The organism is Streptomyces changchenzhani, assembly GCF_039766235.1.
Classification (GTDB): Bacteria; Actinomycetota; Actinomycetes; order Streptomycetales; family Streptomycetaceae; genus Streptomyces.
In genome coordinates this window covers 1-57,671 of record NZ_JBDHNH010000020.1, presented here as the reverse complement: position 1 = coordinate 57,671, position 57,671 = coordinate 1, and the positions used below count along the sequence as shown (strand labels likewise).

Here is a 57,671-nt window from a genome sequence, read left to right as displayed (position 1 = left end):
CGTCACCATGAAACAGGTGTGGGTGAACTCGGCGAGCTGCGCGGACGCACGGCGCACGACGGCCTCGGCGGACGAGCCGACCGACGTCACGGCGATGCCGGAACCGAAGTCGATCAGACGGTTGCCGTCGACGTCCTCGATGATCCCGCCGTTCGCGCGCGCGGCGAACACGGGCAGCACGGAGCCCACGCCGCCGGCGACCGCGCCGAGACGGCGGGCCTGCAGCTCCTGGGACTTGGGGCCGGGGATGGCGGTGACGAGGCGGCGCTCCTGCGGGATTGCGCTCATGCGGGGCTCCTGGGGGTATTCCGGACGCTTCTTTACTTTTGCAGGCTAGGGGCGGGGGAGCGGCCGGGGCATGTTCCGTTAGGGAGAAGTGGAAGCGCGTCGTTGTCCGTGACGGACATACGGACATAGCGACCGCCGTGTCGACATCCGGTCGACATCTCCGGTCGGCGTTCGGTGGACATCCGGGCGATCTCCGCTTGGCTTCCGGTGCGGCGGACGCGCGTGCCGGACCCCGGACACCACGGAGAACGGCCACACATCGCCTAGATTGAGGCTCTGCGCGCGGCGAATCGAAGCTTCGCGCGGGGCGAAGTGAGGCTCTGCGCGCGGCGAAGTCACACCCCGCGCGGGGTGACACGGACCGACATGTAGTGAGCTGGTCAGGGGACGAGGGGCAGCACATGGACACCGAGGGCACACCCGACGCACGCGCCACCCGGGACTCGGCCCCCGTGCCGCGCCCGGCCGGTCCGCCGCCCTCCACGCCGCCCGCTGTCCCGCCCGCCCCCGCGCACGCGCCGGACAACGGGCCGTCACTCGGCGAGTGGCTGCGCACCCCGCGGCCCACCGGTGAGCCGGGGGTCTGGTCCTACGGGCATGTGCCGCGGCCGGCCGAGGAACCCGAGGTCGTCCCCGGGCGCCAGCTCGTCAGCGGCGCGCTGATCTCCCTCCTCACCGCCCTGCTGATCTGGTCGCTCTGCTGGAACGGCTACATCTCCTTCTGGCTCTGGCCCCTCTTCTGGTTCACCCCCGGGTCCTGGCGCGAGGACGGCGGCAACATGGCCTATGTCTGGGTGTCGTACTTCTATTACGGGCTGTTCGCCCTGCTCCTCGCCGTCGCCTTCGGGCGCCTCGGCCGCTGGGCCGAGGTCGTCCGCCGCTATCTGCTGCCCAAGGCCCCCGCCGCGGGGCCCCCGTCCGACCCCCGCACCGAGGCCGGGTCCGCCGCCGACCCCGCCGAGTGGCCCGAGCTGGTCGGCGCGGGACAGGCCGAGGCCGCCGGACGGCTCGCGGGGGAGGTCCGCTCCGGGCGGATGAACGACGTGGACTACACCCGCATCCGCCGCGCCTGGCAGTCCGTCCAGGCCGACCCGTCCCGGCTGACGTCCTTCACCGACACCGTGCTGCGCAAGGGCGCCGCCGCGTGCGTCCACCCTTCGGGGGCGCGCGACCTGCCCGTGCGCGCCGCCGCGCACGACCTGCGCGCCCGCCAGGTCAGGCTCGGCACCGTCCACCCCGGCGAACGCAATCCGTACTCCCGGCGCGGCACCGGGCTCGCCCTCGACCCGTCCCTGCTCGGCACCTCACTGGTCGCCGTCGGCCCGCCGGGCTCCGGCAAGACCAGCCACCTCGTACGGCCCGTCGTCGAATCGCTGGCCCTCCAGGCACTCGCCGGGCAGGCCGCCGTCATCGCCGTCGGAGCGGTCGGCGCGCAGCTCGGACCCGACGAGGCGTACGACGTCGTCGTCAAGCTCGGCGATGCCACGTCCGTCTACGACCTCGACCTGTACGGCGGGACCACCGACCCCGACGAGGCCGCCGCCGTACTCGCCGAGGGCTTCGTCGGCGACCTGCCCGACGTCGACAGCCGACGCGCCGCCACCGTCCTTGCCCAGCTCCTCGGCCCGTACCGCGCGGCCCACGGGCGCTTCCCCTCCGTACCCGAACTGCGCGAACTCCTCGACGGCGTCCCGACCGCGCTCGCCGCCCTGCGCGAGGCACTCGACGGCGGCGCGCACTACGCCCTCCAGCGCGAACTCGACGCCCGCGCCCGGCAGTCGGGCACCCCCGGCGACCCCGGCCTCGCCCTCGCGGACCGCGTCGCCCTCCTCGACCGGCCCGCCTTCGCGTCCTTCTTCGACACCAGCGGCAGGGCCCGGCCCTTCTCGCTGCGCTCCCTGGAACACCCGCTGCGCGTCCGCATCGACCTGCCAGAGCGCGGCCACGCCGAGGCCTCCCGGATGCTCGCCCGCATCGTCCTCACCCAGTTCACGGCGAGCGCCGCGCACCGCTCCGACCGGTCCCTCTTCGCCTGCCTCGTCCTCGACGACGCCACCCGCGCCGTCACCACCGAGACGGTGCGCGGCATCCAGCGGCTGCGGTCCGTGAACGCCGGCGCCGTGCTCACCCTGCGCACCCTCGACGACGTACCGGAGAAGCTGCACTCCGCGCTGCTCGGCGCCATCGGCTGCCGCATGGCCTTCTCCGGAGTGACCACCTGGGACGGCAAACGGTTCGCCGAGTCGTGGGGCACCGAGTGGGTCGAGACGCGTGATGTCACGAGCCGCACGGTCTTCGCCGACCAGCCGCTCACCCGCGCCTTCCACGTATTCCGGCGGATCGTCACCGGCAAGGCCGTGACCACGGACGCGGTGACCGTGCGCAGGGTCGAGCGGGAACGCTGGTCCGCGTCCGACCTCGCGCACTCGGTGCCCGCCGGGCACGCGGTGCTCTCGCTCACCACAGTGCGCGGGGAACACGCTCCGCCGCTGCTCGTGGATCTGCGGAGCTGACTGCGGCGCCGGCGGCTCGGCGCCGGCGGCTCGGCGCCGGGGACCCGGCGCCGAGGACCCGGACGTCCTGGCAGAATTGGTAGTAGCCGTTCATACGGGGCGGCGGAATCGCCCCGCTCCCTCTGCCGAAGGTCCCCGGTCCATGCCGCCCACGCTCGCCTCTCTCGTTCACCACCCGGCGCTCAAGCTCACCGTGCGCGCCGGGGAGGACCGGCTGGAGACGCCCGTGCGCTGGGCCCACGCGAGTGAGCTCGCCGACCCCGTTCCCTACATGGAGGGCGGCGAGCTTCTCCTGATCACGGCGATGAAACTCGACGCCGAGGACCCGGAAGCGATGCGCCGGTACGTACGGCGGCTGGCCGGCGCGGGCGTCGTCGGGCTCGGCTTCGCCATCGGCGTCAACTACGAGGACATTCCGGACGCGCTCGTTCAGGCGGCGAAGGACGAGGATCTGCCGCTGCTCGGTGTGCCGCGGCGCACCCCCTTCATCGCCATCAGCAAGGCCGTCTCCGCGGCCATCGCCGCCGACCAGTACCGGGCCGTGACCGCCGGGTACGAGGCGCAGCGCGATCTGACGAAGGCGGCGCTCGCCGGGGACGGGCCCGCGGAGCTGCTGGCCAGGCTCGCCGCGCACGTCAAAGGATGGGCCGCGCTGTACGACGTTTCCGGCGCGGTCGTCGTTGCGGCGCCCGAGTGGGCCGCGCGCCGCGCCGCCCGGCTCACCGCCGACATCCAACGCCTCCAGGAACGCCCCGCGCCCGCGAGCTCCGTGGTGGGCGGCGGCGGGGCGGACTCGGACCCCGACGCGGACGACCGGGTCGAGCTCCAGTCGCTGGGCGCGGGGCGGCGGGTGCGGGGCGTTCTGGCGGTCGGGACGGGGGCTCCGCTGGGGATCGCGGAGCGGTACGCCGTCCACTCGGCGATCGCCCTCCTGACGCTGACCACGGAGCGGTCGCGGTCCCTGCAGGCGGCGGAGCAGCGGCTCGGGGCGGCGGTGCTGCGGATGCTGCTCGCGGGTGAGCCCGACCATGCGCGGGCCGTCGCGGGGGATCTTTACGGCGGGCTGCTCGACGCGCCGTTCCGGCTTCTGATCGCGGAGCCGGCGGTCTCGGAGACGGAGGGGGAGCCTTCGGGGGCCGACCCGCTGCAGGGCCTTGCCGACGCGATGGAGTCGGCTGCGTCGCGGGCGGGGGAAGCGGTGCTCGTGGTGCCCGACGGGGAGCGGCTCGTGGTGCTCGCGGCGGACGGCGGCGAGGCGGTGGCCGCGTGCACGGCCCACACGGAGGCGCGGCACGGTACGTCGGCCCGGCCGCTCGAACCGGCCGACGGCGATGAGCTGGTGGTGGGGCTCTCGGCGCCCGCCGGGCCGATCGCGGCGGTATCCGCGTACAGGCAGGCGGAGCAGGCGCTGTCGGTCGCGAAGAGGCGTGGACGTTCGCTGGTGGAGCACGAGGAGCTGGCGGCGGGGTCCGTCATGCAACTGCTCGCGGACGACGCGGTGCGGTCCTTCGCGGACAGCATGCTGCGGGCGCTGCACGAGCATGACGCGACGGGGCGCGGAGACCTGGTGGCCTCGCTGCGGGCGTGGCTGTCCCGGCACGGGCAGTGGGACGCGGCTGCGGCGGACCTGGGCGTGCACCGGCACACGCTGCGGTACCGGATGCGGCGGGTGGAGGAGATTCTGGGGCGTTCGCTGGACGACGCGGATGTGCGGATGGAGCTCTGGCTGGCGCTCAAGGCGACTTCTGCGGGGTCGTGAGGGTGGGGTGGGGTGTGGTGGGCCGGGGCCCGGGAGCGGCGTTCGGGACTGCACGATTTAGGCGCACTGCGGGGGCGTTGAGTGGTGGCCCGGGGAAGAGGCCCACACATCACGCTTTACGTCCCGAACACCACTCCCTGCGGCCCCGACCCCTCCCGCCGCCCCACACCCGACAAACCGGCGTCTCCCGCCGGGCCCGTACTCCACGTCGGACAAACGACCCGCCGCGTCCGCGCCCCTACGGTGGGACGCAGCACCCACCCCATCGAAGGGCCGGAACCACCATGACTTCCACCCACGCCTTCTGGCTCGCCGGCCGCCAGGCCACCGGCGAGGACACCTTCGAGGTGACGTCCCCCTGGGACGGCCGCGTCGTCGGTACCGTGAGCGTTCCCACCGACGCCCAGGTCGAAGAGGCGCTTGCCGCCGCGTACGCCGTTGAGAGTGAGTTCGCGGCGACTCCGGCGCACGTCCGGGCCGCCGCCCTCGACCACGTCAGCAGGCGCCTTGTCGAGCGCACCGAGGAGATCGCCCAGCTGATCTCCGCCGAGAACGGCAAGCCCATCAAGTGGGCCCGCGGTGAGGTCGGCCGCGCCGTCTCCGTGTTCCGGTTCGCCGCCGAGGAAGCGCGCCGATTCAACGGCGGCGAGGCCCAGCGCCTCGACACCGACGCGGGCGGCGTCGGCCGGCTCGCCCTGACGCGCCGCTTCCCCCGTGGCACCGTCCTGGGCATCGCGCCGTTCAACTTCCCGCTGAATCTGTGTGCCCACAAGGTCGCTCCGGCGATCGCTGTTGGTGCTCCGATCATTCTGAAGCCGGCTCCCGCGACGCCGCTGTCCGGGCTGATTCTGGGTGAGCTGCTGGCCGAGACCGACCTGCCGGTCGGTTCATGGTCCGTGCTGCCCGTCGCCAATGAGCGGATGCCTGCTCTGGTGCAGGACGAGCGGCTGCCGGTGATTTCCTTCACCGGGTCCGACAAGGTCGGCTACGCGATCATGGACTCGGTGCCGCGCAAGCACTGCACCCTGGAACTCGGTGGCAACGGCGCGGCCGTTGTGCTGGGCGACTGGGCCTCCGAGAAGGACCTGGACTGGGCGGCGACCCGTATCGCCACCTTCTCCAACTACCAGGGCGGCCAGTCCTGCATCTCGGTGCAACGCGTTATTGCTGACGCGTCGGTGTACGAGCGGCTTCTGCCGAAGATCGTCGCGGCGGTGGGGAAGCAGGTCGCCGGTGATCCCTCCGATGCCGCCACCGATGTCGGTCCGCTGGTCAGCGAGGACGCGGCGAAGCGCGTCGAGACCTGGGTCGACGAGGCCGTCGAGGCCGGCGCGACTCTTCTCGCGGGCGGTAAGCGCGACGGCGCGTCGTATGCGCCGACCGTGCTCGCCGACGTACCGGGCGGCGTCATGCTCGCCGAGGAAGAGGCCTTCGGGCCGGTCCTGACGGTGCGGAGGGTCGACGGGGAGGCCGAGGCTTTCGCTGCCGTCAACGACTCCAAGTACGGGCTTCAGGCCGGCGTCTTCACGCACGACCTGCAGACCGCCTTCCGCGCCCACCGCGCACTGGAGGTCGGCGGCGTGATCATCGGCGACGTTCCCTCGTACCGCGCGGACCAGATGCCGTACGGCGGCGTCAAGCAGTCCGGCGTCGGCCGCGAAGGCGTGCGCTACGCGATGGACGACTACACGTACGAGCGGGTCATGGTCTTCACCGGCCTCGATCTCTGAGTACGCACACCCCTGAACCGGCGGTCGGAGCCCTCTGTGCGGGGGCTCCGGCCGTCGTAGGTCTGGTGGGAACATCAGATATCGGGTAGTACGGACGAGTAGAACCGGCCGGTAGTACGCAGTCGGCCGGGCCCATTCTCCGACGCCGCGGCGAGGTGAGCTCCTCATGTCCGCACCACTCGACAAGCCCCAGCAGCCCAAGGTTTCCGAGCGCGAGGCGCGCCGGGTGGCCGAGGCCGCACGCGAACAGGACTGGCGAAAGCCAAGTTTCGCCAAGGAACTGTTCCTCGGCCGCCTCCGCCTCGACCTCATCCACCCCCACCCGATGCCTCCGCCGGAAGACGCCAGGCGCGGCGAGGAATTCCTCGCCACCCTGCGCGACTTCTGCGAGACGAAGATCGACAGCGCGCAGATCGAGCGCGAGGCGAAGATCCCCGACGAGGTCATCAACGGCCTCAAGGAGCTCGGCGCCCTCGGCATGAAGATCGACAGGGAGTACGGCGGCCTGGGCCTCACCCAGGTGTACTACAACAAGGCCCTGGCCCTCGTCGGCTCGGCCAACCCCGCCCTGGGTGCGCTGCTCTCCGCCCATCAGTCGATCGGCGTACCGCAGCCGCTCAAGCTCTTCGGCACCCAGGAGCAGAAGGCCGCGTTCCTGCCGCGCCTGGCCCGTACCGACATCTCCGCGTTCCTGCTCACCGAGCCCGACGTGGGTTCGGACCCGGCCCGTCTCGCGACTACGGCCGTGCCGGACGGCGACTCGTATGTCATGGACGGCGTAAAGCTGTGGACGACCAATGGAGTCGTCGCCGATCTGCTGGTCGTCATGGCGCGCGTGCCGAAGTCCGAGGGCCACAAGGGGGGCATTACCGCCTTCGTGGTGGAGGCGGACGCCCCCGGCGTGACGGTCGAGAAGCGCAACGCCTTCATGGGGCTGCGCGGCCTGGAGAACGGCGTCACCCGCTTTCACCAGGTACGGGTCCCGGCCGCGAACCGCATCGGCGCGGAGGGCGCGGGCCTCAAGATCGCCCTCACCACGCTCAACACGGGCCGGCTCTCGCTGCCCGCGATGTGCGTGGGCGCGGGAAAGTGGTGCCTGAAGATCGCCCGCGAGTGGTCCTCGGTGCGCGAGCAGTGGGGCAAGCCGGTGGCGCTGCACGAGGCGGTGGGTTCGAAGATCTCGTTCATCGCGGCTACGACGTTCGCGCTCGAAGCCGTCCTCGACCTGTCCTCGCAGATGGCCGACGAGGACCGCAACGACATCCGCATCGAGGCGGCCCTGGCCAAGCTGTACGGCAGCGAAATGGCCTGGCTGATGGCCGACGAGCTCGTTCAGATCCGTGGCGGGCGGGGGTTCGAGACGGCCGAGTCGCTGGCGGCGCGTGGCGAGCGGGCGGTCCCCGCCGAGCAGATCCTGCGCGATCTGCGTATCAACCGCATCTTCGAGGGCTCGACGGAGATCATGCACCTGCTGATCGCCCGTGAGGCGGTCGACGCCCACCTGAAGGTGGCGGGCGACATCATCGACCCCGACAAGCCGTTCTCGGCGAAGGCGAAGGCGGGCGCGAACGCGGCCGGTTTCTACGCCAAGTGGCTTCCGAAGCTGGTGACCGGCCCCGGCCAGCTCCCGCGCGCGTACGCCGAATTCCACCCGGACGGCCATCCGGACCTCTCGGTGCACCTGCGTTACGCGGAACGCACCGCCCGCAAGCTCGCCCGCTCCACCTTCTACGGGATGTCGCGCTGGCAGGGCCGGATGGAGACGAAGCAGGGCTTCCTCGGCCGGATCGTCGACATTGGCGCCGAGCTGTTCGCGATGAGCGCTGCGTGCGTACGCGCCGAGCTGCTGCGTACGACGGAGGACTACGGCCGCGAGGCGTACCAGTTGGCCGATGTCTTCTGCCGCCAGTCCCGCATCCGGGTGGAAGAACTGTTCACCCGCCTGTGGTCCAACACCGACGACCTCGACGGCAAGGTCGTCAAGGGCGTCCTGTCCGGTACGTACACCTGGCTGGAGCAGGGCATCGTCGACCCGAGCGGCGAAGGCCCCTGGATCGCCGAGGCCGCCCCGGGCCCGTCCCAGCACGACAACGTCCACCGTCCGATCCGCTGACGCGCGGCCGGGCCGCGGCTTCACAGCCGCGGCCCGGACACGCCTACGCGTCCTCGACGGCCGAGATGCGGTACCGCTTCACGTCAGTGTCACGGATCGCCGCCGTCTGCTCGGGTTCCGGGTCGGCGCCGCGGAAATCGGCGAGCTCCGCGTCGGATTCCCACCGCTCGTACACATTGATGCGATCCGCCTCGATCGGATCCGCCGAGAGTACGAAGTCCAGACAGCCGGGCGCGGCTCTCGCCTGCTCGACCACGCTCATAAATCCGTTCAGGTACGCGCCGCGGGTGGCGGGGTCGACGTACAGCTTTCCGGACACAATGATCATGATCGTCCTCCTTGGAGACATGCCGTGGACGTGCTGTAGATGTGCAGACCTGCCGGCCTCCCGGAAATCATCGCTCGGAACGGGTCGTGTGCCACGCATGTGCGAGCCGCGATCAGTGACGGCAGCCACGTCCGTGCAGCAGAATCGAGCCTTCACACACGCGGCGACAGAACCAGGGGTCACAGATGTTCGGGGAGGGGAAACAGCGGCGGCGGCAGGTCATGGCCGTCGTGGTGGCCGGGCTCGTGGGCGCGTGCGGCGGCGGCAGCGGCGACGGCGGTGAGCAGGACGGCAAGGGCTCCGCCGCATCCGGCAGGAGCACGGCCGTGCCCGCGGCGCTCACCGAAGCGCAGCTCAAGGCCGCCGCCTTCGTCGACGGTGAGACCGTCGGCGAGTACACCGCATCCGAGTACACTCTCGGCGCGCCGCACGGCGACGACTACACCGCCGACCCCGCCGTCTGCCAGCCGCTGGTCAGCCTCGCCGCGGACGTCACCGCGTATCGGCTGAAGGCCGAAGTCAGCCGTGAGGCCGAGATCCCGGACAAGATGCTCGGCCCCACGGTCGCCGTCCAGCTCCGGTCGTACGCCGGTGGGGACGCCGCCCGTGTCATGAAGGCCGTCGGCAAGGCGGGCAAGGAGTGCGCGGACGGGTTCACCGAGGAGCGGGCCGTCGCCGAGGGCGAGTACCTCAAGGTCGAGCCGGTGCAGGCGCCCGCCTTCGGGGACGAGGCCAGGGCGTACCGCTTCACGATCCTCGATGTGTTGGGCAAGGCGAAGCTCCACGAGTACCTGACCGTCGTACGTGCCGGCTCGGCCACCCTCTCCTTCCGTGGTGAGATCGCTGCCGACAAGGACATCGGGGAAGTGCCGCGAGAGATCCTGGACGCCCAGTGGGAAAAGTTCGAGACGGCAGCCGGCGGCCGATGATCCGGAGAACCCACTGGGACGCGATGTCCACCGGGTGAGACATTGCGGCAACAATGGGGGGCATGAGCGACAGCCCAGCCCCCCTCGCCGATCCGCACATCGCCTTCGACGCGTCCGAAGGCCGCCGGGACCTCGTTGTCCTCGGCTCCACCGGGTCCATCGGCACCCAGGCCATCGACCTGGTCCTGCGCAATCCCGACCGCTTCCGCGTCACCGCGCTCTCCGCGGCGGGCGGCCGGGTCGGGCTGCTCGCCGAGCAGGCGCGGCAGCTGCGGGTACGTACCGTGGCGGTCGCCCGCGAGGACGCGGTGCCCGCACTGCGCGAGGCGCTGAGCGCGCAGTACGGCGCGGGGGAGCGGGTGCCCGAGATCCTCGCGGGGCCCCAAGCCGCGAGCGAGCTCGCCGCGTCCGTCTGCCACACCGTCCTCAACGGCATCACCGGCTCCATCGGCCTCGCGCCGACCCTCGCCGCCCTCGAAGCAGGCCGCACCCTGGCCCTCGCGAACAAGGAGTCGCTGATCGTCGGCGGCCCCCTGGTGAAGGCGCTCGCCAAGCCCGGCCAGATCATCCCGGTCGACTCCGAGCACGCCGCGCTCTTCCAGGCCCTGGCGGGCGGCACCCGCGCCGATGTGCGCAGGCTCGTCGTCACGGCGTCCGGCGGCCCCTTCCGCGGTCGTACGAAGGCCGAGCTGGCCGCCGTCACCCCCGAGGCGGCCCTCGCGCACCCCACCTGGGCCATGGGCCCGGTCATCACCATCAACTCCGCGACGCTGGTCAACAAGGGGCTGGAGGTCATCGAGGCCCATCTGCTGTACGACATCCCCTTCGACCGCATCGAGGTCGTCGTCCACCCGCAGTCCTATGTGCACTCCATGGTCGAGTTCACCGACGGCTCCACACTCGCCCAGGCCACCCCGCCCGACATGCGCGGTCCGATCGCGATCGGCATCGGCTGGCCCGAGCGGGTCGCGGACGCCGCGCCGGCCTTCGACTGGTCGAAGGCGTCGACCTGGGAGTTCTACCCGCTGGACCAGGACGCGTTCCCGGCCGTGGGACTCGCCCGCCATGTCGGTACGCTCGGGGGTACGGCCCCCGCGGTGTTCAATGCCGCGAACGAGGAGTGCGTCGACGCGTTTCTCGCCGGCAGGCTGCCGTTCAACGGAATCGTGGATACGGTCGCCGAAGTCGTGGCAGAGCATGGCACCCCCGCAACGGGAACCTCGCTCACGGTCGCGGACGTCCTGGAAGCGGAGACCTGGGCACGAGCCCGGGCACGTGAACTTGCGGTACAGGCAACAGCGGAGGCTCGCGCATGACGACGATCCTGTTGACGGTCCTCGGGATAGTCATCTTCTTTGCAGGGCTGCTCTTCTCCATCGGCTGGCACGAGCTGGGGCACCTCTCGACCGCCAAGCTCTTCGGCGTCCGGGTCCCGCAGTACATGGTCGGCTTCGGCCCGACCATCTGGTCGCGGACGAAGGGCGACACGGAGTACGGCATCAAGGCGATCCCGCTCGGCGGCTACATCCGCATGATCGGGATGTTCCCGCCCGGCGCCGACGGCCGCATCGAGGCACGGTCCACGTCGCCCTGGCGCGGCATGATCGAGGACGCCCGTTCGGCGGCGTACGAGGAACTGCAGCCCGGCGACGAGACCCGCCTCTTCTACACGCGCAAGCCGTGGAAGCGCGTGATCGTGATGTTCGCCGGTCCCTTCATGAACCTCATCCTCGCGGTGGCGATCTTCGTCGGCGTGATGATGTCGATCGGCCTCAACCAGCAGACGACCACGGTCAACGAGGTCGTGCCCTGCGTCGTCTCGCAGAGCGAGAACCGCGGCTGCAACAAGAGCGACCCCGCATCGCCCGCCAAGGCGGCCGGCCTGCAGAAGGGCGACAAGATCGTCGCCTTCAACGGCAAGGCCATCGAGGACTGGGCCACGCTGTCGGACCGTATCCGCGACACCGTCGGTCCCGCCACGATCACCGTCGAGCGCGGCGGTGCGCAGCAGGTGCTGCAGGCGAACCTGATCGCCAACAAGGTCGCCAAGAAGGACGCCCAGGGCCAGCCGATCGCCGACGAGTACGTCAACGCCGGCTACCTCGGCTTCGGCCCGGGCACGGCCGTCGTGCCGCTGTCCTTCGTCGATTCGGTGGACCGGATGGGCGTCATGATCGAGTCCGGTGTGGACTCGATCATGACGCTCCCCTCCAAGGTCCCTGACCTGTGGAACGCGGCGTTCAACGGCGAGGAGCGCAAGGCCGACTCCCCGATGGGCGTGGTCGGCGCGGCCCGCGTCGGCGGCGAGATCCTCGGGCTCGGACTGCCCGTGGAGAACACCGTGGGGATGATGCTGTTCCTCATCGCCGGCTTCAACCTGTCGCTGTTCCTCTTCAACATGCTGCCGCTGCTGCCGCTCGACGGCGGCCACATCGCGGGAGCCATGTGGGAGTCGCTGCGGCGCAACCTGGCGAAGGTCTTCCGGCGCCCCGATCCGGGCCCCTTCGACGTCGCCAAGCTGATGCCGGTCGCCTATGTCGTCGCCGGGATCTTCATCTGCTTCACCGCGCTCGTCCTGGTGGCCGACGTGGTGAATCCCGTACGTATCTCCTGAGAACCGCCGACCACCATCGGGTGGATTTGTCGACGTGGTGTGCTCCGGCCTTTCGAGGTGACGTAACCTCGAAGACTGGAGCCCGCCGATCTCGGGACCATGATCCACACCTTGGGGTTGCACAGCCGATGACTGCAATTTCTCTCGGAATGCCTGACGTTCCGACGAAGCTCGCCGACCGGAGGGTCAGCCGCAAGATCCAGGTTGGCACCGTGGCGGTCGGCGGGGATGCGCCGGTTTCGGTGCAGTCGATGACGACGACGCGGACGTCCGACATTGGGGCGACGCTGCAGCAGATTGCGGAGTTGACGGCTTCGGGTTGTCAGATTGTGCGGGTGGCGTGTCCGACGCAGGATGATGCGGATGCGTTGTCGACGATCGCGAGTAAGTCGCAGATTCCGGTGATCGCGGACATTCATTTCCAGCCGAAGTATGTGTTCGCGGCGATTGATGCCGGGTGTGCGGCGGTGCGGGTGAATCCGGGCAATATCAAGCAGTTCGACGACAAGGTCAAGGAGATCGCGAAGGCGGCCTCGGCGACGGGTACGCCGATCCGTATTGGTGTCAATGCGGGGTCGTTGGATGCGCGGTTGATGGCGAAGTACGGCAAGGCGACGCCGGAGGCTCTGGTGGAGTCGGCGTTGTGGGAGGCGTCGTTGTTCGAGGAGCACGGGTTCGGCGACATCAAGATCTCGGTCAAGCACAATGACCCGGTGGTGATGGTCAACGCGTACCGGCTGCTGGCGGCGAAGTCGGATTATCCGCTGCATCTGGGTGTGACGGAGGCGGGTCCGGCGTTCCAGGGGACGATCAAGTCGGCGGTGGCTTTCGGTGCGCTGTTGAGTGAGGGCATCGGGGACACGATCCGGGTGTCGTTGTCGGCGCCTCCGGTCGAGGAGGTGAAGGTCGGGCTGCAGATTCTGGAGTCGTTGAATCTCAAGCAGCGGCGGCTTGAGATTGTGTCGTGTCCTTCGTGCGGGCGGGCGCAGGTGGATGTGTACAAGCTGGCTGATCAGGTCGCTGCGGGTCTGGACGGCCTGGAGGTGCCGCTGCGGGTGGCGGTGATGGGCTGTGTGGTCAATGGTCCCGGTGAGGCGCGTGAGGCCGATCTGGGGGTGGCTTCGGGTAATGGCAAGGGGCAGATTTTCGTCAAGGGCGAGATCATCAAGACGGTCCCCGAGTCGAAGATCGTCGAGACCCTCATCGAAGAGGCCATGAAGATCGCCGAGCAGATGGAGAAGGACGGCATCGCGTCGGGCGAGCCCGCCGTCTCCGTCAGCGGCTGACCCCTTCGCAGTACATCGATCACCCCGGAGCCCCGCCCATGGCGGGGCTCCGGACCGTTTGAGGCGCTCCGCAGAAGTGGCAGGTACAGTGCGGAGATCAGCAGACCGTACGGTGAGGCCCCTCACGTGTTGACTCAGACCGCAACCAGGGTCCTCGACCCCAGCGACCTCGGCGCCGTGCTCGCCATCCTTGAGAGCGAGCCCGTCGTCAATGCCTTCGTGACCTCCCGCGTCCAGGTCGCCGGCCTCGACCCGTGGCGGCTCGGCGGGGAGATGTGGGGCTGGTACGCCGACGGCCGCCTGCGCTCGCTGTGCTACTCCGGCGCCAACCTCGTCCCCATCTGCGCCACCCCCGAAGCCGTACGCGCCTTCGCCGAGCGGGCCCGCAGGGCCGGCCGCCGCTGCTCCTCCATCGTCGGCCCCGCCGAGCCGACCGCCGAGCTGTGGCGGCTGCTCGAACCGAACTGGGGCCCCGCCCGCGACGTACGCGCGAACCAGCCACTCATGGTCACCGAGCAGCTGCCGGCCACCGTCGAGCCCGACCCCGGCGTCGTGCGCATCCACAAGGACCAGCTGGACGTCATCATGCCCGCGTGCGTGGCCATGTTCACCGAGGAGGTCGGCGTCTCGCCGCTGGCAGGCGACGGCGGGCTGCTCTACCAGGCCCGGGTGGCCGAACTGGTCGCAGCCGGGCGGTCCTTCGCCCGTATCGAGGACGGCAAGGTCGTCTTCAAGGCCGAGATCGGCGCCGCGACCACATTGGCCTGCCAGATCCAGGGCGTCTGGGTGGCCCCCGAATTCCGCGGCCGGGGCCTCTCGGAGGCCGGCATGGCCGCAGTGCTTCGCTACGCGCTGGCCGATGTCGCGCCCATCGTCAGCCTCTACGTCAACGACTTCAACGCCGCGGCCCGCGCGTCCTACCGGCGGGTCGGCTTCCGCGAGGTGGGCGCGTTCATGAGCGTGTTGTTCTGACCCGGCGGCCCAGTAGGGTGCGCTGCATGGCACCTCTCTCCGGCGGCGATCCCCGGACCCCCGGCATCGTGGTCGGACCCGTCGATCTCGCCACACGGGTGGACGAGGCACTCGCCGTGCAGGCCGTCGCCTTCGGGCTCAGCGACGACGAGATCGGCGTACGCCGTCACATCGTCCTGCGGCACCTGCTCAATCCGGGTGCGCGCGCGCTCGGCGCTACGACGCCCGACGGGCGGCTCGTCGGATTCGTGTACGGGATGCCCAACGACCGTACGCACTGGTGGTCGACGGTCGTGCAGCCCTATCTGCGCGACACCGGCTGCGACGGCTGGCTGGACGACTCCTTCGTCATCACCGAGCTGCACGTGCACCCCGGCCACCAGGCGCGGGGCATCGGCCGGCAACTGATCACCATGCTCACGGACGCCGCCCACCAGCCGCGTTCCATCCTCTCGGCCATCGACACCGAGAGCCCGGCCCGCGGTCTGTACCGGACGCTGGGGTACGCGGACCTCGCCCGGCAGGTCCTTTTTCCCAGCGCGCCCAAGCCGTACGCCGTCATGGGAGCTCCGCTTCCACTGCCCCGTCACGCATAACCGATTTCCCGGTGCCCCCGCCGCACGGCTAACCTCCTGCCCATCACACTTTCTTCGCAGGAGTTCACCATGACCCAGGTCCAGCGCATGTCCCGTCTCATGGTCAAGACACTGCGCGACGACCCGGCCGACGCCGAGACGCTCAGTCACAAGCTGCTGGTGCGCGCCGGGTACGTCCGCCGGAACGCGGCGGGGATCTGGTCCTGGCTGCCGCTGGGCAAGCGGGTCCTCGACAACATCTCACGCGTCGTGCGCGAGGAGATGGACGACATCGGCGCGCAGGAGGTCCTGCTGCCGGCGCTGCTGCCCAAGGAGCCGTACGAGGCGAGCGGCCGCTGGCAGGAGTACGGCGACCTGCTGTTCCGTCTCAAGGACCGCAAGGGCGGCGACTACCTCCTCGGCCCGACGCACGAGGAGATCTTCACCCAGATCGTCAAGGACCAGTGCACGTCCTACAAGGACCTGCCGGTGATGCTCTACCAGATCCAGACGAAGTACCGCGACGAGGCGCGTCCGCGCTCCGGCGTGCTGCGCGGCCGTGAGTTCCAGATGAAGGACTCGTACTCCTTCGACACCACGGACGAGGGCCTCGCCGAGTCGTACGCCCTGCACCGCGCGGCGTACCAGAAGATCTTCGCGCGCCTCGGCCTGGACTACCGCATCGTGTCCGCGGTCTCCGGCGCGATGGGCGGCTCGGCCTCCGAGGAGTTCCTCGCCCCGGCCGCGGCGGGCGAGGACACCTTCGTGGACTGCCCGTCCTGCGACTACGCGGCCAACACGGAGGCCGTCACCTTCAGCACCCCGGCGGTCGACGGCTCCGCGCACGCACCCGTCGAGGAGCTGGACACCCCGGACACCCCGACGATCGAGACCCTCGCCGCGCACCTCGGCGTCCCCGCGTCGGCGACCCTGAAGAACCTGCTGGTCAAGATCGACGGCGAGATCGTCGCCGTCGGCGTGCCCGGTGACCGCGAGGTCGACCTGGGCAAGCTGGGCGAGCACCTGACGCCCGCCGTCGTCGAGCTGGTGACGGCCGAGGACTTCGTGGGCCGCGACGATCTCGTACGGGGTTACGTCGGCCCGCAGGGCCTCGGCAAGATCCGCTACATCGCCGACCCGCGCGTCGCCCCCGGCACCTCCTGGATCACCGGTGCGAACAAGGACGGGAAGCACGCGAAGAACGTCGTCGCCGGCCGGGACTTCGAGGTCGACGACTACCTCGACGTCGTGGTTGTCGAAGAGGGCGACCCCTGCCCGTCCTGCGGCACCGGCCTCAAGCTGGGCCGCGCGATCGAGATCGGCCACATCTTCCAGCTCGGCCGCAAGTACGCCGACACCTTCCAGCTGGACGTCCTTGGCCAGCAGGGCAAGCCGGTCCGGGTCACCATGGGCTCGTACGGCATCGGCGTCTCCCGCGCGGTCGCGGCGCTCGCCGAGCAGACCGCGGACGCGCAGGGCCTGTGCTGGCCCGCCGAGATCGCCCCGGCCGATGTGCATGTCGTGGCGGCGGGCAAGGCGCTGCAGACCGAGCTGGCCGTCGAGGTCGCGGAGAAGCTGGCCGCCGCGGGGCTGCGGGTGCTGGTGGACGAGCGTGCGGGTGTCTCGCCGGGTGTGAAGTTCACCGACGCGGAGCTCATCGGCGTACCGAAGATCCTGGTGGCGGGCCGCCGCAGCGCCGAGGGCGTGGTGGAGCTCAAGGACCGCAGGACGGGTGAGCGCGAGGAGCTGACGGTGGACGAGGCGGTTGCCCGCCTGACCGCCTGACGCTCGCCGGACGGGGCTGGGCACAACGGGTCCAACGGGCGAGGGCCCCACGCGGTCGCGTGGGGCCCTCGTGCTGTCTGCCTTCAGCTGTACGAGCCGATCAGGCGGGCCAGGTGTCTGCCCGCGATCTCCAGTGGTTCGTCGCTCCTGGCGACCTGGGCGGCCAGCTCGGCCCCCTCCAGCGTGTTGACCACGGTGAACGCCAGCTCAAGGGCGTCGTGCTCCGCGATGCCCGATGCGCGGAGCCGGTCGGAGACCACGGCGCGCCAGTTCGCGAAGGCCTCGGCCGAGGCCTGCTGGATGTCGGGGGCGTGGCCCGCGGTTCCCACGACCGTGGCGGTGACGGGGCAGCCGTCGATCCAGTCCGAGGCCCGAAGCCCCTCGGCGAGGTCGCGGGCGCACGCGATGATCGCCCGCGCCGGGTCCTTCTCGGCGTCCAGCGCTTCGCGCAGCATGTCGGTGAACTCCTGGTCACCGTGGCGGACGGCCGCCGCGGCCAGCTCCTGCTTGCCGCCCGGGAAGAAGTGGTAGACCGACCCGAGCGTGGCCTCGGCCTCCCGTGAGATCTGCTTGATCCCGGTCCCCTCGTACCCGTGTCGCTGCATCAGGCGTGAGGTCGTCCGGACGATCCGCTCGCGCGTGCCCAGTTCCGGTGGCTGTGGGTTGGTCTTCACGCGTCGAGCCTATCGGATAGAGCGTTCGTTCTGGAGTCGTGCTAGGTTCTCGGCTAGATAGAGCGTTCGTTCTAGAGGGGGATGTCATGAAGAAGCAGTCGGTTCAGCCGGTGCGGTCCGTGACCGTGATCGGCCTGGGCCCGATGGGGCAGGCGATGGTGGCGGCGTTCCTGGACAGGGGGCACGAGGTGACCGTGTGGAACCGGACGGCGAGCCGGGCCGACGAACTGGTGGCCAGGGGTGCGCGCCGGGCCGCCACGGTCGAACAGGCCCTGGAGGCCAATAAGTTGGTGATCCTGAGCCTTACGGACTACGACGCGATGTACGCCCTCCTGGAGCCTGCCACCGCGGCGCTGTCGGGCCGCGTCGTCGTCAACCTCAGTTCCGACACCCCGCGGAAGGCCCGGGAGGCGGCGAAGTGGGCGGCGGGGCACGGTGCGCGGTACCTCACGGGCGGAGTGCAGACGAATCCGCCCGGCATCGGGAAGCCGGAGTCATCGACGTACTACAGCGGTCCCAGAGAGGTCTTCGAGGCACATCAGGACACCTTGGAGGTGCTCACGGGCACGGACTACAAGGGCGAGGACCCCGGCTCGGCCGCGCTCTACTACCAGCTCGGCATGGACCTCTTCTGGACGACTCTCGTCGCCTGGCTGCATGCCCTCGCGGTGGCCGAGGCGAACGGCATCACGGCAGAGGAGTTCCTGCCGCACGCCGCCGAGTCGATGGCCACCATGCCGGCCTTCTTCAGCTTCTACACCGCGCGGATCGATGCGGGGGAGCACCCCGGTGACGTCGACCGGCTCGCCATGGGGGCGGCGAGCGTCGAGCACGTGCTGCATACGGCCCGGGACGCGGGCGTGGACACGGCGCTGCCCGCCGCTGTGCTCGACATCTTCCGGCGGGGGGTGGCTGCGGGGCACGCGGGAGACAGTGCGACCAGTCTGATCGAGATCTTCAAGAAGGCGGGCGGCCGGTAGGAGGCGGGGCCGGGGTGCGGGTAGGGGAACAGCCCCCGGCAGGGCACCCGCACCCGCCGTCGCACCCCCTCGCCTACAGCCAGCCCGCGAACTCCAGCAGCAGCTCGCCGTCCTGCTCGCGGCCCGCCGCCATCGCCCGTACGCCCGACTCCACCGCGCGAAACAGTGTCCAGCCGTGCAGCCTGGCCCGGTCGACCTCCAGTGAGTCGGCGAGCTTGTTGACCCGCCGACGCGTGGCCGAAGGGCCGCCGGACGCGGCGACCAGGTCCTCGACCCGGTCGCGGACGAGGCGGGCAAGGTCGTACGCCCGCTCGCCGACCAGCGGCTCGGGCCCGACCGCCAGCCACGGCGCCCGGTCGCCGCCGAGCACCTTGCCCTGCCGGAAATTGCCGTGCAGCAGCAACAGTTCGGCGCCGGACGCGGTCAGCTCGTCGCGCGCCGCGAGCGCTGCGTCCACCAGCGGAGCGAGCGCCGGGTCCGCGCCGCGCATCGGCTCGGCCTGGCGTGCGGTGCGTTCGGCGACGGTCTCGAAAGGGTGACCCGCGGGCGGCTCGATCCACAGCCGCCGGACCGTGCCGGCCGCCTCAAGCAGCGCCTTGGCCTCCGGCAGGGAGCGGAGCGAGACCTCCGGGTGCAGGCGCTCCAGGAGCAGCTGGCCGTCGTCCGCCTCGTCGTCGAGGAGCTTGACCACGCCCCAGCCGTTCCAGTGCGCCAGGGCCGCCCGCTCAAGGTCGGCCCTGGCCTGTTCCGGAGCGATCTTCAGCGCGGCGGGCCTGCCGTCCTGCTGCCGTACGAGGACGACCAGGCTGCTCCGGCCGCCCGGCGCCTGCACCCGCTCGACGTCCAGCTTCCGCCGCGACAGCGCCTCCTCGGCGATCCCGGGCAGCCGCCCGAGCCAGTCTGCGGCGGCACTGGCCCCGTGCGCCTCGCCGAGCGCCCGTACAAGCCGCTGCGGCGGTTCGAAAGCCATACGTGTGGTGTCCCCTTCAAAAGGCGATGCATGAGCCAATCAGCGGTGCCGGCCCGAAAGGGGGCCCGACCTCATTGCGTGCGGCTCACGGCCGAGGTGGTCAGCTCGGCGAGCCCAGGAAAGGCTACGCTGCGTCCCCGCCAGCGCACGGCCCGCACTGCCGCCTCCCGCAGCGACCCCGCCGCCTCGCGCCGCAGCGGGCCCCCGGCGGCCCGTACGAGATCGGAGTAGACGCCCGCCACCCGGTCCTCCAGCTCCGCGGCGAGCCGTACGGCGGCCGCCGCGTCCGGCACCGGAAACGGCAGGGCGTACGCCGCGGCCGCGGCCACCGGGGTTGCGCCCAGGTCCCGCACGGTCCGCTCCAGCGCGTCACGCCGGGCGCGATGGGCGTCGTACGCCTCCCGCGCCTCACCCCTGCGGTCATCACCGACCCGGCCGCCGACGACCCCGTACCCGTACACGGCGGCGTGCTCGGCGGCGAGCGCGGCCTGCACGGCCTGCGTCGGGTCCGCGGCGCTGCTGCTCACTTGGGGTCCCCTTCGGTCAGCAGGTACGCGTGGGCGGCGCCGGCCGCCGCGACGGAGGCCAGCAGGCGGGCCAGCTCGGGCGGGGCGTCGACGAGCGCCGTACCGTGCCCGTCGGCGCTGCGGCGCTCAGCGGCGGCCAGCTCCTTGAGCGCCTTCCTGCGGTCGGGGTCGACGGGCGGCGCAGGCGGTGAGGTGGGGGCGGCCGTCGACCCCGACCCCGACGGCGAAGGGGAGGTGGGGGCGGGGGCGGCAGGGGACGGCGTCGACCCGGCGGCCGGGCCGCGCAGCGCGTCCGCCTGCCTGGCCACCGCCGCGCGCAGCGGCTTCAGCCGGTCCGCGGCGGCGGGGTGTGCGGCGATGACGGCGTCGTAGTGCGCCAGCAGCTCGCGGCGGGCGCGGGCGGCGGTCGTGCGCAGGGGCGCCTCCGCCGAGGCCGAATCCGCCCCACTGAGGGTGCCGGGGGCGGAGCCCTCGCTGCCGCGCGGACCGGATCCTTCCGCGCAAGCGGAGGCCAGTAGTCCGGCGGCCGCGGCCCCGGTCACGCCGAGCGCACGCCTGCGTGTCGTTCCCGTGCGCCGCACGTGTGTCTCCCCCTCTGGGCTCTGCGGTGATCACCGCAGGCGAGCGTACCTGCGGGTCCGTGGCAGGCGGACGGCAACACCCCTCGGGACCGGATACCCTTTGATCTGACACGCGACGACCCACACAACAGCACACGCGGCCGAGGAGTCACCCGGATGAGCACCACCCAGAGCGACAGGCTGCGCGGACTCCTGGAACCAATGGTCAGCGCAGAGGGCCTCGATCTGGAAGACATCGAGGTGTCCCGGGCAGGCAAGCGCCGCATGTTGCGCATCACTGTGGACTCCGATGACGGCGTGGAGCTGGACACCTGTGCCGAGCTGAGCCGTGCCATCTCCGAGAAGCTCGACGAGACGGACGCGATGGGCGAGGGCGAGTACGTCCTCGAAGTCGGCTCGCCGGGTGCGGACCGCCCGCTGACGGAACACCGCCATTACGTACGCGCCACCGGTCGCCTGGTGAAGCTGCAGTTCAACAAAGCCGCCGCGGCCGACGAAGCCGATGCGGCCGAAGAGCTGATCGCGCGCATTCTGACCGTGGACGACGAGGGACTCGACCTCGAAGTACCGGGCGTCAAGGGGCGCAAGCCCAAGGCCCGCCGGGTCGCCTTCGCCGAGATCGCCAAGGCGCGCGTGGAGATCGAGTTCAACCGCAAGGACAAGAAGGAAGAGGAGGCGTAGCCATGGACATCGACGTAAAGCTCCTGAAGGGCTTGGCGAAAGAAAAGGAGATCTCCTTCGACCTGCTGGTCGAGGCGATCGAGTCGGCCCTCCTCATCGCCTACCACCGCACCGACGGAAGCCGCCGCCACGCGCGCGTGCGGCTCGACCGGGAGAACGGTCATGTGACGGTCTGGGCGAAGGAAGACCCGGCCGACCTCGAAGAGGGCCAGGAGCCCAAGGACTTCGACGACACCCCGTCCGACTTCGGCCGGATCGCCGCGAGCACCGCCAAGCAGGTCATCCTCCAGCGTCTGCGTGACGCCGCGGACGAACTCACCTTCGGCGAGTACGCGGGCCGCGAGGGCGACGTCGTCGCCGGTGTGGTGCAGCAGGGCAGGGACCCCAAGAACGTCCTGGTCGACATCGGCAAGCTGGAAGCCATCCTGCCGATCCAGGAGCAGGTCCCCGGCGAGGACTACAAGCACGGCCTGCGGCTGCGTACGTACGTCGTACGGGTGGCGAAGGGCGTGCGCGGTCCGTCCGTGACGCTGTCGCGCACCCACCCCAACCTGGTGCGTCAGCTCTTCGCGCTGGAGGTCCCGGAGATCGCGGACGGCTCGGTCGTCATCGAGGCGATCGCCCGCGAGGCCGGCCACCGCAGCAAGATCGCCGTACGGTCGACGAGGTCGGGCCTGAACGCCAAGGGTGCCTGCATCGGCCCCATGGGCGCTCGTGTGCGCAACGTCATGGCCGAGCTGCTCGGCGAGAAGATCGACATCGTCGACTGGTCGGACGACCCGGCCGAGATGGTCGCCAACGCCCTGTCGCCCGCCCGGGTCAGCAAGGTCGAGGTCGTGGACCTGGGGGCCCGCTCCGCCCGCGTCATCGTGCCCGACTACCAGCTGTCACTGGCGATCGGCAAGGAAGGGCAGAACGCCCGCCTGGCCGCCCGCCTGACCGGCTGGCGCATCGACATCCGTTCTGACACCGAGGAGCCCTCGGACCAGGACTGAGGCAAATTTCACGACAACAACCGTTCGATTTTTGCCCCATTGGGGTGAGGTCGCTACGGGGAGGTAGACTTCATAGTGTCTGGCCGGACGCATGCCCGCGCGTGCCCTGAGCGAACCTGTGTGGGGTGCCGGGAGCGAGCGGCCAAGAGCGATCTGCTGCGCATCGTGGTGATCGAGGGCGAATGTGTCCCTGATCAACGCGGTACGCTGCCCGGCCGGGGTGCGTACGTTCACCCCGCCTCTGTCTGTATCGCCCTGGCGGTCCGCCGCCGGGCGTTCGCCCGGGCCTTTCGGGGCCGGGCACCGCTCGACACCTCGGCGCTGAGCCGTTTTGTCGAGCAGGCGACACAGCAAGAACCGTAAGAAATGAACGGCACGGATCTCCGTGCGGTCAGGTACCTCGCGAGTTGGAAGTAGGTCGAGATTGCGATGAGCACTCGATGAGTACGCGATGAGTACGCCCATGAAGTAGCGACGGTCCGGCGGTAACCCGGACCTAAAAGGAGCGAAGTGGCTAAGGTCCGGGTATACGAACTCGCCAAGGAGTTCGGCGTTGAGAGCAAGGTCGTCATGGCCAAGCTCCAAGAACTTGGTGAATTCGTCCGTTCGGCTTCCTCGACCATCGAGGCGCCGGTAGTACGTAAGTTGACTGACGCTTTGCAGGGCCCCGGCGGCAACGCCGCCAAGCCCGCCGCGAAGCCTGGCGCGCCCCGCAAGGCAGCGCCCGCCAAGCCGTCCGCGACGGCCGAATCATCGTCGGCGGCTCCGGCCTCCCCGACCACCGCGGCCCGTCCGGGTGCGCCCAAGCCCGGCTTCCCGGCCCCCAAGCCGGCCGTTGCCGAGGCCCCGCAGAGCAGCGCCCCCGAGGCGCCGGCTGCAGGACCGCGTCCGGGTCCCAAGCCCGCGCCGGTCAAGCCCACCCCGGCGCCGGTGCCGGTAGCCGAGTTCTCGGCTCCCGAGCCGGCCCAGCCCGCTGCGCCCGCGCAGCAGGCCCCGCGTGCCGCCGGTGCCACGCCCGGCCCGCGTCCCGCCGCGTCCCCTGCCCGTCCGGCTCCGGCCGCCGGTCAGCGTGACGGTGGCCGTGACGGCGCCCCGCGTGACGACCGCCGCGGTGGCGAGCGTCCGGCCCGCCCCGCGGGTCAGCAGGCCGCGCGTCCGGGTGGTGCCCGTCCCGCGGGTCCCCGTCCCGGAAACAACCCGTTCACCTCCGGTGGCTCCACCGGCATGGCGCGTCCCGGGGCCCCGCGCCCCGGTGGCGCCCCGCGCCCCGGTGCTCCGGCGGCCCCCGGTGGCGCTCCGCGTCCGCAGGGTGCTCCCGGCGGCGCTCCCCGGCCGCAGGGCCAGGGCGGCGCTCGTCCGTCCCCCGGTGGCATGCCCCGTCCGCAGGGCGGCGCCCCGCGTCCGGGTGGTGCCCCCGCGGGTAACCGTCCGAACCCGGGCATGATGCCGACGCGTCCCGCGGCCGGTACTCCGCGTCCCGGTGGTGGCCCCGGCGGTGGCCGTGGTCCCGGTACCGGTGGCGCAGGTCGCCCCGGTGGCGGCGCCGGCGCTGGTGCGGGTCGCCCCGCAGGCGGCGGCTTCGCAGGTCGTCCGGCTGGTCCCGGCGGCGGTCGTCCCGGTGGTGGCGGCGGCTTCGCCGGCCGTCCCGGTGGCGGTGCCGGTGGTGGCGGCGGTTTCGCCGGTCGCCCCGGTGGCGGTCGTCCCGGTGGTCCCAACGCACGTGGTGGAACGCAGGGCGCCTTCGGCCGTCCCGGTGGGCCCGCGCGTCGTGGCCGCAAGTCGAAGCGTCAGAGGCGCCAGGAGTACGAGGCCATGCAGGCCCCGTCCGTGGGCGGCGTGATGCTGCCGCGTGGCCAGGGCCAGACGGTCCGGCTGTCGCGCGGTGCCTCCCTCACCGACTTCGCGGAGAAGATCAACGCCAACCCGGCGTCGCTCGTCGCCGTGATGATGAATGTCGGCGAGATGGTGACGGCCACCCAGTCCGTCTCCGACGACACGCTGCAGCTCCTCGCGAACGAGATGAACTACGTTCTCGAAATCGTCAGCCCGGAGGAAGAGGACCGCGAGCTTCTCGAGTCCTTCTCCATCGAGTTCGGTGAGAACGAGGGCGGCGAGGAAATGCTCGTCTCCCGTCCGCCGGTCGTGACCGTCATGGGTCACGTCGACCACGGTAAGACCCGCCTCCTCGACGCCATCCGCAAGACGAACGTCGTTGCGGGCGAGGCCGGTGGCATTACGCAGCACATCGGTGCGTACCAGGTCGCCACCGAGGTCAACGGTGAAGAGCGCGCCATCACCTTCATCGACACCCCCGGCCACGAGGCGTTCACCGCCATGCGTGCCCGTGGTGCGAAGTCCACCGACATCGCGATCCTCGTGGTCGCGGCGAACGACGGTGTGATGCCGCAGACGATCGAGGCGCTGAACCACGCCAAGGCGGCCAATGTGCCGATCGTGGTCGCGGTCAACAAGATCGACGTCGAAGGTGCCGACCCGGTCAAGGTGCGCGGTCAGCTCACCGAGTTCGGTCTGGTGGCGGAGGAGTACGGCGGCGACACGATGTTCGTCGACATCTCCGCACGGCAGGGCCTCAACATCGAGAGCCTGCTGGAGGCCGTGGTCCTCACCGCGGACGCCTCGCTCGACCTCCGTGCGAACGCGGAGATGGACGCGCAGGGTATTGCCATCGAGGCTCACCTCGACAAGGGCCGCGGCGCAGTCGCCACCGTCCTCGTCCAGCGCGGAACGCTCCGCGTCGGTGACACGATGGTCGCCGGTGACGCGTACGGCCGCGTCAGGGCGATGCTCGACGACAACGGCAACAACGTCGAGGAAGCGGGTCCCTCGACCCCCGTCCTGGTCCTGGGTCTCACCAACGTCCCGGGCGCAGGCGACAACTTCCTCGTCGTCGAAGAGGACCGTACGGCGCGTCAGATCGCCGAGAAGCGTGCGGCGCGTGAGCGCAACGCGGCCTTCGCCAAGCGCACCCGCCGGGTGTCCCTCGAGGACCTCGACTCGGTGCTCAAGGCCGGTCTCATCCAGGACCTCAACATCATCATCAAGGGCGACGCGTCCGGTTCGGTCGAGGCTCTCGAAGCCTCGCTGCTCCAGCTCGACGTCGGCGAAGAGGTGGAGATCCGGGTCCTGCACCGCGGTGTGGGTGCGGTCACCGAGTCCGACATCGACCTGGCGATGGGCTCCGACGCCATCGTCATCGGCTTCAACGTCCGTGCGGCCGGTCGCGCCGCGCAGATGGCGGAGCGCGAGGGCGTCGACGTCCGCTACTACTCGGTGATCTACCAGGCCATCGAGGAGATCGAGGCAGCCCTCAAGGGGATGCTCAAGCCGGAGTACGAAGAGGTCGAGCTCGGTACGGCGGAGATCCGAGAGGTCTTCCGCTCGTCCAAGCTGGGCAACATCGCCGGTGTTCTCATCCGCTCGGGCGAGGTCAAGCGCAACACCAAGGCTCGACTCGTCCGCGACGGCAAGGTCGTGGCGGAGGACCTCAACATCCAGGGTCTGCGCCGCTTCAAGGACGACGTCACCGAGATCCGCGAAGGGTTCGAGGGCGGTATCAACCTCGGTAACTTCAACGACATCAAGATCGACGACGTCATCGCGACGTACGAGATGCGGGAGAAGCCGCGCGGCTAAGCCGTACAGCTGATCCGTACAGCGTCAGTCGGGGCCGGTCGCCGGAGCGTTATTTCCGTCGATCGGCCCCGGCCGTTGCGTGTACGGTTCTTGTGTCCCTGCCAAGCCCTGGCGGGGACACGAACCCGCACCGGCGGGACATCCGGACATACATGTATGTGGGGACACTGTCCTTCGATCTGCTCCTCGGCGACGTACGGTCGTTGAAGGAGAAGCGCTCCATCGTCCGCCCGATCGTCGCCGAGCTGCAGCGTAAATTCGCAGTGAGCGCGGCGGAAGTCGGGGACCAGGACCTTCACCGCAGGGCCGAGATCGGCCTGGCGGTGGTGTCCGGGGAGACGGGGCATCTCACAGACGTACTGGACCGGTGCGAGCGAATGATCGCCGCCCGGCCCGAGGTGGAGCTGCTGTCCGTTCGACGGCGGCTGCACGGCGACGAAGACTGAAATGAAAGCGAAAGAGGAGACGGACCGGTGACCGACAAAGCGCGGGCCCGCAAGCTGGCCGATCGCATCCAGGTCGTGGTCGCGGAGACCCTGGACCGGCGTATCAAGGATCCGCGACTGGGCTTCGTGACCATCACGGACGCCCGGGTCACCGGTGACCTGCGGGAGGCCACGGTCTTCTACACGGTCTACGGCGACGAAGAGGAGCGCACCGCTTCGGCGGAGGCGCTGGAGAGTGCCAAGGGCGTCCTGCGCTCCGAGGTCGGCCGGCAGACCGGGGTGCGGCACACGCCGTCCCTGGCCTTCGTCCTGGACGCCCTGCCGGACAACGCACGCACCATGGAGGACCTCCTCGACAAGGCGCGTGCCAAGGACGCGGAGGTGCGCGAGGTGTCGACCGGCAAGACGTACGCCGGGGACGCCGACCCGTACCGCAAGGACGAAGAGGACGACGAGACCGAGGACGAAACCGCGGAATGAAGCGTTCCACCACGACGCCGGACGGCCTTGTCATTGTCGACAAGCCGTCCGGCTTCACTTCGCACGACGTAGTCGCCAAGATGCGCGGGATCGCCAAGACCCGCCGCGTCGGCCACGCGGGCACCCTCGACCCCATGGCCACCGGTGTGCTTGTCCTCGGCATCGAGAAGGCCACCAAGCTGCTCGGCCATCTCGCACTGACCGAGAAGGAGTACCTCGGTACGATCCGGCTCGGCCAGTCCACCATCACGGACGACGCGGAGGGCGAGATCATCGCCTCCGTCGACGCCTCCGGGGTGAGCAGGGCAGGCATCGACGCGGGCGTTGCCGCGCTGAGCGGCGCGATCATGCAGGTGCCGTCCAAGGTCAGCGCCATCAAGATCGACGGCAAGCGGTCGTACTCGCGGGTGCGCCAGGGCGAGGAGTTCGAGATCCCGGCCAGGCCGGTCACCGTCTCGTCCTTCCAGGTGCACGATGTGCGCGCGGCGGTGGCCGAGGACGGGACGCCCGTCGTCGACCTGATCGTCTCGGTGGTCTGCTCCTCCGGTACGTACATCCGCGCCCTCGCCCGTGACCTCGGCGCCGGCCTCGGCGTCGGCGGACACCTGGCCGCGCTGCGCCGCACCAGGGTCGGCCCTTACGGGCTCGACGCGGCGAAGACGCTGGAGGAGCTCCAGGCGGACTTCGCGGTCATGCCGATCGCGGACGCCGCCGCGGCCGCTTTCCCGCGCTGGGACGTGGACGAGAAGCGGGCGGGCCTGCTGACGAACGGCGTACGGCTCGACATGCCGTCGTACGAGACCAGTCCGGTCGCCGTCTTCGACCCCGAGGGGCGCTTCCTCGCCCTGGTCGAGGAGAGCCGCGGCAAGGCGAAGAGCCTCGCGGTCTTCGGCTGACCGAGCACGACCGAGTGCGACCGACCTGGATCACCCGGATCACCCGGTGGGTCCCATCGTGGAGCGGACGGCCCCCCGGCTGTCCGCTCCACGATCCCCCTCGGTAGGGGTCTGTCCACCCAGCCCCGCGGATTCACCCCAATGGGCAGGCGCTCGGAGTGAATAGGGGGTGCAATGGGGGGCGCTTTCGCTGTGCGTCCTTCTCCTGCTGATCACTGGCGACCTACCGTCGGGAAGTACGGGGCGGCGGGAGGACGGCGATGGCGGTACGGGATGTGCCGGTATCGCCGGTCACACTGGTGCGGATCTGCGACCTGGCAGGCCGCCCGCGCGGGACCGGATTCGTCGCGGACGACCGGGGCACCGTCATCACCAGCCATGAGGCCGTCGACGGCCTGACCCGCGTCGTGCTGCACGCGCCCGGCCAGCGGACCTGTCTCGCCGAGGCCGACGCGATCACCGGACTGCCCGAGATGGATCTCGCGCTGGTGCGCACCGAGGGGCTCGGGGTGCGGCCGGTACCGGTCACCGCCCGGGACGGGGTCGAGACAGGGACGTACGTACGACTGGTGGCGCACGGCTGGCGCGACGCACGGATCCTCGGCCCGGCCTCGGTCACCTACACGGCCACCGACCGCTTCCATCTGGTCGACTGCGCCGTCGAGTTGGCGATCGGCACAGCCGGCAGTGACGCGTTGCGGCTCGGCGGGGAAGCCACCGGCGGGCCCGTCCTCGATGCCGGGACCGGCGCGGTGCTCGCCGTGCTCGGCACCGCGCTGCAGTCGGGGCGCCGGGGGGCGGGCTTCGCCGTGCCGCTTCGGGAGGCGGCGGCCACCGACCCGGAAGGCCCGCTGGCCGAATTGCTGCGACGCAACGCGGCGACCGTCCCCGGCTACGGGCGCGACCTCAACCTCGCGGGCGCGCTCCAGCTCACCGCGACCTGCGTCGGATCCGTCGGCGGGCCGAGCAGCTGGCAGGACCCGGTCGAACGACCCGACATCAGCAGGGAGTTCGCGTCCTTCGAGGCGTCCACCGACTCCCTGGTGCTCGGCCTGGTCGGCGATCCGGGGACCGGACGCACGACGGAGCTGGCCGCGCTGGCCGCCCGGCGGGCCCGGGGCGCCGAACCGGCCCCGACCCTGTGGCTGCGCGGCGCCGATCTGCGCGCCGGTGACCGGTCGGTCGCGGACGCGATGGCGCGCGCCCTGCGGCAGGCCGGGCGGATCGTCGCAGCCTCGGGGGAGCGGGGCGACCCGGCGCCGGCCACCCCCGAGCGCGTCGCACGGCTGGCCCTCGACGCAGGACGGCCGCTGCTCGTGCTCCTCGACGGCCCCGAGGAGATGCCGCCCGCGCTCGCGCACCGGCTGCCCGAATGGGCTGCGGGGACGGCGAGTTGGCTGCGGACCGCCGGGGCGCGGCTGGTCGTCGCGTGTCGCCCCGAGCACTGGGAGCAGGCCGGGGAGCTGTACCCGTGCGGAGCGCTGCACCGGCCAGGACGCCCGGCGCGCAGGCTGCCCGCGGCCGTCCGCGTCGGTGACCTGTCCGCACGCCAGGCGCAGCGGGCCCGTAAGCGGTACGGCATCGGGGACACGGCGCTCGCGCAGCGCGACTCCCGGCATCCGCTGACGCTGCGGCTGCTCGCGGAGGTGCGGGAGGCGCTGCCGGAGGACGTCGCGGGGCGGCCGGGCCGCGACGAGGTGTTCGCCGCGCACCTGGACCTGATGTGCCTGCGGGTCGCGGTGCGGCTGGCGGCGGCGGCCCGGCCTTCGCCGAGGGGTACGGCGGTCCGGCGGCTGGCGGCGAAGGTCTCCGGACAGGTGCACGAGGCGGCACGGCGGTGCCTGGGTCCCGGGCAGGGGGAGCTGGACCGCGAATCCTTCGAGGAGATCTTTCCGTGGCGCACGGGGTGGGCGTCCGCGGTGCTCACGGAGGGGCTGCTGGTGCCGGCGAGCGGTGGATACCGGTTCGCCCACGAGGAGTTCGCGGACTGGGTGCAGGGCGCGCATCTGGACGTCGACGCCGCGCTGTACGCCCTGGTCCACCGCGAACGCGGGGACGCGCCAGCCGCCCTCGACCCATCGGATCCGGGTGCGGCCACCGCGCGGGCGCCGGTCCGCCTCCCCTCACGCCCGGCCGTGAGCTCGGCCGGGAGCCCGCGGGTGGGCCGGCCCTACGTCCCGCCCCCGCCGGGCTCGCACGCCGACGCGGGCAGCGCGGACGAGGCCGACCCGCCGCGTTCCCTGCCCGTGCCGCGGCACCGCATCGGCCCGGTCGTCCAGGCGCTGCTGCTTCTGGGCCGCGACCACGGTCCGGCCGCGCTGGCCCGCAGACTTGAGGGCCTGATCGACGCGCTCGACATCCTGAAGCCCCGGCCGGACACCGCAGCCGACACCGCGCCGGAGAGCGCCGCCGCACCGGCTGCGGGCACGGCGGAGGCCGACGGCTCGCCGGCTGCCGGACCGGTCGCCGATCGCGCCGGGGACGCCTGCTGGTGGGGTGCCCATCTGCTCGGGGAGGTCCTGTTGCGGGTGGTCGGCATCGAGTCGTACCTGCCCGTCCTGCGCCATCTCGCCGACCGTGTCACCGCCCGCTCGGTCCGCGAGGGCGGGCCCGAACACCTCGGCGGATTCAGCGAGTTCGGGCCGTGGTTCTGGGACGCGCTGCGGGTGGACGAGGCGGAGCGGATCGACCTGCTGCGGCGGCTGGTACCCGCGGACGGGGCGCCGGGCGGCCCCGCCCCGCAGGAGCGGTACCTGGACGCCGTCGCACGACTGCTCGCCGACGGGCCCCGGAGCGTACAGCCGCTGCTGTGCCGCTGGTTCGACGACGAACGGCCGCTGCCCGCGGCGGACGGCGCCGCCGTACGGCCCACCGTCGCCGGGGCCGCCCAGGCGCTCCTGTACGCGCGCCGTGAGCTGGCCATCGACGACCTGACCGAGACGCTCGTCGACTGCGCGCACCCCCGCGCCGACGAGCTCCTCGCCGCGCTCGCCGAGGACGAGCCCTCCGCGCTCTGCCGGGCCGTCGACCGCTGGGCCCACGACGCCGACCGGCCGGGCCGACGGGTCGCGGCCGCGGCCTACGGGCCCGCCACCGCCCCACACGTGAGGTCCGACGCCGATCGCGAACTGCTGCGGTACGCAGCGCTGTCGCTGCTCGCCCGGCCGGCGGACGCCACCCTGCACGGGCCGGCGCTCGCCCTGCTCGTACGCGATCCGCACACCAGGTCCCGGTATCTGCCCGAAGCGCTGGCCGCGTTCGCCGCCGACGCACCGCAGCTGCCCGCAAGTGCCCTCACCACGGCGCTGCTCACCCACCCCGAGCCCGTGCTCGCCGCCTTCCAGGCGCGGCTCGGCCGAGGGGGCGAGGGGGCCGGGGAGGTGCTGCGCGCCCTCGCCGACGTCAACACGCCCGCGCTGGCCCGCCGCGCCGCCGCCCTCGTCCAGGAGTACGTCGACCGCAGCCCCGAGGGTGCCGCACACGCCGCCGCGTACGTGGACCGGCGCATCGAGCACGGCCCCGCCTGCCGGGCCGTCCTCTTCCCGCTGGTCACCAGCCTGCTGCGGGGCCGTCCCGTCCAGGTGCGGCGCGCCCTGGCCCCCGTACTCGCCGCGCCGGGCAGCCGGGCCTCGCGTCCGCTGCGGGCCGAGCTGCTCGACGTACTGATGGAGTACGAGCAGTACGAGGCCAGGGACCTGGCCGTCCTCGACGCCCTGCTGCGCGCCGCCGCGCTCGGCGCCGGGGACAGGGCCGAGGCCAGGACCCGGGACCTGGTGCACCGCACCGGGCTGCTCCTCGTCCGTACGCCCGAGGGGGCGACCTGCTTCGACCGGCGGCTGGTCGAGCTGGCCCGCGAGGTCCCCGGATTCGCCGCGCTGGTCGTCGGATGGCTGGCCGACGCGCCGCAGGAATGGGCGGTGGTGATCGGACCGAGCGCCCGCCGGACGGTCGAGACCCTCAGCACCCCCATGCCGATGCGAGTCGCAGGCCTCGGGCATGGCAGTCTTAGACCTGCGTAAGAGTCAATCCCACGTACACAGGTTCGGGCGAGGAGCGGTCACAGTGCAGCGCTGGCGTGGCTTGGAGGACATCCCCCAGGACTGGGGACGCAGCGTCGTCACCATCGGCTCCTACGACGGTGTGCACCGTGGACACCAGCTGATCATCGGGCGGGCGGTGGACCGCGCCCGCGAGCTGGGTCTCCCGTCGGTCGTCGTCACCTTTGATCCGCACCCCAGCGAGGTGGTACGCCCCGGCAGCCACCCGCCGCTGCTGGCCCCGCACCACCGCCGCGCCGAACTGATGGCCGAGCTGGGTGTGGACGCGCTGCTGATCCTCCCCTTCACCGCCGAGTTCTCGAAGCTGTCACCGGCCGAGTTCATCGCGAAGGTGCTGGTCGACAAGTTGCACGCGCGCGCCGTCATAGAAGGTCCCAACTTCCGCTTCGGGCACCGGGCGGCGGGCAATGTGGCGCTGCTGGCCGAGCTCGGGGCGAGTTACGACTACGAGGTCGAGGTCGTCGACCTGTATGTGCGCGGCGAAGCGGGCGGCGGCGAGCCCTTCTCCTCCACGCTGACCCGGCGGCTCGTCGTCGAGGGCGATGTCGAGGGCGCCATGGAGATCCTGGGCCGCCCGCACCGCGTCGAGGGCATCGTGGTGCGCGGCGCGCAGCGCGGCCGAGAGCTCGGCTACCCGACCGCGAACGTGGAGACGCTGCCGCACACCGCGATCCCCGCGGACGGGGTGTACGCGGGCTGGCTGACCGCGGACGGCGAGACGATGCCCGCCGCGATCTCGGTCGGCACGAACCCGCAGTTCGACGCCACCGAGCGGACGGTCGAGGCGTACGCCATCGACCGCGTGGGCCTCGATCTGTACGGGCTGCACGTCGCCGTCGACTTCCTCGCGTACGTACGCGGCATGGAGAAGTTCGAGTCGATCGACGCGCTCCTGGTGGCCATCGGGGCCGATGTGAAGCGCGCGAGCGAGCTCATCGGGGCGTACGCGGGCTGATCGGCGCGCGACGCGAAACGCCGCGGGCGTGAGGTCTGCCCGGTGTGCAGGCCGCGGCTAAGAACTCTGCGCCGTTGCGCGGTCCGAGGCTACCCAGTCGGCGCCGGTGCGTGGGCCGCCGCCGCCCAGTGGCAGGCGACCTGCGCCTCGTCGCCGCCGGTCAGCACGGGCAGCGGCGTCGTGCGGCACGCGGAGTCGACACCGGCCCGCGCGGCCTCCCCGGACGCGAGGACATGGCACCGGGCGTGGAAGCGGCAGCCGCCGGGGATGCGGGACGGGTCCGGCGGCTCACCGGTGAGGATCACCGGCTGCTCACCGGATTCCGGTAGGACGGACAATAGGGCCTGTGTGTAAGGGTGTTGAGGTGCCGTCAGGACCTGCTCGGCCGGGCCGGTCTCCACGATCCGGCCCAGATACATCACCGCCACGCGGTCGGCGATGTTCCAGGCCAGACCGAGGTCGTGGGTGACGACCAGGGCGGAGAGGCCCAGTTCGTCGCGCAGCGACAGCAGAAGTGCCAGGATCTCACCCCGTACGGATGCGTCCAGCGAGGCCACCGGCTCGTCGGCGACGATGAGTTCGGGATCGAGGACGAGTGCGCCCGCGATGACGACGCGCTGGCGCTGACCGCCGGAGAGCTCGTGCGGATAGCGCAGGAAGAACCGCTCGGGCGGCCGCAGCCCGGCGCGCGACAGCGCCCCGGCGACGGCCTCCCGCTCGTCGCCCGCGTACCCGTGGATGCGCAGCCCCTCGGACACCGCGTCGTACACGGTGTGGCGGGGGTTGAGTGAACCGCTCGGGTCCTGGAGGACGAGCTGTACGCGCTTGCGGTACGCCTTCAGGGCCCGCGACCGGTAGTCCAGCGGCCGTCCGCCGAAAGTGACGGCGCCCGAGGTGGGCGCGACCAGGCCGAGCAGGCTCCGGGCGAGGGTGGTCTTGCCGCACCCGGACTCGCCGACCAGCGCGACGATCTCACCCGGGTGGATATCGAGGTCGACGCCGTCGACGGCGCGGGCGGCGGGGGCGCCGCGGCGGCCGGGAAAGGTGACGTGCAGGCCGGCGGCGGAGAGGAGAGGCGTGGCGCTCATGTCTGGCGACTCCGGTGGGGTGGTGGGGGAGTGGGGGTGGCGGTGCCGGTGCGGGCCGGTGGTGGGTGCGGGTTGCCTGCGGCGCTGTCCCCTACCCGCCCCTTCCCGCTGTGTCTTTTTGCGGCTGCCGCCGCGTGGTGGGGCTCCGCCCCGGACCCCGGTCCTCAAACGCCGGGCAACTTCAGCCCGTCGAGGGGGTCCCCCCATGCCCTTAAGGCAATGGGGGAGATTGAGGACACGCCCGAAGGGCGTCCGGGAGGTCTGGGGGCTTGCCCCCAGTTGCGGGAAGGGGCGGGTAGGGGAACATCCCCGGTCACGACGGCCGCGCCGCATCCGCATCCACCCGCACGCAGGCCGCCCGCCGCCCCGCCCCGGCCACCCGCAGCACCTGGTCCTCCGTGGCGCACACATCCAGCGCCACCGGGCACCGAGGGTGGAACGTACAACCGCCCGGCAGGTCGGCCGGATCCGGCGGATCGCCCGGCAGCCCCCGCGGCGCCCGCCGTGAAGCCGGGTCGCCGATCCGGGGGAACGCCGCGGACAGCGCCACGCCGTAGGGATGTTGTGCCTCCGCGAACACCTGTTGGGCCGGGCCCTCCTCGACGATCCGCCCCGCGTACATGACGGCGAGCCGGTCGCACGTGTCGGCCAGTACCGAGAGGTCGTGACTGATCATCAGCAGGCTGATGTCCTGGTCGGCCACCAACTGCTCGATCAGCCGCAGGATTTGGGCCTGGATCATCACATCGAGCGCGGTGGTCGGCTCGTCGGCGACGATCAGCCGGGGATCACAGGCCAGCGCCATCGCGATCATCACCCGCTGCCGCTGCCCGCCGGACAGCTCGTGCGGATACGCCTCGGCGCGTGAGCCGGGCAACCCCACCTGCTCCAGCAGCCCGGCGACCCGCTTGCGCGCGGCGGCCGGAGTGGACTTCTGGTGCAGCAGAATCGGTTCCGCGATCTGGTCACCGACCCGATGCACCGCGTTGAGCGAGTGCATCGCGCCCTGGAAGATGATCGAGGCCCCCACCCACCGCACGGCCCGCAGCCTGCCCCACTTCATGGTGAGGACGTCCTCACCGTCGAGCAGGATCTCGCCACTGACCCGGGCTGAGGCGGGCAGCAGCCGCAGCAGTGCGAGCGCCAGCGTCGACTTTCCGCATCCGGACTCGCCCGCGATGCCCAGCTTCTGCCCGGCGGCGACGCTCAGGTCCACACCGCGTACGGCCAGGGTCCCCACGCCGTATATGACGTGCAGGTCCTTCACTTCGAGCAGCGGACTCCGTGTGGTCGGTGTGCTCAACGGGTGGCCCCCAGCTTTGGATTGAGTACGGACTCCACCGCGCGCCCGCAGAGCGTGAAGGCGAGCGCGACGACCGCGATGGCGATGCCGGGCGGCGCCAGGTACCACCAGTGGCCCGAGCTGACCGCACCCGCCTCCCGCGCGTCCTGGAGCATGCCGCCCCACGAGACGACAGTCGGGTCGCCGAGGCCCAGGAAGGCCAGCGTTGCCTCGGTGAGGATGGCGTTGGAGATGCCGAGCGTGGTCTGAGCGAGGACCAGCGGCATGACATTGGGCAGCACATGGCGGCTCATGATGTGGCCGTGGCCGCCGCCGAGTGCCGTCGCCCGCTCGATGTACGGACGCGACTCGACGGCGAGCGTCTGCGCCCGCACCAGCCGGGCCGTCGTCGGCCAGCTGGTGACGCCGATCGCCAGGATCACCGTCCACACGCTGCGTGACATCACGGTGGCCAGCACGATCGCGAGCACCAGGGTCGGCATCACCAGGAACCAGTCGGTGATCCGCATGAGCACGGTCGAGAACCAGCCCCCGAAGTGCCCGGAGATGATGCCGACAAGCGTACCGATGGCCACCGACAGTGCGGCGGCCAGCAGGCCCACGGTCAGCGAGATCCGCGCTCCCCAGATCAGCAGCCCGAACAGGGAACGGCCGAACTGGTCGGTCCCGAGCGGGAATTCGCCGCTCGGCGACTCCAGCGCCGTACCGGGCGCATTCGTCACACTCTGTACGTCCCCGCCGGCGAGCAGCGGGGCGGCGAGCGCGATCAGGGCGATCAGGACAAGGGCGCAGAGGCCGAGGAGTCCGGCCCGTTGCTTGCGGTACGAGCGCCAGAACCGGGCCACGGAATGGCGGCGCCGCACCCAGGCCAGGGAGCGGGCCGTGGTGGCCTTCTCCGCAGCGCCCTCCGCAGCACCCTCGGCAGGTTTCTTCGTGGTCGTCATCGGCCCACCCGGGGATCGAGCAGCGGATAGAGCAGGTCGGCGAGGAGATTCATGACGATCATCGCTCCGGCGAAGACCACGAAGAGCCCTTGCACCAGCGGCAGATCTGGCACGCTCAGCGCCTGGTAGAAGAGCCCGCCGAGCCCCGGCCAGGAGAAGACCGTCTCGACGAGGATCGAACCGGCCGCCACATGGCCCAAGTTGATGAAGACCATGGTGACGGTCGGCAGCAGGGCATTGGGTACGGCGTGCCGGCGCCGCACCGCGTCGTCGCGCAGCCCCTTGGCGCGCGCCGTCGTCAGATAGTCGCTGCCCATCTCGTCCAGCAGCGACGACCGCATGACCAGCAGCGTCTGGGCGTACCCGACGGCGACCAGCGTCAGCACCGGCAGCACCAGGTGGTGCGCGACATCGACGACGTACGCGAGACCGGTCTCGTCGCCGGACTCCATGCCGCCCGTCGGGAACATCCCGGGGATCGGCCCGATGCCCACCGAGAATGTGATGATCAGCAGCAGTCCGAGCCAGAAGGACGGCACGGACCACAGGGTCAGCGCCACCCCCGTGCTGATCTTGTCGCCGAGTCCGCCGTGCCGCCACGCGGAGCGCGTGCCGAGCCACAGGCCGAGCATCGAGTAGATGACGACGGCGACACCGGTCAGCAGCAGCGTCGCGGGCAGCTTCTCGACGATCAGGTCGCTGACGGGCGCGTGGAACTGGTACGAGGTGCCGAGGTCGCCGGTGAGCGCCTTGCCGCAGTAGTCGGTGAACTGCTGCCACACCGGCAGATCGAGGCCGAACTGGGCGCGCAGTGAGGCGAGTTGCTCGGCGGACACCTGGCGGCCCTGGGTCATGGTGCGCACCGGGTCGCCCGGGATGATCCGGAACAGGAAGAAGCTGGTGACGAGGACGGCGAAGAGCGAGACGGCCGCGCCGCCCAGTTTCCCGGCGACGTACACCAGGTAGGCACCCGCGTTGCGGGCGCGGGGGCCCGAGGGGCCGGTCTTCACCGGGACCGGTCCCTCGGCCGTCCCCTCCACGAGGGGGGTGGTGCTCGCAGTGCTCATGGACTATTCACGGTCTTCCGCGGTGGAACGGCGGCGCAGGGCGAAGAAGAGCCCGAGCCCGGCGGCGAGGACGACGGCCGCGCCGATACCGACGAAGAGCCCCGTGGAGGACCCGCTGTCCTCGTCGGAGCTCGCACGGTCCGCAGGTACGGCCGACCACCAGCTCCAGTACCCGTCCTGACCCCAGAGGTTGCCCGCGGCCGATGGCATGGTCGTGATCGACTTGATCTGGTCGGTACGGTACGCCTCGACCGCGTTGGGATATGCCATGACATTCATGTACTTGGTGTCGTACAGCCTCGACTGGAGCTGCTTGACGAGATCGGCGCGCTTCGTCTCGTCGTACTCGGCCGTCTGCTTGGCGTAGAGCTCGTCGAGCTTCTTGTCGCAGATGAAGTTGTCCGTGGAGCCGGTGTCCTTGGGCGTGGCGGGCAGCGCACCGCACGTGTGGATGGAGAGGACGAAGTCCGGATCAGGGTTGACGGACCAGCCGTCGAAGGCCAGGTCGTACTCGCCGGCCAGCCACGGGTCGGAGACGTTGTCCAGGCAGTTGACCTTGAGGCCGATGCCCAGCTCGCCCCACCACTCCTGCAGGTACTTGCCGATGGCCTTGTCGTTCGGGTCGGTGGCGTGGCACAGGATGCGGAAGTCGAGGGCCTTGCCGTTCTTCCCGACGCGCTTTCCGGCGCCGTTCTTCTTGTAGCCCGCCTCGTCGAGGAGCTGAGCGGCCCTCGCCGGGTCGTAGGCGATCTTCTGGTCCCCGGCCGGCTGCCAGTAGTACGTCGAGAAGCGCGGCGGGATGTACCCCTCGCCCTCGACGGCGTGGCCCTGGAAGACCTTGTCGATGATGGTCTTGCGGTCGGTGGCCGCGAAGAGGGCCTCGCGGACCTTGGGGTCGAGCAGGGCGGGATGGCCGTTGCCGAACTTCTTGCCGTCCTTCGCCTGGGCGCCCGGGTTGGTGGCGAGTGCGTAGAAGCGGCGGCCCGGCGCGTCGTTGACCTTGATGTTCTTGGCCTTGCCGAGGGCGGCGGCCTGGGCGGGGGTGAGGTTGGCCGCGAAGGACACCTCGCCCTTCTGGAGTGCGGCGACCGCCGCGTCACCGTCCTTGTAGTACTTCAGGACAAGCTCGTCGAACTTGGGCGCCCCGCGCCAGAACTGCTTGTTCGGCTTGAGCTTGACGTACTGGTCGACCTTGTAGTCGGTGAGGATGAACGGCCCGTTGCCGACGATCGGGAACTTCTTGTCGTTGTTGAACTTCGAGAAGTCCCCGACCTTCTCCCACTCGTGCTTGGGCACGATCGGCACATCGAGCGCCGCCATGGTGGCCTGCGGCTTCTTCAGCTCGATGACCAGCTCGGTGGGGCTCGGTGCGGTGACCTTCTTGAAGTTCGCGACGAAGCTGCCGTTGGCGGTGGCGGCGCCGTCGTCGTTCATCATCTTGTTGAACGTCCAGGCGGCGTCCTCGGCGGTGGCCTGCTTGCCGTCGGACCACTTGGAGTTGTCGCGGATCGTGTATGTCCACGTCAGCTTGTCCGGCGACGGCTTCCAGGCGGTGGCCAGACCGGGAATCGCGTGGTTGTCCTTGGCGTCGTAGTTCGTCAGGTACTCGTACACGAGCCGGTGGACGCTCGTGGAGACCAGTCGCTGGGCCAGGAACGGGCTGAGCGAATCGACGCTCTGCGCGACCGCGACAGTCAGCACCTGCTTGCCGTCGCCCTCGGCCGCGGCGGCCTGGCGAGGAGCAGGATTGAGCGGAGTCGCGGCCGATGCGGCCAGGGTGAGGGCGGTGGCGCCCACGGCCAGGAGAGTACGGATACGGGGACATTGCCGGGTACTGCGCGCAATCTTTTGGACCATGGGACGGTGACCTCGCGTCATCACTCGCACGGGGAGGGCGGGTTGATCTCGGTGCGCCAGCTGGTGATGCGAAGGTTTATCAGCGCCGGTCCGGTCGCGTCAACGATGCTCAAAACCTGGTGTGTACTGCGGGAATGCCGGTGTCGGCAGTGACGGGAATGACGAAGGGCCCGCACCGTGGAGACGGTGCGGGCCCTTATTGGTCTAGACCCTTGTAAGCCTACTGCTGAGGGGCTGGCGGAGCCTGTGGCGGCTGCTGGTGGGACGGTTGTTGGGGCTGCTGGTGAGGGTGTTGCTGGGGTCGGCCGGCGGGCGGGACGGGGCCCTGAAGTTCAGGTTGCCCCGGCTGGCCGGGCTGCTGGGGCTGGGCCGAATGAGGTGGCTGCCCCATCGGCTGGCCCGGCTGGTACGGCTGACCGGGCTGAATCTGCGGCTGGCCCGCGGGGTGCGGGGCCGGCTGACCGGGGGCGGGGTGTTGCTGCTGCCAGCCCTGGGGCGGCTGCTGCGGATGGGCTCCCTGCGGGTGCGGGTGCGGCTGTTGCTGTTGTGGCGGGGGCTGCTGAGCGCCGTACGGCTGGTGGGGGTGCTCCTGGTGCTGCGGGTGCTGTGGGTGGGGCTGCTGTGGTGCGTACGGCGGCTGCTGCTGGCCGGGCATGGGCTGACCGGGCGCATAGTGGCCCGGCATGGGCTGGCCAGGGGCGTACTGCCCCGGTGCTTGCTGTCCCGGCGCCTGCTGGGCCGGTGCTTGCTGTCCCGGCAGCGGTGGCGCCTGGTGCGGCGGCGGGTTGCTGCCGTCGCCGGTCCACAGCCCCTGCTGCTGCTGAGCCCGTACGAAGTCCTCGGCGATCAGTGCGGAGAGGTGGAAGTACGACTCGCGCGTCTTCGGCCTCATCATGTCGAGATCAACCTCGGCGCCCGCCGCCAGGTGCTCGTCGAACGGCACCACGACCACGCCGCGGCAGCGCGTCTCGAAGTGCTGCACGATGTCGTCGACCTTGATCATCTTGCCGGTCTCGCGGACCCCGGAGATGACGGTGAGGGAACGCGCGACCAGGTCGGCGTAACCGTGCGCGGAGAGCCAGTCGAGCGTCGTACTCGCGCTGCTCGCGCCGTCCACGGACGGCGTGGAGACAATGATCAGCTGGTCGGCGAGGTCCAGGACTCCGCGCATCGCGCTGTAGAGCAGGCCCGTACCGGAGTCGGTGAGGATGATCGGGTACTGCTTGCCGAGCACACCGATCGCGCGCCGGTAGTCCTCGTCGTTGAAGGCCGTGGAGACCGCCGGGTCGACGTCGTTGGCGATGATCTCCAGACCGGAGGGCGCCTGTGAGGTGAAGCGGCGGATGTCCATGTAGCTGTTGAGGTACGGGATCGCCTGGACCAGGTCACGGATGGTGGCCCCGGTCTCGCGTCGCACGCGGCGGCCGAGCGTGCCGGCGTCCGGGTTGGCGTCGATCGCCAGGATCTTGTCCTGCCGCTCGGTGGCCAGGGTCGCGCCCAACGCGGTCGTTGTCGTGGTCTTGCCGACGCCGCCCTTGAGGCTGATGACCGCGATCCGGTAGCAGGACAGGACGGGTGTACGGATCAGCTCCAGCTTGCGCTGGCGCTCGGCCTCCTCCTTCTTGCCGCCGATCTTGAAGCGGCTGCCTGCGGAGGAGTTGCGGCTGCTCTTGGGCTTCGGCTTGTTGTTGCGCAGGAGGCGGTCGGAGGACAGCTCTACGGCGGCCGTGTAGCCCAGCGGGGCGCCGGGCACGGAGCGCTGGCGCTGGTCGTGCGCGACGGGCGTCGGCCAGGCGGCACCGGCGCGCGGGTCGACAGGCGCGGCCGGGTCTTCCTGCTGCGGCATCTGCTGGTGCGGCTGCTGTGGCTGCGCCTGCGGTTGGGCGTGCGGCTGCTGCGGAGGCTGCTGCTGTGCGGGCAGGTGTTGCTGCTGCGGTGCGAGGGGCGCGGGCAGGTTGGACGCCGGGGCGCCGGGCTGCGGCTGCTGGGGGAACCCGTACCCACCTTGCGGGGCTTGCGGGGCCTGAGGCGCGGGCGCGCCGGGCTGCGGCTGCTGCGGTACGCCGGGCTGCGGGACCCCGTACCCACTCTGCGGAGGCTGCGGTGCCGGGGGCTGCGCGGCGGCCACGGGCGCGCCGGGCTGGGGGAAGCCGTAGCCACCCTGGTGCCCCTGGGGTCCCAGGGGCTGCGGGGTCTGCGGCTGCGGTGCATTCGGGGCGCCGGGCTGCGGCTGTTGCGGGAATCCGTAGCCGCCCTGCGCCGACTGCGGAGCCGGGGGCGTCGTGGCGTCGGGCCGGGGGAAGCCGTAGCCACCCTGCTGCGGCTGCGGTGCCTGGGGAGCCGGGGGCGTCGGTGCCTCGGGGTGCGCGGCGGCCACGGGCTGCGGGAATCCGTACCCGTCCTGGGGAGAAGGCAGCGGGGCGCCCGGAGCGGGGGCGCCGGGCTGCGGGAAGGCATACCCGCTCTGCGGAGCGGCCGGCTGCGGGGAGCTCGACGCCTCGCTCGACGGAGTCGGGGTGGGCGCCGGCGCCGGAGTCGTCCAGGCAGCCGGGCCGCCCTGGGGCTGCGGAGCGGGCGGCTCGACCGCCGGCGGCGTGACCGGCCACTGCGGGGCCGAGGTCGGCGCCGCGGCCTGGAAGGCGGGGGGCAGCGGCGGCAGACCGTTTCGTGGGGCCGGTGGGGGCGACCAGGGCTGCGCCCCGGCGGGCCGGGTGCCCTGGGGCTCGCCGACGGGCGGGGCGTCCTGAGGAGCGGCGTCCGTGATCTCGTCGACGGGAACGGAGTCGGCCGGCTCCTCGGCACGTACTGCGTCGTGCACCTCGTCCACGCCTGCGTCCGTGGCGCCGCCCTCGCGGTCCTCGGAGCCTTCGACGCCTTCGGCGCTCTCGTCCGTGGCTGCTGTCGCGGGCACGGAGTCGGGCGTCCTGGTCTCATCCAGTTCCGCGGCCTCAGCCACGGCGCCCGCCTCGACCTCGACCTCGACCTTGTTCTCGACCTCGTTCTCGACGTCCGAGCCCGCGTCGGCCTCGTCCGCCGCCTCGGCGGTCGAGGAGTCCTCGCCCCGTACTTCGACCTCGACCTCGACCTCGGCCAACGGCTCCGCGGCGGAGCCGGCATCCGGATCCGCCACGTCGACCGGGTCGGCCTCGACCTCCGGCTTCGACGAACTATCCGTAATGTCCACCCCGTTGGCGGGCGCGGCCGCAGGCACGGCGGCGTCGTCCCGGCTCGGCTCGGCGCGCCCGGTCGAGGGCCCAGCCTCGGCGGCAGCACGCTCATTCATCTCGCGCTTCAGCGCCGCAGGGTTGAAGCGCATGGTGGCGCCGCTCTCCAGGTCACCGCCCCCGAAGGGATCCGGCGCGGCAGCCGGAGGAGTGAAAGGAGCAGGTACGGACGCGGGGGCGGACACAGGTGTAGGTGCGGGTGCAGGTGCTTGTGGCGCCTGGGACGGCTGAGCCCAATGGGGCTCGAAGCCACTGCCCACCGGCAGGCCCGGCACAGCTACCGGACTCCCGGCCGGCGGTGCGGGAGGCGGCGTGGCGCTCTGGGGCACAGGCGTACTCGGCGCGCTAGGCGTGCTCGACGCACTTCCCGCACCCCCTGACGCATTCTGCGTATACCAAGCAGGAGGGGTGTAGTCGATGGTGAACTCACCCGTCATCTCGGGCTCCGCGTCGGACTGATCGTCGACGGGCGTGTTCCAGCCCCCGCGATTCTCGTTCCGCTCGCCGTTCACTTTGCCTCCTGATGTGGTCGAACACCCTCGTGCCGTGGTAGGGGGGGCGACCGTTTCTGGTCGTCCGATCCGCCCGGCTCTCCCCGTGTGTGCCGTGGACCGCCTGCCCGCAGGGTTCCCCTGCTACGCACGGTCCGCGCACGCTCCCAGCCTAAGCGTCAGCAGTGTCAGTGCAGCAGGCCCGTCCGCCTACCGACAACTGTCCCGTGCATCGCTCTGTGCCCGCGAGTGTCCTCAAGTGACCGCAGGGCGGCAGAGCGTGAGGGGCGAAGCGATCGGTTCCGTACATATGCACACGAAATGTGGGCGCCTCAGGTCGTCCCGGGAGCGCTGCTCAACAATCCGGTATCGGCGGCTGTGGTCTGTGTCATGGCGAACCGGCGAGCGCACCCGACGGCCACCGCAATACCCACCGCAATACCCACTGCAAAACCACCGCGATACCCACCGGGAACGCACTGTGGAAGTGCCGTGCGGCGAGGGCGTCGGCGAACCCGAACGACGTCTCGGTTTTCTGCCGACCCACAGCGGGCCGCAGCGTCACCACCGACCGCTGCGGCCCGTACGTCTCAGCCTGCTCCACTCGGTGGAGTCAGTGGAGGTCGAACTCCCCGTCACGTGCCCCGAGTACAAACGCACGCCACTCGGCCTCGGTGTACCGCAGCACGGTCTCCGGATCCACGGACGACCGCATGGCCACCGCTCCGCCGGGCAGATAGGCGATCTCGACCCGTTCCTCGTTCTCGCTCGTGCCGGGTGCGCTGTGCCACTCGATGCCAGAGATATCGAGGGCGTACAGCTCTTCCTTCTCCTGCGCGCTCCCCATCAGTCAAGCTTCCTTCCGGTAACCGCGTACGACAGGTCCCGTACGACTCAGACCACTTCGGGCATCCTAGGCCAGCGACCCGGGCCTCCGGGGGAGAGTCACACGAGAGAGTGGCCGCGAGACGGACACGGACACCGAGGCCGACGCACCGACACCGAGACTCAGTCCATCCGCCGGGCGACACCCAACAGACCCGACTCGGCATCCGTGGCGCTCGTCATCACCCAGTGCCGTTCACGTCCCGCGCACCACAGGGTGACACCGTCCGCCAGGGTCGGCAGGGCCTCGCGTTCGGCCCGGGAAAGCCCCAGGATCCGGCCGATCTGCTCCGCCTCCTCCGGTGATACGCGCTGGACGCCCACGAGGGTGGAGTCCCGCATCAACCGGGGTGCCACCGGGCTGACATACGGGAGCAGGGTCAGCACCGACTGCCACGGCGCGGAGACCACGCGCCCCCGCGGCGGCCGCATCCCGCAGTCGCGCACCACCAGCACCGGGCTTCCCACGGTCGCCCCCATCGGGGGGACCCGGCCCACGTCGTGGAGCGTGATGCACTCCAGTCCCGCGCCCGCGGCGTGCGCCAGGCGGGTCCACCCGGGCGCGCGCCCCGTTTCCACCGCCACCCGCGCGCCCGTGCCCGCCGCCCGCAGCGCCAGCACCTGCGCCGTCCACAGGCCGCCGATGAGCAGCACGTCGTACGGAGTGGAACGGTGGAACCCCACCAACTGCGGGTGTCCCTCCGCGTCGTCACCGATCACCACGCCGTCGTCCCCGACGGGCAACGAGAGCGCGTCCAGAAGATCCGTGTCGACGGTGTGCCCCGCGTGGCGCGGCCCGAGGAGGCCTCGCAGGCCGCGGGCCGCCGCGGTCCGAGCCGTCATCGCGCACCTCCCAGGGGCAGCGTGGCCAGCACGCCGGGCAGCTGTTCGCGGTCCAGCCGCACCAGGCCGACCCTCGCCGTCCGCGCGGCCAGCTCCAACGCGCCGCGCACACCGACCAGTTCGGTGTCGCTCCCGCCGGTGATGCGTACATGGCCGCCCAGGGTCATCGTCCCCCGGTGTGCGCCCCGCCGCAGGGTGAGGCTGAATGTGGTGGCGTACGCGGGAACGGCGGTGAGCAGGGACACCAGTTGGGGGAGCGGAGTCGCGCCGACGCCCAACTCCGGCCAGCGGCCCACCGCGTACGTGGTGTGCCAGCGATCGTCGCACCGCCACACCCGCGCCGTCTCCGAGGTACGCCGATGCGGCGCGGTGTCCGGCCGGCCCGCGCGGGCCGACTGGACCGGGCTGGCGCAGGCGGAGGTCGCCACGGCGGAGTTCAGCTCTTCCTGGTCGAGCACCACGGTCCGGAACCCGGCCCCGGTGATGCGGCTCGCCACATGGTCCGCGACCCGCACGAGACAGCGCTGGGCACCTTCGACGCCGCCGCCGCGGGCCTCGACGGCCTCCCGGCACAGCTCCGGATCCAGCTTCACCGCCACCCACGTCATCCGCAGCGCGGGCGCCCCGGTCCGCTCCTGCAGGGGGGCGTACGAGAGCCGGGCCACCGACTGCTGCGGAAGGTGCGGCGCGGGAGCCGAACGTACCTGCTGCACCAACTGCACCGACTCCAGCACGATGTCGTCCACTTCGAGTGCGCCGCCCAGCAGGGACAGCGGGAGCGCCCGGGCGCCGAACGCGGGGCGCAGCGCGTCACCGCTCGCCTCGACCCGTACCACCGCGGTCAGGAAGGTGCCGTCGCCGAGCATCCCGACGGTGCGCCGGTCCCGTTCGACATAGGTGAAGGGACCGAATCCCGGCACACTTTCGGCGACCGGGGCCAGCGACGGATCCACGTCCTGAGCGCCCTGGGCGTGGTGCGCACCCTGAGCGGACCGACCGGCGGTGCGGGTGCGCGCGCGCAGGGCGAGAGCGGTCGACATCCAGTCCTGTACGGCGTGCCCGCGGCGCCGGATCACGGCGAGCAGCACCAGCGCGCAGGCGACGGCGATGGTGGGCACCAGCCAGAGCCCGCCGAGCGCGACCCCGACCGTGGCCGTCGCGAGGGCCACCTCGACGAGGACCAACTGCCGCAACTGGAAGGGGCCGACGCGGCTGGTGCGCGACAGCGGGCGCGGAGTCGTCGTCGATGGCACGTTCCGCAGAGAACCCGGAGCGCCCGGGGTTCTCGCCGGAGCGAGTACCGGCTGCCCGTTGCTGCGTTGCCGTTGGGAAGTCCCAGGCACTCGCGCGGTAGTCCGGCCGGTGCGCCGGCGCGTCGCCGTACTCATCGCTGCGTTGCCCCCCTCGTGTGCGTAATTGCCGTTTTCTCTTGGGTGTTGACCGGGCGGTCACACTACCTGAGCGATCGGGCCGAATACGCAGCGTGCATAGTGGGGGTCCGGTACGACGGCAGGTCCTTCAGCGAGTCGAGGGAACCTGGCCGTCCAGTGGGGGAGACAGCGGACAGATGGCATCACGACGGGACGAACTCAACGCCTATACCTTCGCGAAGCGGAGGTTGATCGCGCAGTTCGTACAGCCCAACTCGACCGGCTCGGAGGAGGGCGCACCGCGCCCGCTGCGTGCGGTGGTGCCCGGCGCGATCGTCGGCGTGGTGATCCTCGCGGCCTTCGGCGCCTGGGGGATGTTCAAGCCGGTCGCGCCCAAGCAGTGGGACACGCCGGGCGAGAACGTCATTATCGCCAGCAAATCCACCACGCGGTACGTGGTGTTGAACACAGACGGTAAGACGCAGCTCCACCCGGTCCTGAACATGTCCTCCGCGAAGCTGCTCCTCGACCTGGACAAGGGCAAGGTCACCAACGTCGACGAGTCGGTGCTCGACAGCGGAAAGATCCCGCACGGAGCCACCCTCGGCATCCCCTACGGCCCCGACCGGCTGCCGGACAGCAAGGAGGCCGCCGCCGCCAAGCGCTGGGTGGTCTGTGAGCGACCGGGCGCGGGCGGCAGGGCCATCCAGAAGGCGGCGTTCGTCCTCGCCGAGCGCGAGCGGAAGAAGACCGAGGGCGCCGAACGGCTCGTTGGTGGTGAGCTGTTGTACGTCGAGGGCCCCGGCCCCGACCGGACCCGCTACATCGTGGACGCCGCGGGCCAGGCGTACGCCGTGGACCAGGACGAGCTGCTGCTGCGTCAGTTGGTGGGCGACCGCCGCACCCCGCAAAGAGTGTCCGCCGCCTGGCTGGCCACCCTCCACAAGGGCGACCCCATCGCGTTCCCCACGATCCCCGGCACTCCCGGCGTCGCCGCGGGCGCCCCAGGTGAGCTGGGACCCGATCTGAACAAGGTGGGCACGGTCCTCAAGGCCGTCGACGGGACCAGGAGTCAGCAGTACGTGGTCCTGGCGGGCCGGGTCGCCCCGGTCTCGGACTTCACCGCGAAGCTGCTGCTCACCAGCCGGGCGCTGGCGGACATGGCGAAGGACGGCCGGGCGAAGTCCGTCAACCCGGCTCTGTTCCGGCCGGGCCGGCCGTTCGGGCAGAACAAGGACTGGCCGCAGCACTCCCCGGTGGCGGTCAACTCGGCAACCCAGGGCGAGGGCAGCCGTAACACCGTGTGCAACGTCCTGCGTGAAGTCGACGAGGACAACGGCGCGACCACCCTGAGCACCTGGGCGGGCACCGACTTCCCGCAGACACTGCCGACGGGATCGAGCAGCGCCTACGTAACTCCCGGTTCTGGCCAGCTGTTCCGTCAGTTCCAGGGCTCCAGGACGGACTCCGGTTTCCTCTTCCTCGTCACGGACACGGGGCTGCGCTATGCCATGCAGTCCAACGGAGACAGCGCGACGGACGACTCCGGCATCGGCTCCTCCGGCTCGAAGAAGGAGAAGCTGGCGCGGCAACAGGAGTCGCAGGAGGCGCAGGGCAGGCTCGGTTACAAGGACGTGGCTCCGGCGCCGATTCCCGCCACCTGGTCCCAACTCCTGCCGACCGGCCCGCGTCTGTCGACCGGCGCGGCCCGCCAGCCGCAGGGCTCATGAGGGGCGGGCTGAGCATGAGACGTACGCACCCACTGACACCCCGGCACCTCCTCACCACCGCGGCCGCCACCGCGATCACTTTCCTCGGCCTGCCCGCGCCCGTCGCGGCCGCGGATTCGAGCACCGAGTGCACTTTCCCGGGCAAGAAGTACGAGGGCCGCCCCTGGTCGCTGCAGCGCGTACTGCTCGACGAGCTGTGGACGCAGTCCACCGGCAAGGGCGTACGGGTCGCGGTCATCGACACCGGCGTGGACACCAGAAACCCGCAGCTCAAGCGCGCGGTGAACGCCCAGAGCGGCCGGAACCTGATGCCCAGGGGCCTCAAGGACGAGAACGGCGACAAGCTCGAACGCGGCAAGGAGAACGGCACCACGGACACGGTGGGCCACGGCACCAAGATCGCGGGCATCATCGCCGCGCGCCCGGCGAAGGGCACCGGCTTCGTCGGCCTGGCTCCCGACGCGACGATCATCCCCATCCAGCAGAACGACGCCGAGGGCAACGGCACGGCCAAAACGCTTGCTGCTGCGATCAATTACGCGATCCAGGCGCGCGCCCATGTCATCAACATCTCGCAGGACACCGCCAACGCGGTGAAGCCCACGCCGATCCTCGAACAGGCGGTGGACGCGGCGCTGGCCGAGGGCATCGTGGTCGTCGCGTCGGCAGGCAACGACGGCCTGGGCGGCAACGTCAAGGAGACCTATCCGGCGTCGTACAAAGGTGTGCTGGCCGTAGCTTCCTCGGACCGTAACAACGAGCGCGCGGCGTTCTCCCAGTCCGGCGACTTCGTCGGCATCGCGGCCCCCGGCGTCGACATGATCTCCACCGTGCCGGGCGGCGGCCACTGCGCCGACAACGGTACGAGCTTCTCCGCCCCGTACATCGCGGGCATCGCGGCACTCATCAAAAGCAAGCACCAGGACTGGACGTACCAGCAGATCACCGCCCAAATCCAGCAGACAGCGGAACGATCGGTGGCCGGCCACGACCGTCTGGTGGGCTGGGGCGTGGTCGACCCGGTACGTGCTCTGACGGAGGACGACAAGCCCGTCGATCGCCCGGTCGCCCATGAGGGAGTGACCCGCGCGAAGGCGCCGACACCTGCCGAACTCCATCTGGGGGAATCCCCGGAGGAGCGCACGGCGCGCCTCGCCACGTACGTAGTGGTGGGCGGCGGTGTCCTGGTGGCCGCGATCACGGGCAGTGCGGTGGCCCTTCGCGACGCACGGCGGCGGGCGGGGCGGGGCGCGTCCGGGACGTAGTGCCTGAAGTCACTCATGGAAGAAGTCGGCTGGGCGTTATGGCAGTTGGGACTGTCACAGTCAGTGGCTACAGTGACACTCGTGTGATCAATGACGTTCGCGTCAATGCGATCGCAATGTGCAGCAGATTGCGCAAACGGGGAACGGGGAACGGGGAGGCGCGAGCGCAATGCTCGATGTAAGCGGGGGCAGGGGCGGGGGGAGCGACCTCGAACGGGGGGTCGGCGCGCTGAAGCGGTTCCAGACGCGTGTGAACGGGCTGTTGAAGGACTTCGAGGGCGGCGCGGGCGGCAGCACCAAGGTGGCCGCGCAGCGAATCTCCCGGGCGTCGCTCAGCGGCGGCAACGCGTCTTTCACCGAGGCGGACGGGCTCTTCAGCCAGTACAACCGTGTCCACAAAGAGCTCGTCACACTCTCCCGGTCGCTCGGGGACCAGATAGAGCTGTTGAGCATTGCCGTGCACGGTGCGGAGGTTGGCTTCGACAACCTTGAGGAGGACCTGCGGCAAAGGTTCCACTCGATCCTGGCACGTCTCGACCAGGAGCAGGAGACGCAGCGGGAGCAACGCGAGCAGCAGAAGGAAGCCAAGTCCGAGACGCCGAAGACCAACGATGAGAAGTCCACGTCCGGGGGGTACCGATGAGTGACGAGACTCCGGGCAAGAAGGACCGGGCAAGGGTCGATGCCCAACTCGATGTGACGGACGCCGGCTCGTGCAGCGGCGGGTCGCGTACAGGCCGCACCAACTTCGAAGCCCGCCGCCTCAACGAGATGCTCGACCTGATCGAGAGCGCCAACCCGGAGGACCTGGAGAGCGCGGGCACGGCACTCTGGAAAGCCAGAGACGGGCTCAGGGATGCCGGGCGAGAGCTCAAGGACTACGTCACGAGTGTGGAGTGGAAGGGCGAGGCAGCCACAGAGTTTCGCCGCTTCGGCCTCTCACTCGCCACCCACGCCGGCCGCCTGGGCGACTTCGCGGACACTGCCGGCACGCAGATCACGGTCGCGGGCACGGGCCTGGCCTCGGTACGCAGCTCCAAGCCGGACCGGGACGGCCGCTTCGTCCAGAAGCGCCCCGACGACTTCGAGCTCCCGGAGCGCACCGAGGACAACCCGGATTACCAGAAGGCAGTGAAGGTGGAGAAGGACCGCCAGGAGGCCATCAACCAGATGAACCGCCTGGCGTCCTTCTACGCAGTGTCTGAGGAGACGCTGGCAGGGCAGGAGCCGCCGAAGTTTCCGGCGATGCTGAAGGCGGATGTGCCGCGGCCGGTGATGGAGGAAATCGACTCGGGATCAACCTCGGGAGGAAGTGCGCCCAGCGGTGATTCGTCGGGCGGCGCGCTGCCGCAACAGTTGGGTTCCAGCAGGCAGCAGGCGATACCCGAACCTACTGACGCCATTGGTGCAGGTGGTGTGCCTCGATCTGAGGCCGCCGGTATGCCCACGGCACTGTCGGAACGGAACACTTCGATGGAGATCGACGGTGTCGCCGCCCCGCCAGCCCCCACCACCGGGCCGGGCGGCACACCGCCCCCGCCTGCGACCGGCCCCACAGGCCCTCCTGCTGGTCATCTTCCGCCGGCAGTACCCAGGTTTGTGAACCCGGGGCAGGGTGGGGCGTCGCGGGCAGCGCTCGGATCGAGCAGATCCAGTGCCCCGGGAGTCGGCGCAGGCGGCCGCTCCGGAGCTACTGGAGGCGGGCCTGCGGCGGCTGGACGCGCCGGGGCAGGCGGACCGCTTGGTCGACAGGTAGGTGCGGGGGGTGGTAGCGCGGCGTCGGGACGCCCAGGGTCCGCAGGCCAGACTCCCGTGGCTGGTCGGCCTGGATCTGCGGGCGGTGGCGCCGCCGGGACCGGCCGCCCAAACGCTACTGGGGCCGGTGGCCAGAGCCCCATGGCCGGACGGCCAAGTACGGGAGGTCAAGCGATTGCAGGGCGTGCCAGTACAGGCGGACCTGCAAGTCCCCGCGCCGGCCGTTCCGACGGCATTGTGGGCGGCACTCCGCAGCGCGCTGTCTCGGGCTCCGCAGGACCACGCCTCCCACGAGGCACCGTCATCGGTGCCGAGACGACGCCCCCCGGCCGTACTTCCGCTACGAGGCCGGGCCAGTCCGGAGTCATCGGGGCGAACCCGGCGAACGGCACCCCCCGGCCCACCGGCCGAGGCACTCCCAGCTCGAACGGAGTGGTCGGTACAACTCGTAGCGGTGCCCCCGGCTCACGGCCTGCCGCAGGGGGCTCCACCGCCGGAGGCACTGGCTTCATTGCGGGCCGTCCAAGCCAGAGGCGACCCAATGAGGGCGAGCAGGAGCGCACCGGATCAGCCCGTCCGGACTACCTGACGGAAGACGAAGAAACATGGGCGGCGCGGAGACGCGGTTCCGTACCACCGGTGATCGACTAAGCACAGGAAAGGTCCGGAATTCAGGTGGCAGTGAGCACGAGCCAGGAGCGGAGGCGCTCCGCGCCACACACTCCGCGGTGGCGGCTGACCTGCACGTTGGCCCTGGCGGGAGCGTGGACGATCGGCGTCGCCGGACTGGCCCCAGCGGCAGTCGCGGCGGATGTGCGATCGAAGCAGTGGTACTTGGACGCCATGCATGCCGAGGAGATGTGGAAGAGCGCGACGGGTAAGGGTGTCAAAGTCGCCGTCATTGACTCTGGCGTGAATTCGTCCACCCCTTCCCTCAAGGGCCAGGTTCTACAGGGGCTTGACGCTACGGGAACAGGTGGGAAAGCCACGGACGACTACAGCGGGCATGGGACCACTATGGCCGAGCTGATCGCCGGAACGGGCGCTGGAGGCGGGCTGCGAGGGCTGGCAGCCGACGCTAAGATTGTCCCCATGCGGGTTGTCCTTAAAGGGTTTACCCATAAGGGCAAGGTGAACGCGTGGAGTACGGAGGAAGCTATTCGTGCTGCGGCTGACAGCGAAGCTCAGATCATCAATATGTCGTTCGGTGGAGACTTCGCGAGCCGTAAAGAGCAGGAGGCCGTGAAGTATGCTCAGAGCAAGGGAAAGCTGCTCTTCGCTGGTGTCGGCAATGATGCGTTGAAGGACAACAAGGCAGGGTATCCCGCCGCCTATCCTCAGGTCGTCGGAGTCGCCTCCGCCGATCGCAAAGGGCGGGTGGCCGATTACTCGGAGCACGGAAAATTCGTAGACATCGCGTCTCCTGGAAACGATATTCCACGCTGGTGCGATGCGAACTTCCAGAGCTACTGTGACGGCGACGGCGGCACCAGCGCAGCCACAGCGATCGCCTCTGCCTCCGCAGCCCTGATCTGGTCCGCGCACCCGGACTGGACCGCGAACCAGGTACTCCGAGTCCTCTTCGACACGGCCGGCCGGGACTGGAAGAAGGGCACCGTCAGCAATTACCTCGGCCATGGCCTGATCCGGCCAGGACAGGTAATTCTGGACGGTAAGGGGGATCCCGGTGCTCCTGGCGTGAACCCCCTCGCCAATAAGAAGGCTTCAGGCTCTCCCGCTCCCTCCGCATCGGCCGCGCCACAAACGCCACAGCGCAGGCCGGGTGACAAAGCAGTCGTGGCCGGCTCCAGTGAGAAGGCCGAAGGCGGCAGCCGACTGGTTCTCATCCTCGGTGTGACCGCAGCCGTGTCAGTACTCGCTGCCGGGCTTTTCGCCGTAACCCGCAGGCGCCGCAGTGGATGACTGCCCGTGCCCCTCCCGCCCACAAATTTCAACCGCCGATGCTCACGCACCGACCGGTGAAATGCATGTCCAACGAAGCTCCTGAGAGAGGAACACCACCCAATGTCAGTCCGGAAGCTAAACGACCAGGCTCTTAAGAATCTGGAAGACGAACTCGGCGGCAATTTCGAAAACGTCAAGAGCCAATTGCGCAAGCTGCAAGCGGCGATTGACGGCCTGGAAGGGCAATGGCAGGGAATCGGTGCCAACCAGTTCAACGCCACACAAACAAAGATCAACAACAATATGGTGAAGATCGGAAAGCTGCTGCTGAACTTCCAGGAAGCAATGGCGGCTGCTCGTACCATTTCTGGTAACACCGAGGATGAGATCGCAGCAGCCTTGAAGGGAATCGATGTGGCCGACGGTCACTCGGGGGACGTCGCTGCGGAGAAGGCAAACTCCAGCATCAGGGGCTACTGACACTGGAAGTCGTACTGATCCGAATCAAGGCACCACAAAAGCAGAACTAGCTACTGGAGGACATCATGGTGCACGGCGACGGCACGTTGGTCGTTACCTACGCGAAGCTGGACGAAACAGCTTTGGAAATCCGCAATCAGGGAAAGAGGCTCGAAGAGAGCCTTCAGGCCATCAAGGCGAAGATCTCCGCGGTGTCCGAGCTCTGGGAAGGTGAGGCGCGGGAGGCGTACAACATCGCTCAGAGGGACTGGGACAAGCAGGCTACAGAAATTCACGCTTCCCTCGCAACGATCTCGAATCAGATCGCAGAGGCATCCGCGGCCTATCGCCGCGCGGATCAAAAGGGTGGGCAGGGGTTCCACCCAGGAGCATGAGACAACTGGGTGGGCACGCGCGGGAGGTGCCCACCCAGCCTCTGCTGCGACTTCTTTCAGCTTCAGGCGGGTAGGCTTTTGCGCTCCGCTTCGCACGATTGGCCACGAGTACGTGTATCTGCCATCCCTCTGGTCTTGGGACTCGGTGGGCTCACGCTCAGCGCCATGGGGAAATAGGTATGGAACCCTTGCGCCAGGACGACCCGCCCCAGATAGGGCCGTACGTCACCTTGGCTCGGCTCGATGCGGAGAGCGCGGAGCGAGCGGTCCCGGAGCGACGCTACATCGCGCGCCACGCGGACGGGGATCGTACGGTCCTGGCCTGCGTCCCGCGCATCGGGGCCGACCCGACCCGCTGGTCGATCGAGGCGGAGGGGGCCCGCCGCCTCTCCGTCCCTGGCCTGCAGCGCGTCACACAGGTCGGTGGCACGGCGGGCTTCCCCTGGCACACCAGCCCGTACGTCCCCGCGCTCTCCTTGCCGGCAGCCTTGGAAGCACACGGCGGTCCGCTTCCGGAGTCCTGCGTACGTTCCTTGGGCGTTGCCCTGGCCGAATCGCTGGCCGCAGCCCATGCGCGGGGTGTGACGCACGCAGGGGTCTCCCCTTCAGCCGTATTGCTCACAGCCGAAGGTCCGCGTCTGGGCTGCTTCGGCGCAGTACGTTCCGCGGCGCCCGACGGCGAACAGCGGGCGGGGCTTCCCGGGTTGGACTCCGGCAGCCTCGCCCCGGAGCAGGCACAAGGCGGCCGTCCCCGCCCCCTCGGTGACATCTACGCCTTGGGAGCGGTGCTCTCGTACGCGAGCACCGGACACGCGGTCCCCGAGCGCGACGAACTCCCCGCGTTTCTGCGCAGATTGATCACGGCTTGCCTCGCTCGCGATGCCGGGATACGTCCTCAGGCGCACCAGATCCCCGCCGAGCTGATTCCTCCTGCGGAAGCAGGGCTTTCCGCAGCCCCTCAGGCCACGGTCCTGGACACCGCTGCCCCGCCCCTCCTTCCCGCCCGTGTGGTTGCGGCTCTGGCCCGTCAGTCGACGGAGATCCTCGCCGCCGAACTCCCCACCCACGCTCGCACCCTCACCCCTAGCGCCCTGGACTGACGGCCGATGTTCTCCCCACTCACTCACGACGACCCGCAGCAGCTCGGCACCTACCGCCTCATCGCCCGCCTGGGCAGCGGCGGTATGGGCACCGTCTACCTCGCCCGCTCGTCCTCCGGCCGCACCGCCGCGCTCAAGACCATGCACGCCCGCATCGCCACCGACCCCGCCTTCCGCACCCGCTTCCGCCTGGAGGTGGACGCGGCCCGTGTGATCGGCGGCGTACATGGAGCCCAGGTCTTCGACGCGGCCCCGCTGTCCGAAATGCCGTGGCTGGCAACGGAGTACATCCTGGGCCCGCCCCTGGACGACGCAGTCGCGCTCGCAGGCCCCCTCCCCGAGCCGGCGGTACGCGCCCTGGGCGCCGCTCTGTGCCACGCACTGGCCCAACTCCACGCCTCGGAAGTGGTCCACCGCGACCTCAAGCCGTCCAACATCATGATCACTGCCGATGGCCCCAAGGTCATCGACTTCGGCATCGCCCGAGCCATCGGTGACGCCCGCCTGACTCGGGTCGGCGCGGCGGACGGCACCCCTGCCTTCATGTCCCCGGAGCAGGCCACCGGCCAGGAACACACCTCCGCGGGCGACATCTTCGCCTTGGCGGGCGTACTGGTCCACGCGGCAACGGGCCACGGCCCGTTCGGCTCGGGCCAGCCGGCGGACCTGCTGTACCGCGTGCGCTACGCGGACCCGGATCTGACAGGTGTCTCTGACTCCCTGGCCACAGTGCTGGCCCGCTGCCTGAGCAAGGCCCCGGCGGACCGCCCTACGACAGTGGAGCTCGCGGCCCAACTGTCAACCAGTACATCCGACTTCGCCTGTCATCTCCCCGAAGCTCTGCTCATCGAGATCACCCGCAGAGCAGCAGAGGTCTGGCACATCCAGCCGCACCGCCTCCTGCCCCCGGCGGACACACTGCCGGAGCCGTCGACGGTCCCCCCGCCACCCGCAATGTCCCGCCGCAAGCTACTGACGGTGGGCGGAGGTTCCACCCTCGGGGTGGCGGCGGTCGGCACGGGAGCCTGGGCCTGGCTCGGAGGGCGGAACACCCGGAACAGCGGCACAGGCGCGCCGAATGGCGGGGCGACAACCAGCGCTTCGGCGACACCGAAGGGGGAATGGTTGTGGCGGCTCCCCATCAGCACTTCGAAATCCACGATCGTGCCGCCAGTTCCTCTCACGTATGTCGGATGGATCGTCATCGCGGATGACAATGGCGTGCGTTTCATCGATGGGGAGCGTGGTGGGGTCGAGTTCCCATCCCTCAGTAAGGCCCTGTCGCACCAGTGCGTTACCGATGGAGATCAGGTACACACCTGCGAACTCCCCCCGGACGCTGACGGGCCCCTCAGTATCAAGTCGTTCGACCTCATCAGAGGGGTCCTGGACCCTCCTCTTGTCACGTTTCAGGACTTCAACGGGAGGCTTCTGGGAACCCAGCTGCTGTGCGCCGCGGACGGCGTCCTGTATCTCGCAGCCGGGCAGGGGAAGGAGTCGGGAAAAGGCGTCGGTTTCAGGAGCGACCAATCTTGGTTTCTCCTGGCTGTCAACACCCGTACGCGCAAAATAATCTGGCGTCGGCCGCTGCCACAGAGGTCCGCCACATCGCAGCGACTGCACTTCCTCGCCTCTCAAGTCATGGAAAAGCACCTCGTACTGTTGCAGGAGACCTCGGGCGGCAAGGTCAGGCTCTCGGTGCGTGACACCCGTACAGGGAACGTCCGTTGGGAGCAGTCGATGGCTGTCTCCGAGCCGGACGATGTCCAGGGCCAGTTGGCGGTGGACCTTTTTTATGTGTATCCACCGGTGGGAGCGCTGCGTGCCCTGCGCCTGAGCGACGGCAAAGAGGAATGGAACTTCGGGGACGGGCGATCCCGCCGTACTGGTCCACCAACGGCTACAACCCATGCCGTGTACGCCGTTGAGGAAGGACTCGGCGTGGTGGCTGTAGATCCCATGACTGGAGAACTGCAGTGGGAGGAAAAGGGCGGCCGGGGCGCTGAAGCAGACTTCGACGCTCCGCCCGTGGCCATCGACGGTTTTGAGAACGTCTACAGCAAGGGCCCAGGGCAGCTCCGGACCATGGACGGTGGCACGGGCAGAACGGGACGGGCGTACGAAGCCACTGAGGACCGTTTCTTCGCCCACGACAGCGCCATCGGCGATGCCAGAAGGATTATCGCCATGGGCGACGAATTCATCACCGGCTACGCCCTTCAGTGAACCGAGAGAAAGCAGCTTCCCCATGGACCCCCTAGGCACCGGCGACCCACTCCGCCTCGGCCCCTACCGCCTCCTCGGGGTGCTGGGCGAAGGCGGCATGGGCAAGGTGTACTTCGGGCAGGACAGCGCCGGAGCCACGGCCGCTGTGAAGGTCCTCAGACCGGAGCTTGCCCACGACCAGAACCTCGCCCAGCGCTTCGTCCGCGAGGCTCAGATGGCGCAAGCCGTCACGAGCACCGGCGTGGCACGCGTCCTCGGCGCCCAGACTGAAGGCGGACGGCCGTGGATGGCGACCGAGTTCCTGACCGGGCCGACTCTTGACCAAGCTGTCGGCGCCCACGGCGCCTTCGATGAGACGGCCGTGCGTGCCCTGGCCGCCGCGCTCGCCCGCACACTGATGGACATTCACACGGCAGGCCTGGTCCACCGTGACCTCAAGCCCGCCAACATTGTGCTGACTTCAGCCGGTCCCCGCATCATCGACTTCGGTATCGCCCGCCCCGAGCACGGCCTTACCCTCACCACCACGGGCCAGGTTCCGGTCACCCCTGGCTACGGCGCCCCCGAGCAGGCGCTCGGGCAACGAGTCGGCCCGCCCGCCGATGTGTTCTCGCTGGGGGCTGTACTGGTGTACGCGGCCAGTGGATCCCCGGCATTCAGTGGCGGCCATGTCGCGGCCGTACAGTACGAGGTCGTACACGGTGAAGCTCAACTGGGCCGCGTACCAGCGCAACTTGGACCGCTCATCGCCCCATGCCTCGGCAAGAACCCGGCCTTCAGACCTACCCCCTGCCAGATGGCAACAGCCTTCGCACCGCCCCGGGGCGCGGAACGCATCTGGCGCCACGGCCCACTCGCCACCGACATCAAACAGCGAGAGCGCACGGTTCGGCAGCTGACCACGATTGTTTCCGGAGCCGGCACCGCTCAGCGCATGTCGCGGCGGCGCCTACTCACCACGCTCGCGGTCGGCGG

General features: G+C 70.4%; 45 protein-coding genes (1 of these 45 running past the window's edge). 30 read left to right on the top strand and 15 right to left on the bottom strand.

Translation table 11 applies throughout. The features are described from left to right. On the bottom strand, window positions 1-288 hold the 5' end (the start) of the coding sequence (gabT, locus tag ABCR94_RS37205; RefSeq protein WP_347125762.1) for a 4-aminobutyrate--2-oxoglutarate transaminase. It extends 1,044 nt beyond the left edge of the window; 288 of the gene's 1,332 nt are visible here — the first part of the coding sequence; it begins with the start codon at window positions 286-288; the stop codon falls past the left edge of the window. Between the two features lie 401 nt (window positions 289-689). On the opposite strand from gabT, the gene ABCR94_RS37200 reads away from it, so the two are divergent. The 4 genes from ABCR94_RS37200 to ABCR94_RS37185 all read left to right on the top strand — a co-directional run bounded on the left by ABCR94_RS37200 (window position 690) and on the right by ABCR94_RS37185 (window position 8,403). Beyond that, window positions 690-2,801, top strand: a complete 2,112-nt coding sequence (locus ABCR94_RS37200; protein ID WP_347125761.1) for a type IV secretory system conjugative DNA transfer family protein — start codon at window positions 690-692, stop codon at window positions 2,799-2,801. Window positions 2,802-2,943: 142 nt separating this feature from the next. Next, window positions 2,944-4,560: a PucR family transcriptional regulator gene (locus ABCR94_RS37195; protein ID WP_347125760.1), complete on the top strand. Its 1,617-nt coding sequence runs from the start codon at window positions 2,944-2,946 to the stop codon at window positions 4,558-4,560. Window positions 4,561-4,844: 284 nt separating this feature from the next. Next, complete coding sequence (locus ABCR94_RS37190) at window positions 4,845-6,290, top strand: aldehyde dehydrogenase family protein (protein WP_347125759.1); 1,446 nt, start codon at window positions 4,845-4,847, stop codon at window positions 6,288-6,290. Between the two features lie 166 nt (window positions 6,291-6,456). Beyond that, window positions 6,457-8,403, top strand: coding sequence for an acyl-CoA dehydrogenase family protein (locus ABCR94_RS37185; protein WP_347125757.1), 1,947 nt, complete (start codon window positions 6,457-6,459; stop codon window positions 8,401-8,403). 43 nt (window positions 8,404-8,446) lie between these two features. On the opposite strand, the gene ABCR94_RS37180 is transcribed toward ABCR94_RS37185, so the two are convergent. Then, entirely contained in the window at window positions 8,447-8,731 is a 285-nt protein-coding gene (locus tag ABCR94_RS37180) for a putative quinol monooxygenase (RefSeq protein WP_347125756.1), read from the bottom strand. Between the two features lie 185 nt (window positions 8,732-8,916). Here ABCR94_RS37180 and ABCR94_RS37175 point away from each other — a divergent pair, with 185 nt between their 5' ends. The 7 genes from ABCR94_RS37175 to ABCR94_RS37145 all read left to right on the top strand — a co-directional run bounded on the left by ABCR94_RS37175 (window position 8,917) and on the right by ABCR94_RS37145 (window position 16,892). Continuing rightward, complete coding sequence (locus ABCR94_RS37175) at window positions 8,917-9,660, top strand: hypothetical protein (protein WP_347125754.1); 744 nt, start codon at window positions 8,917-8,919, stop codon at window positions 9,658-9,660. Between the two features lie 62 nt (window positions 9,661-9,722). Beyond that, a complete protein-coding gene (dxr, locus tag ABCR94_RS37170; RefSeq protein WP_347125752.1) occupies window positions 9,723-10,976 on the top strand; it encodes a 1-deoxy-D-xylulose-5-phosphate reductoisomerase in 1,254 nt (417 codons plus the stop codon). Then, on the top strand, window positions 10,973-12,274 hold the full coding sequence (locus ABCR94_RS37165) for a M50 family metallopeptidase (RefSeq protein WP_347125751.1): 1,302 nt from the start codon (window positions 10,973-10,975) through the stop codon (window positions 12,272-12,274). The genes dxr and ABCR94_RS37165 overlap by 4 nt, the downstream gene beginning before the upstream one ends. Before the next feature lie 128 nt (window positions 12,275-12,402). Next, on the top strand, window positions 12,403-13,560 hold the full coding sequence (gene ispG / locus ABCR94_RS37160) for a flavodoxin-dependent (E)-4-hydroxy-3-methylbut-2-enyl-diphosphate synthase (protein ID WP_347125749.1): 1,158 nt from the start codon (window positions 12,403-12,405) through the stop codon (window positions 13,558-13,560). Window positions 13,561-13,686: 126 nt separating this feature from the next. Then, window positions 13,687-14,532 carry a GNAT family N-acetyltransferase gene (locus ABCR94_RS37155; protein ID WP_347125748.1) on the top strand — a complete coding sequence of 282 codons (846 nt, stop codon included), beginning with the start codon at window positions 13,687-13,689 and terminating at the stop codon, window positions 14,530-14,532. Between the two features lie 26 nt (window positions 14,533-14,558). After that, window positions 14,559-15,128: a GNAT family N-acetyltransferase gene (locus ABCR94_RS37150; RefSeq protein WP_347125747.1), complete on the top strand. Its 570-nt coding sequence runs from the start codon at window positions 14,559-14,561 to the stop codon at window positions 15,126-15,128. A 69-nt stretch (window positions 15,129-15,197) separates the two neighbouring features. Then, entirely contained in the window at window positions 15,198-16,892 is a 1,695-nt protein-coding gene (locus ABCR94_RS37145) for a proline--tRNA ligase (protein ID WP_347125745.1), read from the top strand. 83 nt (window positions 16,893-16,975) lie between these two features. On the opposite strand, the gene ABCR94_RS37140 is transcribed toward ABCR94_RS37145, so the two are convergent. Further along, window positions 16,976-17,566 (bottom strand): TetR/AcrR family transcriptional regulator, encoded by a 591-nt coding sequence (locus ABCR94_RS37140; RefSeq protein ID WP_347125744.1) that lies wholly within the window; start codon window positions 17,564-17,566, stop codon window positions 16,976-16,978. An 86-nt stretch (window positions 17,567-17,652) separates the two neighbouring features. On the opposite strand from ABCR94_RS37140, the gene ABCR94_RS37135 reads away from it, so the two are divergent. Then, on the top strand, window positions 17,653-18,546 hold the full coding sequence (locus ABCR94_RS37135; protein ID WP_347125742.1) for an NAD(P)-dependent oxidoreductase: 894 nt from the start codon (window positions 17,653-17,655) through the stop codon (window positions 18,544-18,546). A 73-nt stretch (window positions 18,547-18,619) separates the two neighbouring features. Here ABCR94_RS37135 and ABCR94_RS37130 read toward each other — a convergent pair whose 3' ends face one another. From ABCR94_RS37130 to ABCR94_RS37120, 3 genes are all read right to left on the bottom strand, one after another. After that, window positions 18,620-19,516 carry an aminoglycoside phosphotransferase family protein gene (locus ABCR94_RS37130; RefSeq protein WP_347125740.1) on the bottom strand — a complete coding sequence of 299 codons (897 nt, stop codon included), beginning with the start codon at window positions 19,514-19,516 and terminating at the stop codon, window positions 18,620-18,622. Between the two features lie 71 nt (window positions 19,517-19,587). Further along, window positions 19,588-20,043 (bottom strand): ferritin-like domain-containing protein, encoded by a 456-nt coding sequence (locus ABCR94_RS37125; protein WP_347125738.1) that lies wholly within the window; start codon window positions 20,041-20,043, stop codon window positions 19,588-19,590. Then, window positions 20,040-20,624 (bottom strand): hypothetical protein, encoded by a 585-nt coding sequence (locus ABCR94_RS37120; RefSeq protein WP_347125737.1) that lies wholly within the window; start codon window positions 20,622-20,624, stop codon window positions 20,040-20,042. The genes ABCR94_RS37125 and ABCR94_RS37120 overlap by 4 nt, the downstream gene beginning before the upstream one ends. A 156-nt stretch (window positions 20,625-20,780) precedes the next feature. Between ABCR94_RS37120 and rimP the strand changes: the two genes are divergently transcribed. The 9 genes from rimP to ABCR94_RS37075 all read left to right on the top strand — a co-directional run bounded on the left by rimP (window position 20,781) and on the right by ABCR94_RS37075 (window position 32,789). Beyond that, window positions 20,781-21,305, top strand: a complete 525-nt coding sequence (gene rimP, locus ABCR94_RS37115; RefSeq protein WP_347125736.1) for a ribosome maturation factor RimP — start codon at window positions 20,781-20,783, stop codon at window positions 21,303-21,305. Between the two features lie 2 nt (window positions 21,306-21,307). Continuing rightward, a complete protein-coding gene (gene nusA, locus ABCR94_RS37110; protein WP_347125735.1) occupies window positions 21,308-22,300 on the top strand; it encodes a transcription termination factor NusA in 993 nt (330 codons plus the stop codon). 75 nt (window positions 22,301-22,375) lie between these two features. Continuing rightward, entirely contained in the window at window positions 22,376-22,663 is a 288-nt protein-coding gene (locus ABCR94_RS37105) for a YlxR family protein (protein WP_347125733.1), read from the top strand. A 147-nt stretch (window positions 22,664-22,810) separates the two neighbouring features. Continuing rightward, window positions 22,811-25,954: a translation initiation factor IF-2 gene (infB, locus tag ABCR94_RS37100; RefSeq protein WP_347125732.1), complete on the top strand. Its 3,144-nt coding sequence runs from the start codon at window positions 22,811-22,813 to the stop codon at window positions 25,952-25,954. Window positions 25,955-26,106: 152 nt separating this feature from the next. Beyond that, window positions 26,107-26,400 (top strand): DUF503 domain-containing protein, encoded by a 294-nt coding sequence (locus ABCR94_RS37095; protein ID WP_283515848.1) that lies wholly within the window; start codon window positions 26,107-26,109, stop codon window positions 26,398-26,400. Window positions 26,401-26,427: 27 nt separating this feature from the next. Continuing rightward, window positions 26,428-26,880, top strand: coding sequence for a 30S ribosome-binding factor RbfA (gene rbfA, locus ABCR94_RS37090; RefSeq protein WP_347125730.1), 453 nt, complete (start codon window positions 26,428-26,430; stop codon window positions 26,878-26,880). Continuing rightward, a complete protein-coding gene (truB, locus tag ABCR94_RS37085) occupies window positions 26,877-27,776 on the top strand; it encodes a tRNA pseudouridine(55) synthase TruB (RefSeq protein ID WP_347125728.1) in 900 nt (299 codons plus the stop codon). The genes rbfA and truB overlap by 4 nt, the downstream gene beginning before the upstream one ends. A 260-nt stretch (window positions 27,777-28,036) precedes the next feature. After that, the gene (locus ABCR94_RS37080) at window positions 28,037-31,795 is read left to right on the top strand and encodes a trypsin-like peptidase domain-containing protein (RefSeq protein WP_347125726.1); all 3,759 of its coding nucleotides are present in this window, start codon (window positions 28,037-28,039) and stop codon (window positions 31,793-31,795) included. Between the two features lie 43 nt (window positions 31,796-31,838). Further along, a complete protein-coding gene (locus ABCR94_RS37075; protein WP_347125724.1) occupies window positions 31,839-32,789 on the top strand; it encodes a bifunctional riboflavin kinase/FAD synthetase in 951 nt (316 codons plus the stop codon). A gap of 89 nt (window positions 32,790-32,878) precedes the next feature. On the opposite strand, the gene ABCR94_RS37070 is transcribed toward ABCR94_RS37075, so the two are convergent. The 9 genes from ABCR94_RS37070 to eccE all read right to left on the bottom strand — a co-directional run bounded on the left by ABCR94_RS37070 (window position 32,879) and on the right by eccE (window position 45,879). After that, window positions 32,879-33,877, bottom strand: a complete 999-nt coding sequence (locus ABCR94_RS37070; protein WP_347125723.1) for an oligopeptide/dipeptide ABC transporter ATP-binding protein — start codon at window positions 33,875-33,877, stop codon at window positions 32,879-32,881. Window positions 33,878-34,190: 313 nt separating this feature from the next. Then, window positions 34,191-35,180: an ABC transporter ATP-binding protein gene (locus ABCR94_RS37065; protein ID WP_347125721.1), complete on the bottom strand. Its 990-nt coding sequence runs from the start codon at window positions 35,178-35,180 to the stop codon at window positions 34,191-34,193. After that, window positions 35,177-36,124, bottom strand: a complete 948-nt coding sequence (locus ABCR94_RS37060) for an ABC transporter permease (protein ID WP_347125720.1) — start codon at window positions 36,122-36,124, stop codon at window positions 35,177-35,179. The genes ABCR94_RS37065 and ABCR94_RS37060 overlap by 4 nt, the downstream gene beginning before the upstream one ends. After that, entirely contained in the window at window positions 36,121-37,191 is a 1,071-nt protein-coding gene (locus ABCR94_RS37055) for an ABC transporter permease (protein ID WP_347125718.1), read from the bottom strand. The genes ABCR94_RS37060 and ABCR94_RS37055 overlap by 4 nt, the downstream gene beginning before the upstream one ends. Window positions 37,192-37,194: 3 nt before the next feature. Beyond that, window positions 37,195-39,048 (bottom strand): ABC transporter substrate-binding protein, encoded by a 1,854-nt coding sequence (locus ABCR94_RS37050; RefSeq protein ID WP_347125716.1) that lies wholly within the window; start codon window positions 39,046-39,048, stop codon window positions 37,195-37,197. Window positions 39,049-39,268: 220 nt separating this feature from the next. Further along, the gene (locus tag ABCR94_RS37045) at window positions 39,269-42,784 is read right to left on the bottom strand and encodes an SCO5717 family growth-regulating ATPase (protein WP_347125714.1); all 3,516 of its coding nucleotides are present in this window, start codon (window positions 42,782-42,784) and stop codon (window positions 39,269-39,271) included. 592 nt (window positions 42,785-43,376) lie between these two features. After that, the gene (locus ABCR94_RS37040; RefSeq protein WP_283515863.1) at window positions 43,377-43,610 is read right to left on the bottom strand and encodes a DUF397 domain-containing protein; all 234 of its coding nucleotides are present in this window, start codon (window positions 43,608-43,610) and stop codon (window positions 43,377-43,379) included. Between the two features lie 161 nt (window positions 43,611-43,771). Next, on the bottom strand, window positions 43,772-44,491 hold the full coding sequence (locus tag ABCR94_RS37035) for a hypothetical protein (protein WP_347125712.1): 720 nt from the start codon (window positions 44,489-44,491) through the stop codon (window positions 43,772-43,774). Beyond that, window positions 44,488-45,879: a type VII secretion protein EccE gene (gene eccE / locus ABCR94_RS37030; RefSeq protein WP_347125711.1), complete on the bottom strand. Its 1,392-nt coding sequence runs from the start codon at window positions 45,877-45,879 to the stop codon at window positions 44,488-44,490. Before eccE ends, ABCR94_RS37035 begins: the two co-directional genes overlap by 4 nt. Before the next feature lie 179 nt (window positions 45,880-46,058). On the opposite strand from eccE, the gene eccB reads away from it, so the two are divergent. From eccB to ABCR94_RS36985, 9 genes are all read left to right on the top strand, one after another. Then, complete coding sequence (eccB, locus tag ABCR94_RS37025; protein ID WP_347125709.1) at window positions 46,059-47,591, top strand: type VII secretion protein EccB; 1,533 nt, start codon at window positions 46,059-46,061, stop codon at window positions 47,589-47,591. Window positions 47,592-47,605: 14 nt separating this feature from the next. Then, window positions 47,606-48,856, top strand: a complete 1,251-nt coding sequence (mycP, locus tag ABCR94_RS37020; protein ID WP_347125708.1) for a type VII secretion-associated serine protease mycosin — start codon at window positions 47,606-47,608, stop codon at window positions 48,854-48,856. 169 nt (window positions 48,857-49,025) lie between these two features. Next, on the top strand, window positions 49,026-49,499 hold the full coding sequence (locus ABCR94_RS37015; protein WP_347125793.1) for a DUF2563 family protein: 474 nt from the start codon (window positions 49,026-49,028) through the stop codon (window positions 49,497-49,499). A 1,787-nt stretch (window positions 49,500-51,286) separates the two neighbouring features. Continuing rightward, window positions 51,287-52,534 carry a S8 family serine peptidase gene (locus tag ABCR94_RS37010; protein WP_521978671.1) on the top strand — a complete coding sequence of 416 codons (1,248 nt, stop codon included), beginning with the start codon at window positions 51,287-51,289 and terminating at the stop codon, window positions 52,532-52,534. Between the two features lie 102 nt (window positions 52,535-52,636). Continuing rightward, a complete protein-coding gene (locus tag ABCR94_RS37005; protein ID WP_347125707.1) occupies window positions 52,637-52,996 on the top strand; it encodes a WXG100 family type VII secretion target in 360 nt (119 codons plus the stop codon). A gap of 65 nt (window positions 52,997-53,061) precedes the next feature. Continuing rightward, complete coding sequence (locus ABCR94_RS37000) at window positions 53,062-53,370, top strand: WXG100 family type VII secretion target (protein WP_347125705.1); 309 nt, start codon at window positions 53,062-53,064, stop codon at window positions 53,368-53,370. A 179-nt stretch (window positions 53,371-53,549) separates the two neighbouring features. After that, window positions 53,550-54,470 (top strand): protein kinase family protein, encoded by a 921-nt coding sequence (locus ABCR94_RS36995; protein WP_347125704.1) that lies wholly within the window; start codon window positions 53,550-53,552, stop codon window positions 54,468-54,470. A gap of 6 nt (window positions 54,471-54,476) precedes the next feature. Continuing rightward, on the top strand, window positions 54,477-56,696 hold the full coding sequence (locus ABCR94_RS36990) for a serine/threonine-protein kinase (protein ID WP_347125702.1): 2,220 nt from the start codon (window positions 54,477-54,479) through the stop codon (window positions 56,694-56,696). Window positions 56,697-56,718: 22 nt separating this feature from the next. Next, on the top strand, window positions 56,719-57,671 hold a 953-nt coding region (locus ABCR94_RS36985; RefSeq protein WP_347125701.1), incomplete at its 3' end, for a serine/threonine-protein kinase.

Bases quoted from the DNA above. Each gene is read 5' to 3' on its own strand.
- ABCR94_RS37190 (WP_347125759.1), top strand. From the start codon at position 4,845: ATGACTTCCACCCACGCCTTCTGGCTCGCCGGCCGCCAGGCCACCGGC.
- eccB (WP_347125709.1), top strand. From the start codon at position 46,059: ATGGCATCACGACGGGACGAACTCAACGCCTATACCTTCGCGAAGCGG.
- ABCR94_RS37035 (WP_347125712.1), bottom strand. From the start codon at position 44,491: ATGACGGCTCGGACCGCGGCGGCCCGCGGCCTGCGAGGCCTCCTCGGG.
- ABCR94_RS37070 (WP_347125723.1), bottom strand. From the start codon at position 33,877: ATGAGCGCCACGCCTCTCCTCTCCGCCGCCGGCCTGCACGTCACCTTT.
- ABCR94_RS37130 (WP_347125740.1), bottom strand. From the start codon at position 19,516: ATGGCTTTCGAACCGCCGCAGCGGCTTGTACGGGCGCTCGGCGAGGCG.
- ABCR94_RS37060 (WP_347125720.1), bottom strand. From the start codon at position 36,124: ATGACGACCACGAAGAAACCTGCCGAGGGTGCTGCGGAGGGCGCTGCG.
- ABCR94_RS37000 (WP_347125705.1), top strand. From the start codon at position 53,062: ATGGTGCACGGCGACGGCACGTTGGTCGTTACCTACGCGAAGCTGGAC.
- ABCR94_RS37195 (WP_347125760.1), top strand. From the start codon at position 2,944: ATGCCGCCCACGCTCGCCTCTCTCGTTCACCACCCGGCGCTCAAGCTC.
- ABCR94_RS37180 (WP_347125756.1), bottom strand. From the start codon at position 8,731: ATGATCATTGTGTCCGGAAAGCTGTACGTCGACCCCGCCACCCGCGGC.
- ABCR94_RS37015 (WP_347125793.1), top strand. From the start codon at position 49,026: ATGCTCGATGTAAGCGGGGGCAGGGGCGGGGGGAGCGACCTCGAACGG.
- ABCR94_RS37150 (WP_347125747.1), top strand. From the start codon at position 14,559: ATGGCACCTCTCTCCGGCGGCGATCCCCGGACCCCCGGCATCGTGGTC.
- ABCR94_RS37040 (WP_283515863.1), bottom strand. From the start codon at position 43,610: ATGGGGAGCGCGCAGGAGAAGGAAGAGCTGTACGCCCTCGATATCTCT.
- ABCR94_RS37080 (WP_347125726.1), top strand. From the start codon at position 28,037: ATGGCGGTACGGGATGTGCCGGTATCGCCGGTCACACTGGTGCGGATC.
- ABCR94_RS37005 (WP_347125707.1), top strand. From the start codon at position 52,637: ATGTCAGTCCGGAAGCTAAACGACCAGGCTCTTAAGAATCTGGAAGAC.
- truB (WP_347125728.1), top strand. From the start codon at position 26,877: ATGAAGCGTTCCACCACGACGCCGGACGGCCTTGTCATTGTCGACAAG.
- ABCR94_RS37145 (WP_347125745.1), top strand. From the start codon at position 15,198: ATGACCCAGGTCCAGCGCATGTCCCGTCTCATGGTCAAGACACTGCGC.
- ABCR94_RS37200 (WP_347125761.1), top strand. From the start codon at position 690: ATGGACACCGAGGGCACACCCGACGCACGCGCCACCCGGGACTCGGCC.
- ABCR94_RS37135 (WP_347125742.1), top strand. From the start codon at position 17,653: ATGAAGAAGCAGTCGGTTCAGCCGGTGCGGTCCGTGACCGTGATCGGC.
- ABCR94_RS36990 (WP_347125702.1), top strand. From the start codon at position 54,477: ATGTTCTCCCCACTCACTCACGACGACCCGCAGCAGCTCGGCACCTAC.
- mycP (WP_347125708.1), top strand. From the start codon at position 47,606: ATGAGACGTACGCACCCACTGACACCCCGGCACCTCCTCACCACCGCG.
- nusA (WP_347125735.1), top strand. From the start codon at position 21,308: ATGGACATCGACGTAAAGCTCCTGAAGGGCTTGGCGAAAGAAAAGGAG.
- dxr (WP_347125752.1), top strand. From the start codon at position 9,723: ATGAGCGACAGCCCAGCCCCCCTCGCCGATCCGCACATCGCCTTCGAC.
- ABCR94_RS36995 (WP_347125704.1), top strand. From the start codon at position 53,550: ATGGAACCCTTGCGCCAGGACGACCCGCCCCAGATAGGGCCGTACGTC.
- ABCR94_RS37185 (WP_347125757.1), top strand. From the start codon at position 6,457: ATGTCCGCACCACTCGACAAGCCCCAGCAGCCCAAGGTTTCCGAGCGC.
- eccE (WP_347125711.1), bottom strand. From the start codon at position 45,879: ATGAGTACGGCGACGCGCCGGCGCACCGGCCGGACTACCGCGCGAGTG.
- ispG (WP_347125749.1), top strand. From the start codon at position 12,403: ATGACTGCAATTTCTCTCGGAATGCCTGACGTTCCGACGAAGCTCGCC.
- ABCR94_RS37050 (WP_347125716.1), bottom strand. From the start codon at position 39,048: ATGGTCCAAAAGATTGCGCGCAGTACCCGGCAATGTCCCCGTATCCGT.
- rimP (WP_347125736.1), top strand. From the start codon at position 20,781: ATGAGCACCACCCAGAGCGACAGGCTGCGCGGACTCCTGGAACCAATG.
- ABCR94_RS37175 (WP_347125754.1), top strand. From the start codon at position 8,917: ATGTTCGGGGAGGGGAAACAGCGGCGGCGGCAGGTCATGGCCGTCGTG.
- ABCR94_RS37055 (WP_347125718.1), bottom strand. From the start codon at position 37,191: ATGAGCACTGCGAGCACCACCCCCCTCGTGGAGGGGACGGCCGAGGGA.
- ABCR94_RS37095 (WP_283515848.1), top strand. From the start codon at position 26,107: ATGTATGTGGGGACACTGTCCTTCGATCTGCTCCTCGGCGACGTACGG.
- ABCR94_RS37165 (WP_347125751.1), top strand. From the start codon at position 10,973: ATGACGACGATCCTGTTGACGGTCCTCGGGATAGTCATCTTCTTTGCA.